The organism is Pirellulales bacterium (assembly GCA_033762255.1).
In the GTDB taxonomy this organism is placed as follows: Bacteria; Planctomycetota; Planctomycetia; order Pirellulales; family JALHPA01; genus JANRLT01.
Map to the genome: position 1 here is coordinate 57,672 of JANRLT010000060.1, position 57,671 is coordinate 115,342.

The 57,671-nt window shown below is 54.4% G+C and carries 50 protein-coding genes and 1 tRNA gene; 32 read left to right on the forward strand and 19 right to left on the reverse strand.

Annotation, left to right across the window (positions count from 1 at the left end):
* Window positions 1–175 precede the first annotated feature (175 nt).
* The 8 genes from SFX18_16350 to SFX18_16385 form a co-directional block, all read right to left on the reverse strand.
* The gene (locus tag SFX18_16350) at window positions 176–307 is read right to left on the reverse strand and encodes a hypothetical protein (GenBank protein ID MDX1964722.1); all 132 of its coding nucleotides are present in this window, start codon (window positions 305–307) and stop codon (window positions 176–178) included.
* A gap of 333 nt (window positions 308–640) precedes the next feature.
* On the reverse strand, window positions 641–1,117 hold the full coding sequence (locus SFX18_16355) for a hypothetical protein (GenBank protein MDX1964723.1): 477 nt from the start codon (window positions 1,115–1,117) through the stop codon (window positions 641–643).
* 216 nt (window positions 1,118–1,333) lie between these two features.
* Window positions 1,334–2,092 carry an ATP-binding cassette domain-containing protein gene (locus SFX18_16360; GenBank protein MDX1964724.1) on the reverse strand — a complete coding sequence of 253 codons (759 nt, stop codon included), beginning with the start codon at window positions 2,090–2,092 and terminating at the stop codon, window positions 1,334–1,336.
* Window positions 2,093–2,591: 499 nt separating this feature from the next.
* Window positions 2,592–4,628, reverse strand: a complete 2,037-nt coding sequence (locus SFX18_16365) for a hypothetical protein (protein MDX1964725.1) — start codon at window positions 4,626–4,628, stop codon at window positions 2,592–2,594.
* A gap of 430 nt (window positions 4,629–5,058) precedes the next feature.
* The gene (locus SFX18_16370; protein MDX1964726.1) at window positions 5,059–5,352 is read right to left on the reverse strand and encodes a KilA-N domain-containing protein; all 294 of its coding nucleotides are present in this window, start codon (window positions 5,350–5,352) and stop codon (window positions 5,059–5,061) included.
* Between the two features lie 280 nt (window positions 5,353–5,632).
* A complete protein-coding gene (locus SFX18_16375; protein MDX1964727.1) occupies window positions 5,633–6,241 on the reverse strand; it encodes a hypothetical protein in 609 nt (202 codons plus the stop codon).
* Window positions 6,242–6,368: 127 nt separating this feature from the next.
* A complete protein-coding gene (gene aroF / locus SFX18_16380; protein MDX1964728.1) occupies window positions 6,369–7,382 on the reverse strand; it encodes a 3-deoxy-7-phosphoheptulonate synthase in 1,014 nt (337 codons plus the stop codon).
* Between the two features lie 265 nt (window positions 7,383–7,647).
* The gene (locus SFX18_16385; protein ID MDX1964729.1) at window positions 7,648–9,009 is read right to left on the reverse strand and encodes a glycosyltransferase; all 1,362 of its coding nucleotides are present in this window, start codon (window positions 9,007–9,009) and stop codon (window positions 7,648–7,650) included.
* A 453-nt stretch (window positions 9,010–9,462) separates the two neighbouring features.
* Here SFX18_16385 and SFX18_16390 point away from each other — a divergent pair.
* From SFX18_16390 to SFX18_16435, 10 genes are all read left to right on the forward strand, one after another.
* A tRNA-Ser gene (locus tag SFX18_16390) sits at window positions 9,463–9,544 on the forward strand.
* Between the two features lie 219 nt (window positions 9,545–9,763).
* Window positions 9,764–10,339, forward strand: coding sequence for a hypothetical protein (locus SFX18_16395; GenBank protein MDX1964730.1), 576 nt, complete (start codon window positions 9,764–9,766; stop codon window positions 10,337–10,339).
* A gap of 181 nt (window positions 10,340–10,520) precedes the next feature.
* On the forward strand, window positions 10,521–10,901 hold the full coding sequence (locus SFX18_16400; protein ID MDX1964731.1) for a hypothetical protein: 381 nt from the start codon (window positions 10,521–10,523) through the stop codon (window positions 10,899–10,901).
* 296 nt (window positions 10,902–11,197) lie between these two features.
* Entirely contained in the window at window positions 11,198–13,081 is a 1,884-nt protein-coding gene (locus tag SFX18_16405; protein MDX1964732.1) for a redoxin domain-containing protein, read from the forward strand.
* A gap of 423 nt (window positions 13,082–13,504) precedes the next feature.
* Window positions 13,505–13,861, forward strand: coding sequence for an STAS/SEC14 domain-containing protein (locus SFX18_16410; protein ID MDX1964733.1), 357 nt, complete (start codon window positions 13,505–13,507; stop codon window positions 13,859–13,861).
* Between the two features lie 74 nt (window positions 13,862–13,935).
* Window positions 13,936–14,331 (forward strand): hypothetical protein, encoded by a 396-nt coding sequence (locus tag SFX18_16415; GenBank protein ID MDX1964734.1) that lies wholly within the window; start codon window positions 13,936–13,938, stop codon window positions 14,329–14,331.
* A gap of 125 nt (window positions 14,332–14,456) precedes the next feature.
* Window positions 14,457–14,723: a hypothetical protein gene (locus SFX18_16420; protein MDX1964735.1), complete on the forward strand. Its 267-nt coding sequence runs from the start codon at window positions 14,457–14,459 to the stop codon at window positions 14,721–14,723.
* 121 nt (window positions 14,724–14,844) lie between these two features.
* Window positions 14,845–15,330, forward strand: a complete 486-nt coding sequence (locus SFX18_16425) for a hypothetical protein (protein MDX1964736.1) — start codon at window positions 14,845–14,847, stop codon at window positions 15,328–15,330.
* 48 nt (window positions 15,331–15,378) lie between these two features.
* The gene (locus tag SFX18_16430; GenBank protein ID MDX1964737.1) at window positions 15,379–16,413 is read left to right on the forward strand and encodes a hypothetical protein; all 1,035 of its coding nucleotides are present in this window, start codon (window positions 15,379–15,381) and stop codon (window positions 16,411–16,413) included.
* Window positions 16,414–16,827: 414 nt separating this feature from the next.
* Window positions 16,828–18,249, forward strand: a complete 1,422-nt coding sequence (locus SFX18_16435) for a proton-conducting transporter membrane subunit (GenBank protein MDX1964738.1) — start codon at window positions 16,828–16,830, stop codon at window positions 18,247–18,249.
* A 168-nt stretch (window positions 18,250–18,417) separates the two neighbouring features.
* Here SFX18_16435 and SFX18_16440 read toward each other — a convergent pair whose 3' ends face one another.
* Window positions 18,418–20,988, reverse strand: a complete 2,571-nt coding sequence (locus tag SFX18_16440; GenBank protein ID MDX1964739.1) for a hypothetical protein — start codon at window positions 20,986–20,988, stop codon at window positions 18,418–18,420.
* A 235-nt stretch (window positions 20,989–21,223) separates the two neighbouring features.
* On the opposite strand from SFX18_16440, the gene SFX18_16445 reads away from it, so the two are divergent.
* Window positions 21,224–22,819, forward strand: coding sequence for a sigma 54-interacting transcriptional regulator (locus SFX18_16445; GenBank protein MDX1964740.1), 1,596 nt, complete (start codon window positions 21,224–21,226; stop codon window positions 22,817–22,819).
* Between the two features lie 266 nt (window positions 22,820–23,085).
* On the opposite strand, the gene SFX18_16450 is transcribed toward SFX18_16445, so the two are convergent.
* A complete protein-coding gene (locus SFX18_16450) occupies window positions 23,086–23,460 on the reverse strand; it encodes a TraR/DksA family transcriptional regulator (GenBank protein ID MDX1964741.1) in 375 nt (124 codons plus the stop codon).
* A gap of 263 nt (window positions 23,461–23,723) precedes the next feature.
* Here SFX18_16450 and thrC point away from each other — a divergent pair, with 263 nt between their 5' ends.
* The 5 genes from thrC (at window position 23,724) to SFX18_16475 (ending at window position 29,900) form a co-directional block, all read left to right on the forward strand.
* Complete coding sequence (thrC, locus tag SFX18_16455) at window positions 23,724–25,133, forward strand: threonine synthase (GenBank protein ID MDX1964742.1); 1,410 nt, start codon at window positions 23,724–23,726, stop codon at window positions 25,131–25,133.
* A gap of 422 nt (window positions 25,134–25,555) precedes the next feature.
* Window positions 25,556–25,756: a hypothetical protein gene (locus SFX18_16460; protein MDX1964743.1), complete on the forward strand. Its 201-nt coding sequence runs from the start codon at window positions 25,556–25,558 to the stop codon at window positions 25,754–25,756.
* A gap of 643 nt (window positions 25,757–26,399) precedes the next feature.
* Entirely contained in the window at window positions 26,400–27,194 is a 795-nt protein-coding gene (dapB, locus tag SFX18_16465) for a 4-hydroxy-tetrahydrodipicolinate reductase (protein MDX1964744.1), read from the forward strand.
* 644 nt (window positions 27,195–27,838) lie between these two features.
* Window positions 27,839–29,233 carry a hypothetical protein gene (locus tag SFX18_16470; protein MDX1964745.1) on the forward strand — a complete coding sequence of 465 codons (1,395 nt, stop codon included), beginning with the start codon at window positions 27,839–27,841 and terminating at the stop codon, window positions 29,231–29,233.
* A gap of 307 nt (window positions 29,234–29,540) precedes the next feature.
* A complete protein-coding gene (locus tag SFX18_16475) occupies window positions 29,541–29,900 on the forward strand; it encodes a hypothetical protein (GenBank protein MDX1964746.1) in 360 nt (119 codons plus the stop codon).
* Between the two features lie 50 nt (window positions 29,901–29,950).
* Here the strand turns inward: SFX18_16475 and SFX18_16480 are convergent, their stop codons facing one another.
* Together SFX18_16480 and thiC are read right to left on the reverse strand one after the other, a co-directional pair.
* On the reverse strand, window positions 29,951–31,279 hold the full coding sequence (locus SFX18_16480) for an MFS transporter (GenBank protein ID MDX1964747.1): 1,329 nt from the start codon (window positions 31,277–31,279) through the stop codon (window positions 29,951–29,953).
* A 283-nt stretch (window positions 31,280–31,562) separates the two neighbouring features.
* Window positions 31,563–32,981 carry a phosphomethylpyrimidine synthase ThiC gene (gene thiC / locus SFX18_16485; protein MDX1964748.1) on the reverse strand — a complete coding sequence of 473 codons (1,419 nt, stop codon included), beginning with the start codon at window positions 32,979–32,981 and terminating at the stop codon, window positions 31,563–31,565.
* Window positions 32,982–33,524: 543 nt separating this feature from the next.
* Between thiC and SFX18_16490 the strand changes: the two genes are divergently transcribed.
* Window positions 33,525–34,628, forward strand: a complete 1,104-nt coding sequence (locus SFX18_16490) for a serine/threonine-protein kinase (protein ID MDX1964749.1) — start codon at window positions 33,525–33,527, stop codon at window positions 34,626–34,628.
* 125 nt (window positions 34,629–34,753) lie between these two features.
* Here the strand turns inward: SFX18_16490 and SFX18_16495 are convergent, their stop codons facing one another.
* Window positions 34,754–36,049 (reverse strand): hypothetical protein, encoded by a 1,296-nt coding sequence (locus SFX18_16495; GenBank protein ID MDX1964750.1) that lies wholly within the window; start codon window positions 36,047–36,049, stop codon window positions 34,754–34,756.
* Window positions 36,050–36,299: 250 nt separating this feature from the next.
* The gene (locus SFX18_16500; protein MDX1964751.1) at window positions 36,300–36,767 is read right to left on the reverse strand and encodes an Hsp20/alpha crystallin family protein; all 468 of its coding nucleotides are present in this window, start codon (window positions 36,765–36,767) and stop codon (window positions 36,300–36,302) included.
* Between the two features lie 97 nt (window positions 36,768–36,864).
* On the opposite strand from SFX18_16500, the gene SFX18_16505 reads away from it, so the two are divergent.
* From SFX18_16505 to fabF, 5 genes are all read left to right on the forward strand, one after another.
* Window positions 36,865–37,095, forward strand: coding sequence for a hypothetical protein (locus SFX18_16505; protein ID MDX1964752.1), 231 nt, complete (start codon window positions 36,865–36,867; stop codon window positions 37,093–37,095).
* Window positions 37,096–37,220: 125 nt separating this feature from the next.
* A complete protein-coding gene (locus SFX18_16510; protein MDX1964753.1) occupies window positions 37,221–37,724 on the forward strand; it encodes a 3-hydroxyacyl-ACP dehydratase FabZ family protein in 504 nt (167 codons plus the stop codon).
* 143 nt (window positions 37,725–37,867) lie between these two features.
* Window positions 37,868–38,251, forward strand: a complete 384-nt coding sequence (locus SFX18_16515) for an acyl carrier protein (protein MDX1964754.1) — start codon at window positions 37,868–37,870, stop codon at window positions 38,249–38,251.
* Between the two features lie 77 nt (window positions 38,252–38,328).
* On the forward strand, window positions 38,329–38,838 hold the full coding sequence (locus tag SFX18_16520) for a 3-hydroxyacyl-ACP dehydratase FabZ family protein (GenBank protein MDX1964755.1): 510 nt from the start codon (window positions 38,329–38,331) through the stop codon (window positions 38,836–38,838).
* Window positions 38,839–38,956: 118 nt separating this feature from the next.
* Complete coding sequence (gene fabF / locus SFX18_16525) at window positions 38,957–40,237, forward strand: beta-ketoacyl-ACP synthase II (GenBank protein MDX1964756.1); 1,281 nt, start codon at window positions 38,957–38,959, stop codon at window positions 40,235–40,237.
* Between the two features lie 294 nt (window positions 40,238–40,531).
* Here the strand turns inward: fabF and SFX18_16530 are convergent, their stop codons facing one another.
* Together SFX18_16530 and SFX18_16535 are read right to left on the reverse strand one after the other, a co-directional pair.
* Window positions 40,532–40,756, reverse strand: a complete 225-nt coding sequence (locus tag SFX18_16530; GenBank protein MDX1964757.1) for an addiction module protein — start codon at window positions 40,754–40,756, stop codon at window positions 40,532–40,534.
* A gap of 215 nt (window positions 40,757–40,971) precedes the next feature.
* Entirely contained in the window at window positions 40,972–41,334 is a 363-nt protein-coding gene (locus SFX18_16535; protein MDX1964758.1) for a hypothetical protein, read from the reverse strand.
* A gap of 320 nt (window positions 41,335–41,654) precedes the next feature.
* Here SFX18_16535 and SFX18_16540 point away from each other — a divergent pair, with 320 nt between their 5' ends.
* Window positions 41,655–42,200 (forward strand): hypothetical protein, encoded by a 546-nt coding sequence (locus SFX18_16540; GenBank protein ID MDX1964759.1) that lies wholly within the window; start codon window positions 41,655–41,657, stop codon window positions 42,198–42,200.
* 39 nt (window positions 42,201–42,239) lie between these two features.
* On the opposite strand, the gene SFX18_16545 is transcribed toward SFX18_16540, so the two are convergent.
* The 3 genes from SFX18_16545 to SFX18_16555 form a co-directional block, all read right to left on the reverse strand.
* On the reverse strand, window positions 42,240–45,164 hold the full coding sequence (locus tag SFX18_16545) for an MMPL family transporter (protein MDX1964760.1): 2,925 nt from the start codon (window positions 45,162–45,164) through the stop codon (window positions 42,240–42,242).
* 198 nt (window positions 45,165–45,362) lie between these two features.
* Window positions 45,363–45,782 (reverse strand): VOC family protein, encoded by a 420-nt coding sequence (locus SFX18_16550; GenBank protein MDX1964761.1) that lies wholly within the window; start codon window positions 45,780–45,782, stop codon window positions 45,363–45,365.
* Between the two features lie 140 nt (window positions 45,783–45,922).
* Window positions 45,923–46,621 carry an SRPBCC family protein gene (locus SFX18_16555; protein ID MDX1964762.1) on the reverse strand — a complete coding sequence of 233 codons (699 nt, stop codon included), beginning with the start codon at window positions 46,619–46,621 and terminating at the stop codon, window positions 45,923–45,925.
* A 385-nt stretch (window positions 46,622–47,006) separates the two neighbouring features.
* Here SFX18_16555 and SFX18_16560 point away from each other — a divergent pair, with 385 nt between their 5' ends.
* From SFX18_16560 to SFX18_16600, 9 genes are all read left to right on the forward strand, one after another.
* On the forward strand, window positions 47,007–47,831 hold the full coding sequence (locus tag SFX18_16560) for a carbon-nitrogen hydrolase family protein (GenBank protein ID MDX1964763.1): 825 nt from the start codon (window positions 47,007–47,009) through the stop codon (window positions 47,829–47,831).
* Between the two features lie 599 nt (window positions 47,832–48,430).
* Entirely contained in the window at window positions 48,431–49,468 is a 1,038-nt protein-coding gene (folK, locus tag SFX18_16565) for a 2-amino-4-hydroxy-6-hydroxymethyldihydropteridine diphosphokinase (GenBank protein ID MDX1964764.1), read from the forward strand.
* Window positions 49,469–49,556: 88 nt separating this feature from the next.
* Window positions 49,557–50,429: a pantoate--beta-alanine ligase gene (gene panC, locus SFX18_16570; protein MDX1964765.1), complete on the forward strand. Its 873-nt coding sequence runs from the start codon at window positions 49,557–49,559 to the stop codon at window positions 50,427–50,429.
* Between the two features lie 9 nt (window positions 50,430–50,438).
* A complete protein-coding gene (locus tag SFX18_16575; protein ID MDX1964766.1) occupies window positions 50,439–51,086 on the forward strand; it encodes a DUF309 domain-containing protein in 648 nt (215 codons plus the stop codon).
* A gap of 77 nt (window positions 51,087–51,163) precedes the next feature.
* A complete protein-coding gene (locus SFX18_16580; protein MDX1964767.1) occupies window positions 51,164–52,876 on the forward strand; it encodes a PQQ-binding-like beta-propeller repeat protein in 1,713 nt (570 codons plus the stop codon).
* 94 nt (window positions 52,877–52,970) lie between these two features.
* Window positions 52,971–53,768 (forward strand): SDR family oxidoreductase, encoded by a 798-nt coding sequence (locus SFX18_16585; GenBank protein MDX1964768.1) that lies wholly within the window; start codon window positions 52,971–52,973, stop codon window positions 53,766–53,768.
* A 56-nt stretch (window positions 53,769–53,824) separates the two neighbouring features.
* Window positions 53,825–55,288, forward strand: a complete 1,464-nt coding sequence (locus tag SFX18_16590; protein ID MDX1964769.1) for a DUF6513 domain-containing protein — start codon at window positions 53,825–53,827, stop codon at window positions 55,286–55,288.
* The gene (locus tag SFX18_16595; protein MDX1964770.1) at window positions 55,285–56,736 is read left to right on the forward strand and encodes an anthranilate synthase component I family protein; all 1,452 of its coding nucleotides are present in this window, start codon (window positions 55,285–55,287) and stop codon (window positions 56,734–56,736) included. The genes SFX18_16590 and SFX18_16595 overlap by 4 nt, the downstream gene beginning before the upstream one ends.
* A 123-nt stretch (window positions 56,737–56,859) precedes the next feature.
* Entirely contained in the window at window positions 56,860–57,522 is a 663-nt protein-coding gene (locus SFX18_16600) for an aminodeoxychorismate/anthranilate synthase component II (protein ID MDX1964771.1), read from the forward strand.
* The last annotated feature ends 149 nt before the right edge of the window (window positions 57,523–57,671 follow it).

Sequence of the window (57,671 nt, forward strand, 5' to 3'; positions counted from 1 at the left end):
TTCAGAAGATACACTACTTTTTTAGGGATTGTCAAGCAGTGTATCAATCGCCATTCTGATACCCGTTTAGCCAATTATCGGCAATCTCTAATGAGCCAGATTGTGCCGCATATCACATTACAATTCTCTTAATTTCCAACTCCGCCTCCGCTGTAAATTTAAGTTTATTCATAACCTACCGCTGGATGATTCCAATTTCTTCCCTTATCCGTCGAAAGACATCATCGGCATCATGCAGCTGCCCCGCTGGGCAATCCTCCACGACGCGCTGCACGGCGGCCGCAGTCGTGTCAAACTCCAACTGCACGGCCGCGCTATCGCAGAGGCCATTATCCGTGAAAGTGCTGGCGTTCCGCCAGTGCTCAAGTAATTGGTATCAACTTGCCGGGCCGCCAATTGTGGACAAATAATCGCTGGCCAACTGATAGAAGTTGTTCAAGTCGCTATGTGTGATCAGCGTATTTGCTCTCCTTGTTAAACAACCCGAATTTTACCGACATTAATTCATTTTATCCAACTTAATTTATAAAAATGCCCCTCCTGATTGGAAACAATGCCATAAAAAAATTGTCCATTCGACGCTGCGCATGCCTAAAATAAAAAAACTTGAATGGCAAATGTTCGTGATAAGTTGAGGATTCTATCTTAATCCTACAAACTGAATTACCTGCTCAATAATCTTATCCGGCGGCTGTGACAAACCGCGTATGTCCACCCGCACTTGGCGCGGTCCTTGATCATCGGCCACATTGAGGATCAATTCAGCCTGCTTAACGGCGTTGTTTTCATATTTTATGTTGTACCCATAACCCAGGATCTGTTCCCAGTTAAAGATATTCCTGCCTCGATAGTCAATCAGTCCCCCGGCGTGCAGTTCCAGCTTTGGCCCGGGGTCCCGCAGCACGCGAATTCCCCGGTAGATAAAGTACACTCCTCCGCCCATAAATGCCAATGCGACCAGCGAAACAAACACCATGGCCAGTTCATCCCTCTGGCGCGCCGCCAGCCAGAAATAAACCAGTAACCCCGGCGGAACCAAGATCAACAAAATTCCCAGTCCCAAATCGCCGTGGGCGGCGGGCCGGTTAAGCGTGTAAACGTGGGAGTGAGTTTGCATAAATTCTAGCCCGCCGCGTCAGCCAGGGACTTTCTGTTTTTTTGCATTTTTAGCCCGCCTCGTAAGCGAGGGACATCCCATCAGCCCGCCGCGTCAGCCAGGGACTCACTTTAGCAGCTTATGCGTAAATCCCCTGGGTTTGTTACTTGCGACAATATTTCACTGTATTTTTTGCGGGCCAAAGGTCATTTATCATTACGCAGGCATATCTAGCGATTACGGCCCTTCCCCAAACGTCCGCGTGTACCACTCGTCCGTGGCATAAGTCACCGGTTCCCCGGCAGCCAGGATTTTTCCCCCGCGCATCAGGATCAACTGCCGCAGTTCGGGGATAAGCTCTTCAAAATGGTGCGTCACCAGGATTAGCGTCACCCCCTGTTTGGTAAGTTGCCGAACCAAAGCCATAAAATGCCGCGCGGCCACATAATCCAGCCCCGTCGTTGGCTCGTCCAGGATCAAGGCCACCGGCCGGTGCACCAGCGCGCGGGCGAGCAAGACCCGGCGTAGTTCACCGGTGGAGAGCCATTCCAAGGGCTTAGTCGCCAATCGCCCCGCATCCAACCGCGCCAGGGCATCCAGCGCGGCTTGTTCCATTTCGGACGTGACGGCGTTCCAGCTAAAAAGCTCGCGCGCGGCAAAAAATCCGGTTATCACCGCCTGCGCGCCGGTTAACTGCGCGCTGCCATAGTCGTGTAAAAAGCGAAATTGCAAATCGGCCGAGACCAGGCCCAACTGCCGCCGCAGTTCAAAAACATCCCAGCGTTCACGGCCCAGCACGGTCACGGGGGGCGTGTCGCGGTCCTGCCACACGGGATAATCCTGAAACGTGAGCAGTCGTATCAGCGTGGACTTGCCGCAGCCGTTGGGACCCAGGATCGCCGTGTGCAGGCCTGGCTCAATCGCCAGCGACACGCTATCGAGGAGCGTGCAACGATTTTTGACAACAGTCGCGCGGTCGATGTGAACGAGGTTCATGGGGGGGATCCGAATACCATTCTTTTAGCAAGTGCCGAGAATATGCGGTTTTCAAATACCATTCCGCGCATTGAATCAATTGCTGGCGTGCGAGCAACGTGATTTTTAACTTATAGCTCATGAGCGCTTACTAATAAACCCCAATACGGCGAGCATCTCTTGGTCAGCCGTTGCTAGAACTTGTACGCGACCCGCAGCCACATCCGCTCGCCCTCTTTTAATATCGGTAATCGTGGCTAATCGCTCTTGTTGCTGTAACCAGGCTTGCCAAAGCGATTCCACATCACGTATTTCCCCGGTCCCGGCCAACTCGCGCGTGGCATGTTCATGAAATGCGTCAAGTTCAAATTTAGTGCGGATTACCATTGCCACGCCAGTGTTTGTTTGTGAATTAAATCTTAGGTCTAACATCTTGGAGAGGGCCAAGTATCGTCAAGTCAATTGCCTTTTGCAGGCTTGCAAATCGTTGAAAAACTGTGATTTTACTATTATTACCGCATTACCCGGATACACCGCCAGTCCTTTTTGGCGGAGAAGCATGCAACCCCCACAAATACGGAAAACTGAGCAACATACCCAACAGAAACCAATTAAATCCCAAAAACGCGGGTAGCAGATGCTGCCAGTCCGTATATCCCACGGCAAAATGGACAACGATCGCCGGTAAGTAGCCCGCGAAGCCCGCCACAAACATCGTAATCCAGAGCCAACGTTCGCGAAAGTTCCAACCCCATAGGACCGGCAGCAAAAATACCAGGCTAGAAGCCATGAGCATACTGCCAAACGTTGCCCGGTCATGCGCGACCAGCGGTAGTAAACGTGGGTTAGCTTCTGTGAGAGCTTCCGTTGTGGTCCGCATAAAATTCAAATCGGCATGCACAAACACGCTGGTGCAGCCGATGGTGGTAATCGTCACGCCCGCCACAAACAATGCCACTCCATGCAGGATTAGCAGCAACTGCCCCCACAAACTCCAATACCAGGTCCAGTCCGCGCGCAACGGAGAGGTATGCCGCGGCCAATATTCGCCCAAATGCGACCGCACCCCCAACAATAATAATTGCAACAGCACCACCGTGACAAAGGCATGAAACGGATCCAGATAACCAAACCCCAGAAAAGTAAAGAAAGTAAAGAAACCCAAAAATGCCGAGGCAAATACCGCGACCATCGCCCAATGATATCCCCGGCGAATGCCATACCAGGATAAACTGACATACAACAGGCCAATCGCAATCATGGTCCCGGCTAATGTCACCCGATCATGGGCCATGAACGCTAGCAGTCGGGGATTGATTTGGTTGATTTCGACTCGCGAAAGCCCGACAAAATCTTCATCATAAGGCAGCACCACGCGGGTTGCGGCTATTAATAATGCTAATAGACTTCCCAAGAGCATGCCCCAGCCCATGCAAGCGGTCCAAAACCAGGTGCTGTCCACCATGCGCAGCGAAGGATTATGATGCGCGTCGGAAGATTCCCGCGCAAACTTGCGTTCCAGGAGAGCCTGATTGCAGCGTTTGATAATGCCGGGTCCAGAGAAGATTAAACCGGTGTCTAGCAAGAGCAGGTTGGCTCCGGCAGCGGTTAGCTTTAGGGCATCTTCCGGTTCATGGGCTCCACCGCAGATAATTACCGCCGTGGCGGGTAATCGTGACCGCAAATACTTAACCCCCGCGGTGGTGTTAGCTAATAGAGGTAAACCTGTCATGACCTCACCCGTGGCGGACGTCTGGGAATTGTCCACCACAAAGCCCGCGATTCCCACGTCAAGTGCGGCCCGCAAGTACGGCATGGTATCGTCATTGATAAGTGTCGCGGGAAGCGCAAGCAAAACTGGCGGATGTCTGGTCTGGCTGCCAGCAGTGACTGCCTCGCTTGCTAGTAGAGCATCTGGCGGTTGGGCTACTGTTGCCGGCGTATTGAGAAAATCCCGCAGACAGCCAGTCCACGTGGTGATAGGGCAGGCTTGCTTGATCGCCAAATCGAGAATTTCCAACGCGAAAAATGCGATTTGGGAACGGTACGCTTGGTGGATACCGCTAGCTGCGCGGACAACCGCTGTGAGGGATGCCGCGGAAGTGGACTGAAAGCGTAGTAATATGGGGACCGGCAGTCGGGCTATTTCGGCGATTTTTAACTCCGCTAGCGGACCGAAAATTGGTCCCGCGTGTGGCGGATAGCGCAAGGTTTGCTCGGATTGTTCCAAATACACGGGAGGCGCATCAAGCCTGGCGGGTTCGTCTTGAACGGCGACTTCGATCAAGCCCACGCCAAATTGAGCGAGCGCGGGCCAGGCACTGCCGGTGGGATCGAGTCGATAACCGATCCCTAGCGGTGAAGCACAGCTAACGCCCGCGACATCCACTTGCAAGCGGGAATCGGCCCGCATGTGGCCTAAAATATCAATAATTTGCGGACCAAGCGGTAAGCGTGACAGTGTGCCCATCACACCGAGCGCAAGATCCCGGGCCAGTTTCGCGCGACAGCGAAAAAGCAACGGTTGTGATACGGTGCGGTAAAACCAGTCAGGCATAAGGGGGCCAAGAGTTTACATGAAACTATTGCATTTTACTGTCCGCTAGACCATTTATTAACTCGTTTTTCCGGCTTTAATGGAGATTCATGTGTTCGTAATAAGGGCCATCACGACTTGCCTTTTAATCTATTTATCGTGGCTTGATCCACCAGAATCCACATTTGTTGGATGGCGACTGCGTTGAGCTTTTTTAGGCGTGCTTTCTGGGGCAGTTTATGCTTGACATACTCCACGTTTAAACTTTCTAGATTTGACAAGCAAACCAGTTGCGCGCCGTTGGCCTGATCGCAAATGCTCCCTCTCCTTGAACCGTTAAAATTCCCTAATCAAACACAGCACAAACGCCACCGAAATCCCCGTGGTAAACTACAGGGCAATGTCCAGTGGGCGAATGTGCCGCCGTATCGACCAGGCTTCGAGACAATGCCTATGGCCCCTGTGCGGTCGAGCCATTGTTTGGTGTCAAAGTGAAGCTATTCAGTCCAGACTGACTTTTAATCCCATCGAATTCGATGGAATTAAACTGGGGATTATTGAGCTTTTCCCATAGGCCTAGGAATTCCAAGGTATTGCGATTTCTCAGCCAATTACGTATGAGATCGTCAGTTTCCGCCGCATCCTTAAACCGCGCAATATCGGTCAGACGGATGTAATCATGGTCGAGGACTTGTTTCACGCCCACGGGATGATTCAGAACGGTCAATTGATTAAACTTAGTCATAACGTATGTAAGGTTGATGAAGTAGGCAATTCGCCTGGCGATACTGTACTTTAATCCACCTGCTGGCCTAAAATCAAGCGCGGGTGCAGGTTATCAAACCGTTCGACATGTAAAATCGCGAACTGTTAAATACACTACCAAGGTTAGCCGCGACGCGCAGCGGAGCGCGGGAGTTGTCGTCGAGTTTCCCTCCGCGCTCGTATTCGACTCGAGGCTAACCAGGCCCGGTTATCGTCGCGTTGCGCTCCGCGCTCACCTTCGACTCGCGGTTAATCGGGTTTTATGCGCGATAATCGGTAACGAATGACCAGTTTTGAACTGGCTTCCCTTCCTTGACAGGGTTCTGTCGAACATAGCGGATGGCTGGCGGAACATCGGCCTCCTCCAGATATACTTTCCATGCGCCACGAGCAAAGCACTTGGGCACAGAACCACTTAATCGTCGTAAGTGTTTTTGGGGATGCAAATCTTCCTCTTCCAATTGGCGAGTCGCGCTCCCTTTTAATTGTATAACAATCTGCTCAATTTTGATAAGCGGATTACGCTGATGTCCATTTCTCCCGATAACGAGATGGGCATGATCGGGCAAAATGGCACACTCCCAAATTAACAGGCCGGACTGCCGCGCATAATTGCCAAATCCCCTGCCAACCGCGCGGGCTTGTAGGCCATTGAGCAGCACTGGTGGGTATTTGAGGGCTTTTTTAGCGGCTACTCTTAAGTGCTGATCGTGCTCAATTGCCGCAGTAGAGCGAACTTCGGTAGTTTTTGTGGCTTTTCCGTAACGAAACAATTCCCAAGCACCCACAAAATTTGACCAGGAGCCTCGCGGGTCATTGGGAAGCCAAAAGCCATACATACCGAAAATTACATGAAAGCCAACGATCATCGTATTAAAGAGGAATTATAAAGGGGATATTATTCCAATGCGGCGTGAAGGGATTAATACGTTGAATACGCGCTCCGCTGCGCGTCGCGGCTAAACGTCCTGTATCACGCTCCGCTGCGCGTCGCGGTTAAACCGTCTTACCCAGCGCCCCCGCGATCTTGCGGCAGGTGGCCATGACTTGCTCAAACTGCGCGATGTTTAGCGTCTGGTAGCCGTCACTTTTGGCGTTTTCCGGGTCGGGGTGGACCTCCAAAATGATGCCATCCGCGCCCGCCGCCACGCTGGCCGCCGTCATGGCGGGAACCAAGTACGTGTGCCCCGTCCCGTGGCTAGGATCGACCACCACCGGCAAGTGTGTCTTAGCCTGTAAATACGGCACCGTCGCCAGTGGCAGCGTGAACCGCGTGTGCGCCTCAAACGTGCGGATGCCGCGTTCGCACAGCATGACTTGGGTGTTTCCACCATTCAGAATGTATTCCGCCGCCAAGAGCAACTCCTCGATGGTTGCGCTGGGGCCGCGTTTGAGCAAAACCGGTGTGCGGGTGTCCCCCACCGCCTCAAGTAGGCGATAATTTTGCATGTTTCGCGCGCCGATTTGCAGCACGTCGGCATATTCGCAGACCAGCGGCACATCCTCGCTGGCAACCACCTCAGTGACAATTGCCAGGCCGGTCGCCTCCCGCGCGGCGGCCAACATTTGCAAACCCTCCTTTTTAAGCCCTTGAAAGCTATAGGGGCTGGTGCGGGGTTTAAATGCTCCGCCGCGCAATCCTTTGGCCCCGGCCGCTTTGACCGCTTTGGCCGTGGCCACGATTTGCTCGGTGCCTTCCACCGAGCAAGGCCCCGCGATCACGCCCACGGTCCCCCCCCCAATAACCAGGTCGCGCACCTTGACCACGGTTGGATCCTTCTTGACCTCGCGCGAGGCGATTTTATACGGGGCGAGGATGGGCATGACTTCGGCGACTCCGGTGCAAATTTCCAGCGATTCCTTATGGGTCTTGCGGTCATCGCCGACCACGGCCACGACGGTCCGTTCCGCCCCGATAATGACATGCGACTTGAGGCCCAGGTGCTCGACTTTGCTCACGATATGCTGGACTTCGGCGGGGCTGGCTTCTTTTTTCATGACGACAATCACGGCAATCTCCACGGAAAAGTGCGCGAGGGGGACAAATCAATAAAAAAACCCCGTGAGCGGCGGTTTGAGTGCCGGATCACGAGGTTGGGTTGGTAAGCTGAAAATGTTACAGCACCGCTCCCGCCCGGTGATCCGGGGGACTAAAGTAAAAGTACCAATAGCGGTAGCTAAAATAACGGTGTCGCATATTGGTATTATGACTGGGAATGCGGTTTTCGCAAGAGTTTTTGCTGGAATATCGCTAAAAACGTAAGCAGTGGCAAGCTTACGCCGCGCGGCGGTTCTTTTTGTTCTTGCGGCGTTCATGCCGCTGGCGATGACGATCGGCCGCTTGTTGCCAATCGGGTTTATGGACGCTAGACGCCGACGATTCTTGCTTTGGGTTGTCCCATTCTTCTTCCAGGGCTTCTTCCGCGGCGGCCAGTTCCTCTCGTTCGGGCCGTTCCCGCAACGCGGGAGTTAGTAAATCCGCCACGGTGGCGCTTTCGTCAAAGCCCTGCGTGTCGGCCAGGGTTTCTTCCACCAGGGATTCCTCGTCGTAACTTGGGGTGGGAAGCAGGACTTGAACAGGCACTGTGCCGCGCGGCACGGATTCTTCAGTATTGTTTGCGGAAGGGGCGGCTTGCGATTCACTGTCGGGCGGAGTGTTTTCCCACGACACATTGGAGGATCCTTGCAGGTTCTCTGACGCGGGGTTGATTTCCGCATCGCGCGGAGAATTGCGCGCCGTATAAAACGACGTATTCCAGGTATTTTCCCACCAAATCTGGGCCAGGTCCCATATTGCCCGGCCATAGTCCCGCCAGCGCAGCTTTGATCCGCCGATTTCACTCCAGGCATCCAGAGGATATTCATAAATGGACCAGTCCAGGCCTGGTTGGCCGCTTTTGGCAAATTGGCTAGCCAGGCGGCTGAGCAACTCCACATCAAAAATCCAACGGGATAGAAATGGCCGGTGCAGCGCCGTGCGCAGTTCGGGCGAGGCGCGGAACAGCTTGGCGCCGCACTGGGTGTCGGTAAAGCGCACACCGATCGTGGCCGAGGCCAGCCGGGCAAAAATCCGGCTCAGCCAGTGACGGTGAACTTCGCGCTTGATGCGATGCCCGGCCAACCGCAAGCGAACGCCAATGACTCCTTGCAGGTCGTCGCGCGTGGCCAGTAAATCGCGAAACGGCACGAGCGATTCGGGGACCGTGGCAAAGTCGGCATCTAAAAAGCCCACGAATTCGGGGGCGTTGGTTCCTTCGAGGAGCGCCAGCATGCCTTGGCGGACGGCTTCGGCCTTGCCGCTATTTTGATTTAAATGCAACACGCGCAACTGACGGGGAAACTCCCGAACCAACTCATCCAGCATTGTTCCAGTGGCGTCGGTGCTGCCATCATTGACAAACAAGAGTTCCAGTCCCGTGCGACGACTTAGGAACTGCCGAATGCGGCCCAGATCCAGCCGCAATGCCTCGTCATAACATGGAACAACCAGTACGGTTTTATGTTGTGGAGAAGCGGCAAAACCCGCGCGGCGTTCCCCGCGGGAAGTATTTTTAATGCTGGCCGACGAGGTGGATCGGCGAAGGGCCGTTCGCGGGAAACTCCCCTCAAAACGTCCGGTCGATTTGGCGAGTGGCATCGTGCGCTTCCCCCCATCATAGTGTAAAGTTGCTCGCTCTTGGCCGCGGCTGGCCTGGGCGAACTGATTCGATCGCGTTTCCCCTAAAGACCAACTTTTTTTGATTGGCCAGCGGATCGGTACTGGTGAGAAACTCCTGTTTCCCAATCAAAAACCCGCACAACCAGACCCAGCGATCGAATTTTGGGTAAATTCTGGCAGAGAGTTATAAATCTTCCCTGATTTGCCAGCAAGATGAGTTTTTAACCATAACCAACACCTTGGCCTGGCAAATTGGTTAAAATTTGGGGTAATTTTGGCACTGTGGGGACTGACTTTCCAAAGTTGGGCACGCTCGTTAAAATAAAATCTTGGTTTTGCTAGTAGATGCTGTCTTTCACTGGCTCATTGCCAGGCCCGGGATAACGAACTTTATCCCCGTAAGCAGTGTCAGAGGCTAGTAAACCTGGGTAAGGAGGGTATGCGAATGGTGAGCGGCGACACTGGAAATGTCGTGCCCCGTAAGGGGTTGCGGGTTCGACTCCCGTGCCCTCCGCTGGAAATGAGTCTGCTGATGTAAAAAACCCCGGTTATTGCCGGGGTTTTTTTATGAGGGAGGAACTTATGGCGAATTATTCAAAATTCAAAAAGTCTTATCAAGTTAAACCCCACTGTAAAGCTAGTCTTTTTACATTTTTTTTAGAAATAGTCGCGGAACTTTTAGCTGCCTGCGCGCGTATCTAGATGGGCATATCATTTTTCCTAAGGGATTATCATGCAAAAGACTCGCAATTGGCGGATGTTGGCCAGGCAGAGGTTGGGATTTGCCACAGTAGGTTGCGCCGTTTTTTTAATCCTCCTTTCATCCACGGTTTATGCCTTGTACAGCGTTAGTCCCACTGGCGATTGGCCCAAAAGCTGGCCCGCGGAGCTAGAGCCGCTGCGGGCCCAGGCCATGACTTATGTCGGCCCGGATGTCGAGAGCCACCATTACGCGATCCCTTTTGACAGCAGGGAAGCTTTTGAGGCCGCGTGGCAGCATTTGCTAAAAGTCAAAACCCCCAAAGCGCCAATTTTTTTGGTGCGGGGGCCGAACTTTTTTTTACCAGAGGGAAAAGTGAGTGGCGTCATTGTGCATTCACCGAATGCCGATGACACGGAACGACCCGGTTTTCCCCGGGAACCGATCAAAGGGGTAGAAAATCTTCGTATGCGGTGGATGAATACAACCTATATCGAACTGGTCGTGGACGGGAAAGTTGTGGATTTAAACCAGCTGCAACTGCCGGAGGAAGTCACGATTATTGACGAGCGGTTTAAGGAACAAGGGAAGGATAAGGGGAAGGAATAGACGCGGGCACGTTGCATTGTGGTTAGAAAATGACCGCTTCGTGAAACTGTATCCTACGACAACAAGGAAGTCGCCCAAACTTTACTCGCAAAAACTTTAACAAGTTCAAGAGGTATGTGGTAATATCATGTTTCGCTTGCAAAACTCGATATTCCTACTGGTTGTCCTCCTTTGCGGTTGTATGGAACCGCTGGCCACTTCAGACGGTAAATCCACAAACTTGGCTCGTGACCTTAAAGTAATGTGGGAAACAAAATCAATTGATGTGGGTAACGACCCAACACATGGCCCAAACCCACGGGCGTCTACAGATAATGCCATTGATGCGGCATCACGTGTTTTCAAGACCATCGAGCTTCGTGGAAAAACTCGTGAAGAAGTATTAGCCGCACTGGGAGATCCGATCGAGAATAGTAAAAGCAGCTACAATTTCCCGTTTTTTCCCACAGGAAGTGATACGATGGTGTTTCGTTTTGATAATGGGGCTAATGGTATTCAATTTAATGTCAAATTTGATATGCACAAAAAGGTTTCAGAGATCGAGGAACTGTGGATTGAGTAGTGATTCACTCAACCTGCCATACTCTCTTGGCAGTGATACCGGGGAATTCTTTATCTAGGGAACTCTTCGATCTTCTATTTGTAACTCTGTTGCACTAAAAGTTCGCAAAAGCTAAGTTGAGCCTAATCTGCAAATTTCCTGAAACCAGCGGCATTTGCCCGGGGTACTAACCGTTGCTCCGCATTGCTTTTATTTCGTGTGAGCACGGTTTCCCTCGTCATTTTACTTTTCGTTAGCTTTGCTCCCGCTCATTCGCATTCCGCTAATATTTTGCTACCCAAAATTTTGCTACGCCCATGTTTCGACCACATTGGATTGCCAGTCTGGCCCTGTTTGCCCAACTCTGCCTCGCGGGGGCGTGTTACAGTGATGAGCCGCCAGCGCCCGTTGGTGCTCGGGTAGAGGATTTTTCCCTGCCGCAGCCGCTCACCGGCGAGACCTGGACCCTGTCAGAGCATATGCGAAAGGCCAGCGAAGAGGCTCAAAATGCCAGCAAAGAGGCCCAGCAGGCTCGCGCGGTGGTGTTGGTCTTTAGCTCCACCAGTTGTCCCGTCTGCACGGCGTATGTCCCCCGACTAACAGAATTAATGAAAAAACATGTTAATGACCATGTGACCTGGGTGGCGATTGCCAGCCATCCCTCCGACAGCGCCCAGGACGTTGCCGCTTATGCACGGGAACGGGAATTACCGCTGCCGTTTCTCTTTGACGAGGGTTCCCGACTGGCCGCGCGCTTGCACATTGAGCGAGTCCCCACGGTGCTGGTGCTTGACGCCGGGCGGGATGTGCGCTATGCGGGGCGAATCGACGACCAATATGCCCCGGGCGTCCCCAAGGCGCAGGCGGGGACCGCCGAACTGGCGGAGGCTCTCTCCGCGGTGTTAACAGGCACAGAGGTCAAAACTCCGTATGCCGCGCCGGCGGGGTGTAAGCTGTCGCATCAAGCGACCGCGGCGACAAAGCAGGCGACGGTAGAGACGGGCACGGCAAATGGCCAAACTTCCGCTGCTTTGCCAGCCACTAACGCTAAAGCGGCGTCCACCCTGCGGGCCAGCATCACTTATCACCGCGATATTGCCCCCATCATGCAGTCTAAATGCCAGGAATGCCACCGCCCGGGAGAAGCCGGGCCATTTTCCCTGCTGACTTACAAACAAGCCAAAAATTGGTCGGGGATGATGGCCGAAGTGGTCGCGGATGACATCATGCCCCCCTGGCATGCGGATGCCCCGTTGGGCCACTTTAAGAATGATCGCCGGCTCTCTCCGGAGCAAAAGCAATTATTGCTTGCCTGGGTGGACCAGGGCTGTGTGGAAGGGGATCCGCGCGATGCGCCTCCCCCCGTGCAGTTTGTGTCAGGTTGGCGGCTGGGTCGCGAACCGGATGAAATCCTAAAAATGGAAAAAGAAGTCAAAGTCCCCGCGCATGGGCAAGTCCCTTATGAATACGTGCAGGTCGGACCGGAATTTCCCCAGGATCGTTGGGTGACGGGGATTGAGGTTCGTCCGCAACAAAGGCAGGTGGTGCATCACATCATTGCCTTTATTGTCCCCCCTGACGCCAATATCCTCAGCATTTTTGGCCCACAGTTTGGCCGCCATATGCTGGGGGCCTATGTTCCGGGGGACCAACCCATTGTGGCGGGACCCGGCCAAGCCCGAAAAATCCTCAAAGGGAGCAAGATCATTTTTGAGGTGCATTACACGCCCAATGGCAAGGCTGTGACGGACTGTTCTAGCGTGGGCCTGTGTTACACCGACGAGGCGCCGCGGGCGGAACTGTTTGGCCTGTCGGTGATGAACCCGACATTTCGCATCCCCCCGGGCGCGGACAATCACGAAGTCAAATCGCAATTTACATTTCCGCGTGAATCGACGTTGTTGTCGCTGACGCCGCATATGCATGTGCGGGGTAAATCCTTTCGCTATGAATTAGTTTTGGCCGATGGCAAGCGGGAAACACTGCTGAATGTGCCGCGTTATGACTTTAACTGGCAGGCCAGCTACGACCTGGCCCGCCCCGTGATCGTGCCAGCGGGGGCCACCTTGGAATGTACGGCCCATTATGATAACTCGGCCAAGAATCCGTTTAACCCCGACCCTAGCAAGACTGTCCGCTTTGGCAATATGACGACGGATGAAATGATGATTGGTTTTGCCGCGTATTATGAGAATCCCTAGAATGTTGTCGTAGTAATGGTTGCGATTTAGGCCATTTCGCCGCTGGGCAAAATTGCACTTATTTTTTGCCGCTCCACCGTATGCTTGGGCTGTACGGCCCAGCCGATTGCTACGCGTTGATAGACTCAATGTATTCATCACTCTCCGTGTTTTGAAACAGTCAACCGTAATTGGTTATGTTTTAGTGAAATTAGTTTACTTTGCCTTTTGGGGGGAAAAGATTCTGGGAATGGCTAATGTGAGCCGCGCGGTAAATTCTTGCTTGATGTCCTTGGATTTGCTAAGTTGGCGATGTTCGAAATCCCAGGGAGTGGCGCTGGCGCTCCTCCCGGATTTTGCCGACTGGTCATTTCAGATTGACGGGAGATCTCCCGCAACGGCGCATCCCTACCACGGGCTTACTTTACATTTAGGAATTCACTCATGATCTCGCTCCAATCCAGTTCCGACGCCAAGTATCTCAGTGTTAAATTGTCCGGCAAACTGCATGATGAAGATTACAAGCTGTTCACGCCATTTATTGACGATGCGGCCAAGAGCGGCAAAGTTCGTCTTTTGGTCGAGTTTCATGACTTTCAGGGATGGGATCTGCATGCCCTGTGGGACGACATAAAGTTTTCGACCACACACTGCACCAAACTCGAAAAGATCGCGCTTGTGGGGGATAAAACCTGGGAGAAATACATGGCCAGCGTGTGCAAGCCATTTACCATGGCCAAGATTCAGTACTTTGACGCCAGTCAACTTGCTCAAGCGCAAGCGTGGTTGGACGCGGAATAGGCCAACGCTAGGAAGGGTGTTGCCAGGATTTTCCATCATTTATGGTTCGCCTTTGTCATCCTACCGAATTTATCATGGCAACGACATTTCAGGGCATCAATCCAATCTTAGTCTGCGCGGACATTGTCGCCGAACATGACTGCTTGGTGCGGCAGTTTGGCTTGGCTCCCGGGGAATTGCACCGCGATCCCGCCGGCGCGGTCGTGCATGGCGAAGTTCGCGCCGGCCAGCAGGTCATTTGGCTGCACCAGCAAACCGCCGAGCATCAATTGGCGGCACCCGTGTCCGGCCTGCCGAACATCGGTGGATTGGTGGTCTTTGTCGCGGATGTGGATGCGCACTACGCGGCGGCGGTTGCTGCGGGCGCCACGGTGGATGGCCCGCCGGTTGATCAACCGTATGGCCAGCGGGAATACGGGGCTCGGGATGTGGCAGGGCACCGCTGGTGGTTCGCGCAGCGGCTAGGCTAGTATTTGCGGGATAAGAATATATCTCTGTTTTTTTATAAAAAAGCTTGTCGCGATAGCACCGGTACCGTTATGCTGTTGGCAAGTTTGAAAAGACATGTCCCGTGCATTTCTTCAGGAGCCAAAGCATGACACTTTACGCCGCTCGCAATCGCGCACTTAGTCAATGGCTGCAAAAAAACCCGCAGATCGCCGGAGTGGTCTTTATACTAATTGGCGGATTTTCGATTTGGACGGGCGTTCGGGCCTTGCAAACCGGCGAAGCAACCCTCAAATGGGGAATCGAACTCGAAGGTACCTCCGCCAGATTCGTTGGCGGATTTTGGGTTCTGCTGGGGGGCGGCCTCGCAATCTTGGGCTTGGTGTTACTCTTGGGCATTTGGAATTTTAGTTAAATAATGACCGCTTTGTGGCATGTTGGACTTGAAAAAGCGTCTGGTACAATCAGTGTCATGTTGCAAGTGTGTTAGCACTTGAAATTACTTCTGTCGTCCGTCTTCTATGGGGTAAAAGGCCATGTATAAGTCAAGTAGTACGTTACGGTCCAGTCTGTGTTATTTGGTGTTTTTATTGGCCGTTTTGGGCGGTAATGTCCCTATAAGCGCCGAAAAAGTCGATTTATCCGCCGACGATCTGCGGAAAATCGCCACGCACGTGGTCACGGGCGAGGTGCTAGCCATTTACGAGCGTGCGGTAACCACCCAGGACTGGAAATACACGCATTATGTGGCGGAAGTCCGAGTCAACCAGGTGGAAAAAGGAGAGGGCGTCAAAAACGATGAGTTAATCTATGTGCGGTATTGGCAACGACGCTGGAATAGCTCCGGCCCGCAGCCTCCATCGACCATCGGCCACCGAGGTTTGCCGCAGGAAAAGGACAAGCTGCGGTTTTACCTGGCCCAGAATGCCTACGATGGGTTTACCAATGACAACCAGGATGGGGGCTATAATGTCATTGGTGCCAATGGATTTGAGGAACTACCCGCGCCAGAAAAAAAGTAGGCCAACAGGCGAACCAATGCCCGGACATTTCCTACCCCAGGCCGATTGATGAAAAGTATTGTCATCTCCACGCTGGTGGTGGCGTTGGGAATGCTGCCTGACGCGCTGGGCCTGTTCGTCGCCCGGGCGGGTGATAGTCACCCCCCGCGTATCACCCAACCGATCTCCTTTGACACGCCCGCGGCGGATGAAGTCTGTTCCACGCTGCAAATCTTTCCCTCGGATAATCCCTGGCGGCACAAAATAGCCGATTGGCCCACTCATCCGCGGTCGGCGGCGATCGTGGCCGCGATTGGCCGGGAAAAGCCCCTGCGCTACAACACCGATATGGCTTTTGTGCTAGTCCCCGCCAACCAGCCGCGCGTGCCGGTCAAGCTGCTCGACTATCCGGAAGAGTCTGATCCCGGTCCTTATCCCGTGCCGGACAACGTGCCGATCGAAGGTTGGCCTGTATCTTATAGCCGTTCCGACGATCTCCGACACCTGACACTAGACGATGTGCAGCGGAACAAGACGGGCGAGGATGCCGACCGCCACGCGATCGTGGTTGATCCGGCGGCGGGCAAACTATTTGAGTTTTATAAATTGCAAAAAACCGATCAGGGATGGCAAGCCTCGTGCGCGGCGATCTTTGATCTTAAATCAAATCGCTTGCGCCCGGACGGTTGGACATCAACCGACGCCGCCGGGCTCCCCATTTTTCCCGCGATTGTCCGCTATGATGAACTCAAGCGGGGTGAAATCAACCATGCCCTGCGCGTCACGGTGCCGCGCACGCGGCGGGCGTATGTCTATCCCGCCACGCACTTTGCCAGTACGCTGATCGACGAAAAGCTCCCCCGCATGGGCGAGCGTCTGCGGTTACGCGCCGATTTTGAAGTGGCAAAGTTCTCGCCCGAAGTCCGCGTCATCTTGACCGCGCTAAAGACCTACGGCATGCTGGTGGCCGATAATGGAATCGAATGGGCGATTTCCTGTGCGCCGGATCCACGCATTCCCGAATTGCACGAAGAGTTGCGCAAAATCAAGGGAAGCGACTTTGAGGTGGTCGTGCCCCCGCCCGATTACCAGCCGCCGAAATAGCAGCGCGCGGGGGTGTGTCGCGCGCGGGAGACGACAGACGCGCGGTCATTCACTATGCATTAGTCAACAGAAAAACATAATTTCCCATCACACGATGTTATTGATTTGTTCTTTGGAGTCATTGGATTGCTGTCAAGAAAACAGGGCATTATCCGGGATCGCGACCATCATTATGACTATTTCTCTTGACAGGAAGCTCGTCGCTAACAGCATATTTTCGTCCACGCTGTGGTTGCATGCAAGTTTATCTTATGGCTATAATAATTTAAGTTAATTTGTCAGTGACAATGATCGATGTGGCGGGCCTAACATCTGCATCCATACACGCGGCTGACATAGCTTACTAGCCAGATTCTTCTTAAAACAATTGGCACACTCTGCCCTCGTAAAGGGTCGCCGCAAAGGGAAACATCGATGATCGAGCCCGCCTCTATGGCGCTGTTGTTGCTTTCTTGGCCTATTGCGCTCAATCTCTTGTCCATTATCAAGACCAAGTCAAAACGGACATTCTATACCATCTCGATTGGCTCGACGACCGGCATGGCGTTGGCCACGTTTTTTTATGGTCCCGTGACGGAACCGATTCGGATCAGCAACTGGGTTGTGTTTTCGCTGGATAAACCCTCTTGGCTGTTTATTATTCTCATCTATATGTGCTGGGCGATGACCTTGGTCTATTGCATGGGATACATCTCGGCCCAATTTTCCCAAAAGGCGGAAACGTTCCATCGCTTTATGAGCGCCACGCTGGGATTATCAATTGGCGCGGGAATGGCGGACAACTTTTTTACCTTGTTGGTTTTTTATTTTGCCGCCATACCCACGATTGTGCCCTTGATTTCGCTCCGGGATAACGAGGCTAGCCGGCAAGCGGCTCGTTTTTATGTCCTATCGACGCTATGGCCCATGTTATTGCTCGCGCTTCCCGCGATTGTTTTTAATTTTCCCTTGGATGTGCCTTTTGAGCAGATTCATATAACAAAATTCGGTTGGAGTCACGAGAGATCGGCCCTTGTGCTGGCGATGATCATCATCGGATTATCCAAAAATTGCATCGCGCCGTTTCACTTGTGGCTGCCGCGATCTTCGATCGCCCCCGCCCCGGTTACTGCGTTAATCCACTCCGTGGCCGCGGTGCAGGTGGCCAGCATCGCCCTGCTAAAAATTGCCAAACATGTCTATGGATTTGAACTGCTCAGCGATATGTGTAATCATTTTTGGGAAACGGGTTGGTTGCTCTATTTGTGCGGGGGAACGGCTATTTACACCGCGCTACGGGCCTGGAGAACCCCCAATTTGAAGGAACGGTTCTCCTTCTCCACGGTCGGGCAACTGTCGTACATCATTACGGCGATATTGATCGGCACGGAACATAGCGTCCAAGGAGCGATGCTCCATATCGTTACCCACTCTATCGCCAAATTAAATTTATTCTTTTGCGCGGGAGCGTATCTTACTTCGTTTGGATCAGTCCAAGCCCCGCGCGTGGCCGACGCCATACCCGGCCAGCGCTGGCTGGGTGTTACCGCGGTGATTTCCGGACTTTCCATCGCCGGGTTTCCCTTGCTAGCGGGTTATTACAGCAAAGACATCATGCTGCTCGAGGAAATCCATCGCCAGCATTATTCCGCAGCCGCATTCTTGCTGATTGGCAGCCTCTTGAACTTTGTCTATATCTTTCCATTAATCCGCGCGACACTTCGCAGGGCAACATCCACGACCCCCGCCCCCGGGCCTTTGCCGCTGCCCATGAAAATAGCGATTCTGTTATGCACGGGAATGGTGATCGCCCTGTCCGTCTTTGTCTACAGCGTGATGCGGTACACAGAAATCTGATTTGAAACCACCACGCCGCAAAAATGACGGACAGCCGCGTGGCCGCCAGAGTGATATTTGAATAAATTATACCCAGGTCCATTCATCACCCGTCCCGCCGCGGTTCTGGGGAGATCTCCGCGACGGAACAGATGACAAATGACCGTGCCACGCGAGCACGGATAACGATTATCGCCACTTAAACACGCGATAGATCCCCTCCCCCGCCCTGATTCGCTCCGGCAAGGTTGCCAGTCGATCCCGGTAGATGCTCAGCAGAACCGCCGTGGCAAAAAACGCCCCGCCGCCAATCATCATGTACACAGCGACATTTTGTAGATGTTCCGGCAGGCGGATCAACCCAATCAAACTCAGCAAATACACCAGCAGCGTCCCCGCACCGGCCAAAGTTGTTGCCTTGATTCGGCACAACACCCCACTGCCTAGCAATGCCAGTCCCAATGCCAGTACGCCCGCTTCGTGGACCACAACCCATCCTGGATTAGGCTGGCCGCCGCCAAACCGTTGATCGAGCAGTCCCCAGACCAAAGGAATGGTCGCCAGAAGACTGCCAAACACAAAGCCAAAGCTGGTGGCGCTGTCGGGTTTGTCCCGCTCTTGCCACCACCCCGCATAACTGGCCGAGACCAGCGCCACTCCGGTTAGTGTGGCAAACAATTCCACCCGCTGCAGGGTGGTTAACTCCAAAAGCGAATTCAGCACAACCATCGCCATGACCAGCGACAAACCCGATAGCAGTCCTAACACGCTTTTCCAGCCAGACTTCCGGGTCAAAAATGCCGCCACGGCAAGCGCCGCCACTTGCCCCGCGAGCAGGCCCAAGAGAGCTTTATCAACCCCCTGGCCCAGCAATTGATTCGCCGCCAAGAGCACTCCCCCCGCGCCCCCCAGGCAGGTCGCGATATTGCCGGTAATTTCGGTAAATGCTGGTTCGTTGTGATCCTCGTGGCCGGGTTCTAAGAACCATCGATGGACGGCAAGCATGACCAGCCCGCTCAGGGTTAAGGCCAGGATCGGCGCAAAAGTCGTCATACCGCACAACAACAGTAACTGCCAGGTAGCGGCGCAGATCGATAAACTTGCCATGAACGCGGCCAGATTGCGGGGTTGTCCAACAGCGGCTCGGGAATAAAGCACGGCCGAAATCGCAAAAAACAGGCTCCAGCCGACATTGGCCCAGGCACCGGGAAGCGAATTATGGTTGACAGTCCGGCCAACTACCTCCAGGCAAGCCAAACCGAATAACGTGACCAGCGCGCACAGGGCGGCGTTGCGCCAGCAGGCATGTTCCATGGCATACACGCTGCGCCGTCCCACCAGCAGCATAACGGCGGGAATGCCCAAGAGAGCCGTCAAATTAATGGCGTTGTAATTCGCACCCAGCAAGGGTAACGCCACGGAACCACACAGCAACGCGGCAAAGCCAGTCAGATATTGGTAGCTTTGGGCTTTGGTCCAGTCATCGCGCAGGACCGCCAGTCTGGCATTTAGCAAGCAGCCCGCGGCGGCAGCCGCCATCCCCCCCGCCAACAACCAGCTTGGCGTATACACCCAGGCAACCGGCAAAACCAAAATAGCGCGTGTGTATAAAAACATTCCCGCCAGCACCGGCAACGCACACAAAATGCCGCTGACTGTGAGCAATTTTTCCTGGGCGGGGTTCATATAGCCGCGTGGCAGTGAATCCTGTTCGGCGGAAAATTTGCGCCAGACCGTCACTCCATAGCCCAGGATGAGGCCGGTCACCGCCAGCATCAGGGCCCAGGCGTCCTCGCGCCAGGGAATATTGAGCAGATCCAGCAGGATAAATTCGCTCCACAGCAGTGTCAGGGCCGCCATGGCAAAGTATCCTCCTTTGCGATCCACTACCAACTGCGAATAGACATAGCAATAGCAAGCCGCCAAGACCAGGACCAGGGACCAGCCCTTGACGGCAACATCGCGCAGAATCGTTGGTTCCGCGAACCACTGCAATTCGCTCAGGTACGGATCATAAAATCTGGCGGCCAGACGCCCCGCCAAAAGAATCATCAAACCCAGGTACATCACCACATGGCCAGCTTGCAAAAATGCCCGGCCAAACCGATCGCGGCTAAAGGGGCCGTCGTTTGCTGGAAAAATACGTTCCAGATGGATGCACACCCCCCCCACAATCACGCATAACGCGGCCGGGGCCAGAACTTCCCAAAAGCGATCCACCCGCGCATCGGCAAGAAACAGCAAGCCCGTCATGGTCACTCCCGCGACCAGGGCATACACAAACAGGGAATCACGTAAAAACCGGGCCACCAGGGCATAGATGACACAGCAAACCAGCGCCGGTATCCAAAGTTGGCCCCCATTCGCCAGTGAGATCAATCCCTGCGCGTCATAAAACCACAAATTCAGCGGCAGCAGCAGACAAGCCAGCAAGGTGATGCCCCGCCCCGCCAAGGCATGACGGGTAAACCTTACCAGACTCACCCCCCCCGCCAGGATCGCCAGATTGCCCACGCCCAAGCAGACCGCGGCGACCCATGGATTATCAAAGAGTCCCTGCGACCACAGCCAAAGGACAAATCCCAGGGTTAACATCCCTCCGCCGCAGGCCATCAAGATTTGCAAGCTGTGCGGATTTAAGAGTGTTTCGATGATTTTCACACCCGCCCCCGCCGAGCGGTCTGGCGGCAGGGGAGGCGGTAGTGATTGTGGCGGTTGAGTGGGTGGCGATGGTTGTCCCAGCGGCGGTATCGGTTGCACGGCAGTTCCCCCCAGATAGAACTTTTAATTTGAAACGCTCGACAGTGAGCGATCCCACGTCTTCCACCTCTTTGCAAGATCGATGCCGAAATCACCTAGTTGCTGCAAGCTGTTACGCGGTAATGCTTTAAGGAAGCAAGCTATTTTGCTATCGTCATCCGGGGAATGCAATGTACATTTTATGTATACAAATAATGTATTTCGTGTCAGAAAATGAACGTGGGCTGTAAAATCCATGGCTAGTTTTACTTCAGCAGAGCGACATTCCCTGGCCACATTTGCCCGGATGGCCTACACCAATCCTTTTTTGGCCGAACGGATCAAGTTAGAACATGCCGTTTTGGGCGATCAATACGTTCCCGAGCAGATCATCGCCTGGAGCAAGCGCGCTGATCAAGGTGATCGTGATCGATTGAATGTGGAGCGGTTGACCACGCTGGCGACGATGTTGGTAAATAGCTTTTGCGAACGCTTGTCCCCGGAGTCAACCGTGGATGGCTCGCTTTTGGAAAATTACTGGGACACGGCCACATATGTGTTGTATTATCGGCACATGGCCCAGTTGGAACGTTCCGCGCTGGTGGATCCGGGGCGCTCGCTTGTAAAAATTTGGAGGACGTTTTGCGAAGACATGCACATCTTTGCCGTTCCTTTGCGCGAACGTCAATTTCCCCTGCCGAGCGCGGAACACCTGTTTGCGTGTCTCTTTCAGTTGCGGCGGGCATTTTTGCAAATATATGATCATATTTTGGGAGATTCCCAACCCGCGACGCGGTTACGCGCCATGGTCTGGCAGTCGATCTTTACCCATGATATGCGCCGTTATCGCAAGACGGTTTACCGGCATTTGGGTGAATTGCCCACGCTTATCACCGGACCGACCGGCACGGGCAAGGAACTGGTCGCGCGGGCGATTGGCTTATCGCAGTATGTTCCCTTTGATCCCCAAAGTGAAAAATTTGGCTGCCTGGGGGATGTGGCGTTTTATCCCCTCAATTTGTCCGCGCTTTCTCCCACGTTGATCGAGTCGGAATTGTTTGGGCACCGGCGGGGGGCATACACCGGAGCAGCGACCGATCGCGTCGGTTGGCTGGAGGCGTGCAAACCGGCGGGGGCCGTCTTTTTGGATGAAATCGGCGAGTTGGACGCGGCCCTGCAGGTAAAGCTGTTGCGGGTCGCGCAGCAACGGACGTTTTCGCGTCTAGGCGAGACCGACCAGCGTCACTTTACGGGCAAATTGATCGCGGCGACTAATCGCAATTTGCAAGCCGAATTGGCGGCGGGACGCTTTCGGGAGGATTTGTATTACCGCTTGTGTGCGGATCGGATCACCACGCCATCCCTTTGCGAGCAGTTGCGCGACCGGCCAACAGAGCTGCGAGAACTAGTAACGCATGTTTCACGGCGTATCGCGGGTGACGAAGCCGAGGAATTTGCCGATGAAGTTGTAGCGTGGATCGAAGAACATTTAGGGCCAAATTATCCCTGGCGGGGAAATATTCGCGAATTAGAGCAGTGCGTGCGGAATCTTTTGGTTCGGCGGGAATATTTGCCACTGGATGGCGAATGTATCACCAACCCGCCCGTCAGCGCCGCAAACGCCAGTGATCCGCCACTGACGATGCCCCCGCAACCCGCTTGGATTATGGCCGCCTGGAAAAATGAACTGACCGCCGACGAATTGCTGCGGCAGTATTGCACCTGGGTCTACGCGCAAACTAGCAGTTACGAACGTAGCGCCGAGCGTTTGGGCCTGGATCGCCGCACGATCAAATCCAAGGTTGACCCGGAACTATTGCGGGGCTATCAGGCGGGGAAGTCATCAAGCTAAGCCGTAATCTAGCGACATACAGCTAGTGGCTAGTGCTTTATCAAAGATAAAGATTCGAGTTAGGCCAATCAGCCGCTGGGCGCTAGCCCACGGTTTTTGCCTTACCAAGGCGCGATTTAGATAGCACTAAGGTACATCGCCTTGCACGGCCATGAAACCTCGCCAATCGTGGCTTATTAAACGAAGCAACGAAGCCGCCACGGGTAGATTCGGCAACGGAGTTGCCTCGTGCATTTTTATAAAACCAAGAACTAGTCTTCTCCCACCTACCCCCCCTGCTCCGCTTTTTCAGCGCATTTGACGCAATGGGTGCAGTAAGGAATTGCGTCCAAACGCATTTTGGGGATTTTGCAACCGCATTCCTCGCATTCGCCATAAGTGCCGTCCTGAATCCGTTCCAGGGCGTGTTCAATGGAATCCAAGGTCAGCTCGTCGTTTTCTAATAAACTAAGGCTGAATTCCTGGTCAAAATTCTCGCTCCCAATGTCGGCCATGTGGATCGGCATGCGAGCCAGATCGCTCCCCGCGTCGCCGTGCCCTTTTTTTAACGCTGTATCCGTCAAATGCCGCACATCTCCTAGCAGTCGTGCACGCAAAGCCAGTAACGTTTGCTTGTAAACCTTGGATTCGGTTTTTTTCATAAGGGGCGGCTCCGTCGGGGGGGAGTGACTCTCGGGGAAGGGATAGCCGGATCGGTACAGACTTATTATTCTAAATATGCAAATTTTGACTGTCAAACCACCCCCCTAGCCCTCCCGTTAACTTAAAATTCCGCCCAAATCCCCCACCTCCCTCCAAAAAGCGGCTCCCGGCACGGTAAACTAAAATTTCCTCTGTGGGCGGACGCGGCCTTTTCCCGACGGGAGATACGACCGCAAGGGTTGGTTTTTCCTGATTTTTATTCTTGGCAATAGAACCTATGAACGCCGACCGGGCCTTTCAACGCTGTATCTCGCCGGCCTGCGCCGCCACTTATAGCGTGGACGAGGTCCGCGTCGCCTGCCGTTGTGGCAATTTGCTGGACGTGGCGTACGACTGGGACCGCCTTCCCCTGCCAAAGTCGCTGGCCCACTTTGAAAAATTTTGGTCCCAGCGGCAAAATCCCCTGGCCCTTTCGGGCGTATGGCGCTTTCGCGAATTGTTTCCTTTTGCCCCGGATGAAAAAATTGTCACCATTGGCGAGGGGCAGACCCACTTGGCGAAAAGTGCCGGTGTCGCCCGGTACGTTGGCTCGACTGGGGGAGAAGTCTACCTGCAATACGAGGGGATGAATCCCAGTGGTAGCTTTAAGGATAACGGCATGTCGGCGGCGTTTACGCACGCCCATATGATCGGAGCGCAACGGGCGGCGTGCGCTAGTACGGGAAACACGAGTGCCAGCCTGGCGTTGTACTGTGCCGTAACAAAGCTTATGAAAGCTGTGATCTTTATCGGGTCAGGCAAGATTAGCTATGGCAAGCTGTCCCAGGCGCTCGATTACGGGGCTCTTACCGTACAGATCGCCGGTGATTTTGACGACGCGATGTCGCGTGTCAAACAAGTGAGCCAAGAGTTGGGAATATATCTGGTAAATAGCGTGAATCCCTTTCGGCTCGAGGGGCAAAAGTCGATCATGTTTCGCGTGCTCGAGGGGCTGGGCTGGCAAGTGCCGGACTGGATCGTGGTCCCCGGGGGCAACCTGGGCAATAGCAGCGCGTTTGGCAAGGCCTTTGTGGAGCTGCACCAGTTGGGCTTGATCGACCGGCTGCCGCGGCTGGCGGTGATCAATGCCGCCGGGGCGAATACGTTGCATGTGCTATATAACCAGCGGGGTGTGCGGTGGGGAGGGGGCACGGCGGACTACAATCCCATTTGCAAATACTATGACGAGATGGACGCGGGAAACCTGCGGGCGGACACCATTGCTAGCGCGATTGAGATTAATCGTCCAGTCAACTTAAACAAGTGCCTACGCGCGCTGGAGGCGTGCAACGGCGTGGTGCGCGAAGTGACCGAGCAAGAGATTGTCGATGCCAAGGCACAGGTCGGCGCGGGGGGCTTTGGCTGTGAACCGGCCAGCGCGGCCAGCGTGGCGGGGCTAAAAAACCTGATCGCCGAGGGGGTCATCGGCCCTGACGAACGGGCGGTTTGCATCCTCACGGGGCATCAGCTCAAGGATCCGACAATCACCGTGGGTTACCACACGACCGACCAAGAGCAATTTAACAAAGTCCTGGGAACCCGCGGTGTCAAACGGGCGGCCTACGCCAATCGGGCGGTGGCGGTGAATAACGATCTGAATGAAATTATCCAGGCGATCGAGCTGTATAGTTAGGAGGGGGGGAAACTTTCAGGTGGTCCATGAGTCCGATCGTGCGTTATATGATTTTGTGTGAGGATTATTCACCAGATGCTTTCACGCCATTAAAGATTAACATTCATGGCCTGTTAGCCCAGTTGCGTTTTGCTTCCGATCAGGAATTCCCATTGTTGTATCCAGAATTGTGCGTCGTTTTGATTTTAACGTCTTGTCGAGGGACAGGCGAAGTCGAAATTCGCTGCATTGAGGAAAGTTCACAAAGGCTGCTATTCTCAACTCCCTTTCGCACGATTGTCTTTGGTAACGATCCATTGGAGTTGCGAAGTTTTTGTTTCCGCATTCAAAATTGCCCGATTCCTGGCAGGGGACACATGTTGATTCAATTCTCCTATAATAAGCATGTGGTGTCGGAATGTCCTCTAATAATTAGGTGAATTATGAATACTAGCGACTCCAGGAATGAAGGTATTCGCGACCTGGGGATTTTCACCGTCCAGGCAATTCCCGGACCGGGAATTATGTTTCCTACTAAGCAGGATAACAGCGGGAATGCCGTAACTGAGCCAAGCCAAATTGTTGGCGATAAATCAGCGCCTGTAAAACCTGAGAATGAAAGCCAAATGGATAAATCGAGCTAATGGGAAAAATATCTGTCATTGCCTATCAGGGCACCGCCAGGTGGATGGACCAGCGGCTTATAGCTTGGTAGCCGTCAGTCGTGGCGATCAACCGGGCAGAGTACGCCAATCGGGCGGGCTTTGCCAACCGGGCTGTGGCGGTGAGTAACCATTTGAATAAGATTATTCAGGCGATCGAGTTGTAGAGTTAAGCGGGGAGTTCAAGCTTATAAGAGATACAAATTGTGCCTTCCGCGTAGCGGTTCAGCAACCTAGCCGTGGGCGTAAGCCCACGGTGGGATTTCAGATACATTCAAAGCCGCGTAGCGGCGATGTCAATTTGAGTTCTCGTATGGCAGGTACATATTCTAATCTACTTTTTCATTTAGTTTTTAGCACCGAACAACGTTATCCGGTTATCAGGAAGAATAATTATTGCTTTTGAAGAAACACGAAATGGATTACGATGAGCGTTACTTGTGGGATTGACTTCGCCGCTGCGCGGCTCTGCAATGCGCATTGAGCAACCCGTGGGCTTACGCCTAAGGCTATGATCCAGCGCCGCTACGCGGCTAAGGGGCGTGCGGTCATTTCTGGATCGCCGTTTCCCCTGCCTCTCGCCTTGATCTAACTTACTACTTACCATAACCCCACCATCCCCCCTATGCCCCTCTCCCTTGCCATTCATGGCGCCGCAGGCCGGATGGGCCAGCGCCTGATCGCGCTCGCCGCCGCCGATCCCGCGCTCGCCATCACCGCCGCGCTCGAGTCCCCCGCCTCTTCCCGCCTGGGCCAGGATGCCGGTTCCGTAGCCGGGATAGAGCCGCTCGGCGTGCCGCTAACCGCCGCCTGGGCCACCCCCCCCGCGGTCGTGATCGATTTTTCCGTCCCTGCGGCGGGTATGGCCATCGCCCGCGTGTGTGCCACCGCGGGGGTGCCGCTGGTACTCGCCACGACCGGCTTGGAACCCGCCGAACAGGCCGAAATTCGCCAGATCGCCACGCGCATCCCGCTCCTCTGGTCCCCCAGCATGAGCTTGACAGTCAATCTGACGATGAAGCTGGTCGAACTGGCCGCACGGGCCTTGGCCGATCATCCCACGGGGGCCGATGTGGAAATCCTCGAACGGCACCATCGCATGAAGGAAGACGCCCCCAGCGGGACCGCGCTCAAATTTGGCCAGATCGTCGCCGCCGCCATGGGCCAGACCGCGCACGTCCATGGACGCGAGGGTCGCCCCGGCAAACGACCGCATGGCGAGATTGGTTATCACGCCATTCGCACGGGGGACAATCCCGGGGAACACACGATTATCTTTGGCCTGTTGGGCGAGACGCTGGAACTGACCGTCCGGGCCAGCAACCGCGACTGCTACGCGTCGGGCGCGCTGGCCGCGGCCAAGTTTCTGGCCGGGAAACCACCGGGGCTGTACGGGATGCAGGACGTGCTGGGACTGTGAGGCAATTAAGAATTAAAAATTAAGAATTAAGAATTACGAATGCAGACTCGCAGGGCGGAACGTGCTCCGCCGTAGGACTGGACTGGCAAGGTGTATTTGGAAGAGTGGAGTTTGGTTAGCAGACGCGTAGCACAAAGCCGCCGATGGCATCGGCGGTCTGCGGGAGGCGAGAGGGGAGACGCGGGTGGCGGAATTCAGCTCCAGCTCCGGAGGAGCGTAATCTTTATAGCAACCGACCACACACCACAGATTCCTTACTTAATTTTTAATTATTCATTTTTTATTGACATGTCCGCCAGGAATCGGCCAGCCCAATCCCGCGGATATTTCGATTACAATAGGTTCATGCGCGGTTTCGGTGTTTCTTTATTGCTGGGAACCATTTCCTTGACAGACAGTGGGATATGTTTAATGTCATTTATTGTGTGGCGTTGGCGTGCGGACCAGTGGTCCGTTGGAATGGAACGGACAGGAGCAATCGCCGAGCTGCGCGAATACTTCATGCAGGCGGAGCAATTGTGGGTCTGATAAAATCAATAGGGCAGAAAACTCCTGTGTGGCAAAATCTAAAAATCTGGCGTGATAATTCCGTTTTGCGGACAGGGCTCTCCTTTTTCAGGCGGTACAGTCTTTTCGTTTACTGTGTGTTAGCGTTCATCGCGAGCTTGTTTTCGGTCACGCCCTCACACGCCGTGCAAGCACGATTGCTGTACAAACTGACCGCGCCCGACGCGCAGCCAGGGGCGCGGTTTGGGGATTCGCTGAGCATCGTGGATGGCGATATCCTGGTAAGCGCGCCAGCGCACGTGGCGTTTCCTTTCGACGCGTTGGGAAAAGCGTATTTATTCGATGGCCAGAACGGCCAACCCAAATTCGATTTCATTAACCCAATGCCGATCGATCAGGATCGATACGCGGCAGCCATTACGGGAGGGGATGGAAAAATATTTATTTCCCAGGTTGGACAACAGGAAAGCGTGTATGTTTACAGCACGGCCACTGGCGCGCAATTGGGGCGAATCAACAATCCAGAAAATGAAAGCATTGGCTTTGCAAATAGTCTGGCCTACGGCGCGGGGGATTTGCTAGTCGGCGCGCCAAGTTACAGTGGTATACCATTTGTTGCCAATGCGATTGGACAAGCATATTTGTATAACACGGCAACAAATACTGCTAGTTATACTCTACCCAATCCCGAACCAAACGATGGAGATTTATTTAGTTTTGGCAAGTCAGTTTCCATTACAGACAAATTTGTATCTATTGGTGCGTTAAGCGATGATCTGCCTGGATCACCCATATTTACGAATCCAGGTAGAATTTGGCTTTTTGATCGCCATACAGCATCACTAGTGAAAAGCATTGAAAATCCAAATCCTGAATCAATTTATTTTGATTGGTTTGGATTTAGCCTAGATGCGAACGAATCAGTGGTATTGACGGGTGCCAGGAAAGATGGGACCAGTGGAGTCGATGGCTCGGGAACGGCTTATGTTTTTAATGCTCAAAATGGTGCATTACTCCACACACTTTTCAGCCCACAACCTGAGGACAACGGCGAATTTGGCCGTTCCGTCGCCCTTACGCCCAGCGGCGATATCTTAGTAGGGGCTTGGGGTACATCAGTCTCTGGCATTGTGAATGCGGGACACGCTTATCTCTTCGATGGACAAACAGGGCAACTACTCCTTGACATACCCAACCCGGAACCCACCGAGAGCGCGCAATTCGGCTGGTCGGTGGAAGCCTACGACAATCGGTTGGTCATTGGCGCAAGGTTCGCCGATAGTAACGGTATGCCAGCCACTGGTGCGGTTTATGTGTACGAAATCGTCCCCGAACCGAGTGTTTACTGGGGTTTAACTTTCATGAGTATTTTGTTTTTTTGGTTTTTTAAGAAAACAAACAATCGTATTTGTTTTTTTGGATTATGTAAGCTTCAAATAACACTTCGACCACTGACACATTTCAAGGGAGTGAAGCATGAGTATTTTTCGTCGTTTGCGACGGGGTGGCACAGTCCAAGATACACTTTTTAACCAGTCTTTATCCCCACCTTGTCGGTTCCATTTCCTTGTGCTCGATTGCATCCCTTATTAACAACCGAGGGTACCACTGGCATTTTGCCAGTGTGATGGTTAAGTGCTTGGCAATTTTTAAGTGTATGGATACGAAGCGGAAAATATTTCCTCAATTAGGTCCTTTTTTGTTTGAACAGCTACAATACTCCACCGCTACGCGGTTCATTCGTCTGGTGATTTCTTGTCCCGTGGGCTTGCGCCCACGGCTACGATCCTGAGCCGCTACGCGGCTGATGCCTTTTATTATTGACGTCCCCACTCCCTCATGGCCAAATGTGACGAAGGGTATCTCTGCGATGTTTGCGGCCAGGATGTGGCCGAGTTGACCGACAGCGATCTGTACTTGCGGTATGTGATCGGACTGCTCGATCCCGAGGTCCTGCACACCACGCGGGAGCGGCATATTCGCTGTAATCCAGCGCTCGCGCAATTCATCACGGCGGACGATTTTTTGCCGCCAGTCGTGGTAACGGGGCAGTTTGATAAGCGGCAGCTCGACGCGGCGTATGTCCGGGTGCAAGAGACCCTGGTCACTCGCGGTTATTTGCGTTTGCGGGAATTGGCGGGGTTGGAGTTGCCGATAATCGATTATCCGTTGCCGGAGGTTCGGTATAAGACACGGTAATTGAAGTTGCGTAATCTCAATAGTCGGATACAGAATTCTGGCGAATTCCGCTACTTCATTACGCTTTCTTCCGCCGCCAAGGCCGCTTTTCGCCCCGCCGCCACATCCACCCGGCTGGCAATGGCCCAACCGATCAATAGCAAAAATAGCAAGCTTAGAATTGCGGGGCGGTATTCGCCGGTAACGTAGAACACCGCGGCAAACAGCCCCGGTCCCAGGAACGCCGCCGCTTTGCTGGAAAGGCTCATAAAGCCGAAAAATTCGGCCGCGCGCTGCCGGGGTGTCAGCAGGCCCATGATGCCGCGGCTCACCGCCTGGGTCCCCCCCATGATAAACGCCAGCGCCACGCCCATGATCCAAAAGTGTGATTTTTCCCGCACAAACCAAGCCCCGGCGATGAGCAACGCCCAGAGCGCCAGGCAAAGCATGAGCGTGCGCCAGGGACTGACGCGATCCGCCAGCCAGCCAAAGAGGATCGCCCCGGGGACCGCCAAAAATTGTATCAACAGGACCAATTGGATCAGTTCCACCGCGGTAAAGCCCAGGTCCGCTTTGGCGAATAGGCTGGCCTGGGAAATGACCGCTTGGATAGCGTCGTTATAAAAGAGATACCCCGCCAAAAAAATCGCCAAGATGCGAAACTGCGATAGATTGCGCAGGGTGTGCATGACCTGGCCCACCGCCTGTCGCACGGCCGCGCGCCAGGGGAGCGGATCGGATTTTGTGGTTGCGGAATCCCGTAGCCAGATCATGGCGGGAATGGTAAACACGCTCCACCAGATCCCGAGCAGCACAATCCCCGCGCGCAACGGCCAGGGATCGGGATTTTTGACCGGATCATAGCCGCCATAGTAAATAATGAGCATGGCGATCAACAGCACCAACCCGCCGCCGACATAACCACAGACAAAGCCCCAGCCGGAAACGCGGTTCATGGCCTCAGCGGGGGCGATTTCCGGCAAAAAAGCGGAATAAAATCCATAAGCCAATTCAAAACAAAAGACCAGGACCACGTAACAGGCCCAAATGGCCAGGGGAGATTCGAGCGGGATCACGCCCAGCAGGATGGCGGCGGCGGACCCCAGGAGCGTGGTCTCCGCCAACCAGCGCGATTTGCTGGCGTGCGCGTCGGCCAAAGCCCCGGCAATGGGTGAGGCGACCGCCGCAAAAAGCGTGGCCAACCCCAAACCCAGGGGGTACATGACGCCGCTCAGGTTGCCCCAGGTCGCGGCGGGAAAGACATGCTGGCTCAGGTAGAGCGCGATCAGGGTGATATTGATCGTGGAAAACGCGCTATTGGCCCAATCGCAAAGCGCCCAAGCGATGAGGGGGCGGGGGGAGGAGAATCCGGTCGCAAGCTTGCTCGACGATGATTCCATTAGGGTGGATGCCTGCAAGCTTACTAATCGCAACACTGACCGCATTTAATCTAAGTGCGTTCCGCGCGCAGTTTCAAGAGCGTCAAGAATTCAGCCAATTCTACCAACCCTTCGGCCTCCTCACGTTCCGCAACTGATAAAGTTTCACCGGAATCTTGTCGAAACTAATAGGGTTTGTAAACGTGCATTTACCCCTAAGGGTAAGCGAAAGCGATCCAATTCTCCAGGAAGTTCAAATTGGATATTAAGTGTCATAGAGCACGCTGAGAAAATTCCATTCTAACTAAGGTCGAGTCACGACTGGCAACTCCGGCAGATGCGACGGCAATTCTGCTTGAAGTGGATTAGCACTAAAGTCGCTTACGCTTTTTTCCACCAACTCCCCCTCCGCCGCCATTTCCCGGATTTCCTCGGTAATTTTCATGCTGCAATATTTCGGCCCGCACATACTGCAAAAGTGGGCCGATTTAAATGTTTCTTGCGGAAGGGTCTCGTCATGCATCCGCCGGGCGGTTTCGGGGTCGAGCGACAGGCGAAATTGCTCGTTCCAGTCAAAACTAAACCGCGCGCGGGAGAGTGCGTCGTCCCGGTCGCGGGCGCCTTTGCGGTGGCGGGCTAAGTCCGCCGCGTGCGCGGCGATTTTGTACGCAATCACCCCTTGCCGCACGTCGTCCTTGTTCGGCAGGCCCAGGTGTTCCTTGGGCGTGACATAACAGAGCATGGCTGCGCCGCTCCAACCGGCCAGGGCGGCCCCGATGGCACTGGTGATATGGTCATAGCCGGGGGCGATATCGGTGACTAACGGCCCCAGCACATAGAACGGCGCTTCGTGGCACCAGTCCATTTGGCGTTTGATGTTAAAGTCGATATGGTCCATCGGCAGGTGGCCAGGGCCTTCGCACATGACCTGGGTGCCGTTTTTCCACCCGCGTAGGGTCAGCTCGCCCATGACTTTTAGCTCGGCAAATTGGGCCTCGTCGCTGGCATCGGCGATCGATCCCGGGCGTAGCCCGTCGCCGAGGCTCCAGGTGACGTCATAGGCCCGCATGATGTCGCATAAGTCGTCAAAATGGGTATAGAGAGGGTTTTGCTGGCGGTGGGCCATCATCCATTTGGCAATGAGCGATCCACCACGGCTGACAATGCCGGTGACGCGGCTGGTGGTCAGGTGCAAATGCTCCAGCAGTAACCCGCAATGGACCGTCATATAGTCCACGCCCTGTTTGGCCTGATGTTCCACCATGTCCAAAAAGTGCTGCGGCTTCATCTCCTCAATCTCGCCCCCCAATTCTTCCAGCATCTGATAGATGGGGACCGTGCCAATGGGGACGGGAGAGGCCTCAATAATAGCGGTCCGGATGGGGTCGATCCCCTTGCCGGTGCTCAGATCCATGACGGTGTCAGCGCCAAAGTGGATCGAAGTGTGTAGCTTGAGCAGTTCCTCGGCCAGATTGCTGGTGACGGCCGAGTTGCCGATATTCGCATTAATTTTGCACTTGGTGGCAACGCCGATCCCCATTGGCTCGAGCGATTTGGCCAAGTGGACTTTATTCGCGGGGATCACCAGACGGCCTCGGGCAACTTCGCTCCGGATCAATTCCGGCTCGAGGTGTTCGCGCCGGGCAACATATTCCATCTCCGGAGTGATGACTCCGGCTTGCGCTTGTAAAATTTGGGTCATTAGTCCATCGTCCTTGGAAATGCGTGCACAAACGACAGTGCGGGAGGTATGAAATAGCGTCTAAGTTGGGGGATTGATCCCGCGATTCGACGTCAAAACGCCCCAATAATGGAGTCGCAGGCTCCCCGGATTCCCCCCTGTTTAATCACTAATTATCATAACTTCTAGGCTCTCACTGTCAATTCACAGGCAATTCTCTCCATTGAGTAAGTAACCCCCCGCTAGAATTGCCAAATCCCTAGGTTTATTAAGCTTTTCCGTGCGCTATGGGGGGGCCCTCTAAGACAGGGGGATCCATGATGTTCCTCCGAGGGCATTTTTATTACAGTTATTGGATGGCCAAAAAGCGTCTGGGTGTGAAGCGGGGAGATTGTCAAATAGCCTCAATTACGGGGAATAATTGTCATGACTATTGGTATTTTGCGTTTTTGACTATAATAACGTTTAGTAAAATTTTGCTGTCGAGCTAGGAGTCTGCGAACCCAAGGATTGGACAGTTTGGGGAGATCCACGCCCTCAAGCGATTGTATTGACTCGACCGCCACCCACACCGCCCCACCATATATGACGACTACCCTATTTCGCGAAGGCGTGCCAACAATCACCCAGGGAGGGCACACCGTTCGTCGCTGTCCGGATGATTTACTGCGCCGCTATCAGAATTTGATAGACGATCAGCGGATGAATTGGACCGAGCATCATCGCCTCTTACGGCTGCTCGGGGCCGGCGGGCAAGGTCTGGTCTACCTGAGCCAGCGGCGAGGGACGGACGGATTTACGCTGCCGGTCGCGCTCAAGATCTTTTCGCCGGAACGGTACGAAGACAGTTCCGCCTACGATGACGCGATGAGGCGTTGTGCGGCGGTGGCCGCGCGGGTGGCCCAGATTCAGCAGGATAATTTGTTGGATGTGCATAATTGGGTGGATCGCAACCGGATTCGCCTGATGGAAATGGAGTGGATCGATGGCTACGATTTGAGCCATTTGCTTAGCCGGGCGGTTCTGGACCGGACACAGGAATGCGTACCTCCGGAACGCTGGACGTATTTGAACAACGTCATCGTCACCGCCGGGCCGATGCAATCGCGATTTAAGCCCGGTATCGCCATCGCGATTGTGCGCGAATGCCTGGCGGCGCTGGCGGCGCTCCATCGCGAAAAAGTCGTGCATGGCGATATCAAGCCCGCCAACATCATGCTCAAGCGGACTGGCAATGCGAAAATTGTCGATATTGGTTCGGCAATTATGCTGGATGATCCCCCGGCCAATCGAACCTGTACCCCGACTTACTCCGCTCCAGAAGTCCTAGAAGGGGGGGAGTATACCCCCCGGTCGGATTTGGCCAGTCTGGGCTATGTGCTTATCGAAATGCTGGCGGGCCGACCGCCATTCGCGGGGATGCATACCTATCGCGAGCTACTAGAGGGGAAGCGTTTTTTGGCCCAACGGCTGCCGCAGTTATTACCAGAGGAAGTCACGTGCAATGAATTGCTGATGAATTTTTGCCGCGGAATGATTGCCCCGGATCCGAATAAACGGTTTCAAAGCGCCGAAGCGGCCGATATGGTCAAGGACGGCGCGGCCAGCTTTCACCGGCAGCTAATCGTGGGAGGGCTGGCCAGCGAATATGAAAACGAAATTCGCGTGTGGTTGACGGAGTTGGATTAACTGCCACAAAAACTGGTTCGTTGCCTCAAGAATTACAAAGAATGAAAAAATGGTGAGAAGAGCGGAAGTGGACTTTGTCTTTGTTGCATTTCTTGAGGCAAAAAAAGATTTGCGGCTCTCCTGCATTACCGAATAATCTTAAGTTTCGGCAATTCCGCTTGCAATTTGGCCACCGCTTCGTCGCTGACCTTGCAAAACTTAATGCTCAGTTCCTTGAGCTTTTTTAGCTTGCCCAGGGAAGTTAAACCCGCGTCGGTAATTTTATTGGTATCGAGGTAAAGCGATTCCAAATTTGGAAGCTCGACGATGGTTTTTAGGGCTTCATCACCGGTGCCGGTTTCTTTGATGTCCAAAAACTTCAATTTCTTTAGCGGAGCCAGCTTCTTTAGCCCCTCATCCGTTACTTTGGTAAGCCATAAATCCAACCGTTCGAGATTGGTCATTTGAGTGATGTATTCCAGGCCCTTATCGGTCGTGCCGGTTTCGGCTAATTCCAGCGTCTTGAGATTTTTCATTCCCAACAAATGCCGCAAACCGCTGCCGTCGGTTAGCACGCCGCGGGCTTGAAACGTATGAACTTTTTCCAGCGGGGCAAAATGCGCAAAGCCTTTATCGGTAATTTGGTTTCGTTCAATGTGCAGGATTTCCAGGGTATCGGCGAACTGTGCCAGGTTTTCCAGCCCCTCGTCCGTGACACCAGTGTCATCCAGCCCGATCTCCTTCAAAACTTTCATGTCCTTTAGATGAATCAGTCCCTTACCGGTAATACTGGGCTGATTCTTGAACTTAAGACTTTTCATCTTTACCAGTTTGGCCAAATGCGGCAGGCCGTCATCGTTCACAATCAGGCACGCCCGTAGATCCAAAGCCGTCAAATTAGTTAAATCAGCCAGGTGGGCCAGGCCATCATTGCTGGTGTTGGTATAAAGCAGTCCCAATTTGGTCAGGTTTTTTAATCCAGCCAAATGTTGCAAGCCGTCATTGCTGATGTCCGACCTGCGTAAGCCCAGGCCGGTGAGTTTGGGAAACTTGGCAAAGTTTGGCATCGCCTCGTCACTGATAGCGCAATTCTCAAACTCGATATCGGCCAACGTGGGGTGCTTGAGCAAGATGGGCAGCGCCGCATCCGTAATGTCAGGGCCGGTCAATTTGATCCGTTTCAATTTTGTCAGTCCGTCGATGGCCGAGGCCAATTCGGTTAGATTGACAGGCTCGTCCAGAACGACAATGGAGACGTGCCCCGCGTCATCCAGGGTGATTTTTCCGCGCAGCTTGGTGATCTGGTCGATTGCCGCTTGTTCTTGCTGGTGTTTCCCCGCGGCGGCGGGAGCGGATTGTGCCGCGAGCGGCGCGCCGCCCCACCACATCAAGCAAATCGCAATCAACCCCTGTAACACTCCCCCCGAGACTGGCCGCATCATAAGTCGCTCCCGCATGCACGATGATCGCCCACGGACACTCGCCGCGAGCAGAATTATTACATTCAGATTATAAGACGCGGCCCCCCCTTGCAAATGGCCACATTCCCCTTGGTCCGCGAAAAGGCCGGAATCAACAAAAAACTCCGCCACCGGCAGGCGGCCAAGTTGACCGTTGCGGGGGGCGGAGTTCACGCTAGACATGCTGAGTCAATGCAAAACCAAAACGCGTTGCGTTTTAAGTTGACATTGCTTAGTTGACCTTGACTGAAACCTTTTTGGGTTGAGCGGCCGGGACCTTTGGCAGTTTGATTACCAGGACACCGTGGGAAAACTCCGCTGAAATGGCGTCTGTATCCAGATTTTCCGGCAAAGTGACGGTACGCGAAAACTTGCCATATCGGGTTTCCTTGTGATGAAAACCGTTCTCTTCTTTTTGCCAGGTTTCTTTCTTTTCGCCGACCAGGGTCAAATGATCGCCATGCACGCTAATGTCGATTTCCTCGGGCTTTACGCCGGGGAGTTCCGCGCGAATGGAGACTTCTTTGTCGGTTTCGGCCAGATCGAGAGCCGGTTGCCAGCCCCCTGTCAGATTTTCCTGTAGGTTACCCAGGGGATCACGAATAAAGGTATCAAACAGACGATTCATCTCGGACCGCAGGCCAGGCAGGGCAAAGTATTCATCTCGTCCCTGACTACCACGAACTTTGAGCGCAAGCATGATTTGAACCTCCTCTAAAACAGGTTATGTCCCTGACATCAGCCAGGGGGTGATTTGATTCTGTGGTGTTTCAAGTGGAGAGGTACTGCAGTTTCTCATGAAAATGGGAAAGCATAAATCATGCCAAACAAAATATGTGCTGTTTCGGTTGGTTGTAAGTCTATTGATTGTAATGTTTTATGGAAAATGTGCTGCGAATTTCCAGACGGCGTTGACTGCCAAGATGGCAGTGGTGGCGAAATTTTTTTCTGAGGCATTCGTAACGGCGAGCCAGCTTGTAAATTTAGCTGTTTTCGGTGGTTGTGGAGGATTGTCTAAGAATTTATAATTTCTAGTCACTTTATTTATGAAAAAAACCGCTCCCGTCTGTTATTGAACTGGGTTTTTTCATGAAAACCGGCGATACAAAATAGTCGGGCAACTGGAAAAATTGCTGTATTTTCTGGGATTTCCATGCGTTTTACGCTCATTGATCAAATCGTCAGCCTGGAACCCGGCCAGCGCATCACGGCGATAAAGAATCTTAGCTTGGCTGAGGAATATTTGGCGGACCACTTTCCGCAGTTTCCGGTAATGCCCGGCGTCTTTATGCTAGAGTCCCTCACGCAAAGCGCGGCTTGGTTGATTCGTGCCAGCGAGAATTTTGCCCATGCGATTGTAACCTTGTCCGAAGCCCGCAACGTCAAATACGCGGATTTTGTCAGCCCGGGGCAAACCCTGGTGGTCACAGCCGAAATTCTTTCCCAAGATGATCGCCAGACCAAGGTGAAAGCCCAGGGGACAGTGAATGGGACGATCAACGTAAGCGCGCGGCTAGTCCTAGAACGATATAATCAAGCCGACGATCAGCCCTCCCTGGCGGGTAATGATCGGCAGGTAATTCGGATGATGCGGGAATTGTACGAGGTTTTGTATCGTCCGGGCCATGCCTGGCAGGAAAGCAACTCCCCCGTTTAGCGAGTTTTACCACGATTTACCGCTAATTCCGTCCTCCCAAAAGGACTAAGCCAGAGACATCTGGTTGAAATTCGCGGATATTGTTACATTAACAGCCATCGAATTGGAAAATTTTGCATGTTTTTTCTGGGAGCATGTTGACGATGCCGTCCGAAGCCGAAGTCTTTGAAAAAGTCAAAACCTGTCTGGTCGATGCCCTTAGCGTGGATGACGACGAAGTCACCCCCACGGCATCCATCATGGGGGATTTGGGCGCGGAATCGATCGACTGGCTGGACATCGTGTTTAAGCTGGAAAAAGCGTTCGGGATCAAGATTTCGCAAAGCGAATTGTCACCCGAGGACATCTTGACCAGCGCGGAATACGTCCAAGACGGCAAAGTGAACGCCGCGGGATTGGCAAAGTTAAAAGAGCGGATGCCTTTCTTGGACCTGGACAAATTTGTGGCTAATCCCGCCGTGAATCAGTTTTCACAATTGTTGACCGTTCAGGACATGGTGCGGTTTGTGATGTCCAAGGTAGGCTAAGAACAATCTGGTGGTTTTTAGGCTCGGGCCCAACTTCCAGCGTGGTCTAGCGGTTACTTTATTTGGTGATAGGGCCCATGCGCTGGTTTTGGTTTGATCGTTATTTAGAATTTCAAAGCGGCTCCCATGCGGTGGCCGTCAAAAATATCTCATTGGCCGAAGAGCATTTGCACGACCATTTTCCCGGCGCTCCGGTTATGCCCAACTCTTTAATTATTGAGGGGCTGGCCCAGACCGGGGGGTTGCTGGTGGCGGAGGCCAAACGGTTTGAACGGCATGTGGTATTGGCCAAATTGTCCAAGGCCATTTTTTATCATGCGGCAAAACCGGGAGATACGCTGACCTACCGGGCGAATATATTGGAAATTCGCGAAGATGGGGCGATGGTCTCGGCCACGAGCCATATCGGGGATCGTCTGCAGGCGGAAGCCGAGATTTTCTTTGCCTATTTATCCGGAAAATTGGCGGAACGCGTCCTCTTTCAGCCGGGAATGTTGCTGGCGTGGCTGCAACTGCTCCGAGTTTTTGAAGTGGGGCGCGCCGAGGACGGCAGTCCGTTGCAAATTCCGGCAAATTTATGCCCATAGGCCAAAAAGGGACGCTTCGCTCTTGCCAAAGCTCAATCCATGCTAGGCCAGGAACGAAGTTCCCAATAAAATAGTACAAAGTCACTGATCACTTGCGGCACAACCGGGAGCCTTATCTATGCGTCGACGCGTTGTTGTTACCGGAATGGGCATGGTCAATCCCATGGGGACCGAGGTTTCCACCGTTTGGGAGCGCCTTTTACGGGGTGAATCCGGCGTTGCCCGCACCACCATCTTTGATGCCACCAACTTTCCCACTCAAATCGCCGCCGAAGTCAAAAACTGGTGTGTGAGCGACGTGGGAGAGGACCCCGCTGACTGGAAATACGCCGGTCGGCACACCCGCTTTGCCGTGGGGGCGGCCAGCAAGGCTGTTCGCGATGCGGGCTTAAACGAAGCCAATCATCAGCCTGAACGCTTTGGCGTCTATTTGGGAAGCGGCGAGGGACAGCAAGATTTTCAGTTATTCACCAAGATGATGGCCGATGCGCTCGTGGGGGAAAAGCTCGATCTGGTAAAGTTTTCGCAGGCGGGGTTGGCCACATTACATCCCCTGGCGGAACTAGAGCAAGAACCCAACATGCCCGCGGGACATTTAGCCAGTCTGTTTAACGCCCAGGGACCAAATTCCAACTGTCTGACCGCCTGCGCCGCCAGTAGCCAGGCCGTGGGCGAAGCGGTGGAAATGATCCGCCGGGGGGATGCCGACGTGATGATCTCCGGCGGGACCCATAGTATGATCCACCCGTTTGGCGTGACGGGGTTTAACCTACTTACCACGCTAAGCCAGCGCAATGACGAGCCCGAAAAGGCCTCGCGCCCGTTCGACCGCGACCGGGACGGTTTTGTCCTGGGCGAAGGGGCGGCGATGGTAATTTTAGAGGAGTACGAGCATGCCCGTCGCCGCGGGGCCAATATTTACGCCGAAGTGGTCGGTTATGGCACGACGGCGGATGCCTACCGGATCACCGACACGCACCCCGAGGGGCGTGGGGCAATCGCTTGCATGAAAATGGCGCTGGCGGACGCCCAGCTTAATCCCTCGCAAATTGATTACATAAACGCGCACGGCACCAGCACCAGCGTGAATGACAAGGTTGAAACGCTGGCGATCAAACAGGTATTTGGAGAGGATGCGCGAAAGATCCCAATCTCGAGCACCAAGAGCATGATGGGGCATTTGATCGCGGCGGCGGGCGCGACCGAGCTTATCATTAGCATATTGGCCATGCGGGAGGGAAAACTGCCCCCCACGATTAACTACACGACTCCCGACCCGGACTGCGACCTGGATTATATCCCTAACGAAACCCGCGAGCGCGCCGTGCGGTACGCCCTGAGCAACAGCTTTGGCTTTGGCGGCCAAAATATTTGCCTGATCGTGGGGGGCGTGGCGTGAGGGGGGACTAAATTCTCGACTTCCAAACGCACCCATCGCGTGAACCATGAATGATGGCGAATACTTCGACGCGATCATTAAGGGTCACATAGTAGACAACATGGGGGAATTTTTTATGCGAGCAGCTCGGACATCTTGCCAGACGCAGCCATACATTTCCGGAAATTATTCTATGCTTTTCAGCAATTATGTTGTTTGTAAATTTTATGCCCAGATTGGCTTGTTTGGTTTGGTAGTAACCCACGATTTCACGCAAGTCCTCCTCGGCTCGCGTGCTTAATCTGACAGGTAAACTCATCCCTTCCCCCGCAACTGATCAAGTACCTCGCGCCAGGGACGTCCTGATTGGGGATTGGCATCAAGTTCGGCGCGACGTTTGGCTATTTCCGCAAGATGCCAATCGGGAATTTCGCCGGGGAGAATCGCTTCTGGCAAACTTTCCCACAGCCGCTCGATCAACTCTAGGCGCTCGGCCACAGACAAACGCTCGATATCAGCTGCTTCCAGCTTAATAGCCATCTTTCACTGCGGAATATGAATTAAGAGCGAATTTCAAAGTTTACACGCCGCTAGCCATATTATTGCTTAAATCCTGATTGAAATCCATGATTACATAAAAAACAAAACACGAACGGTCCGTCCGTGATGGCCGTGGACCGTTCGCATTTGTTTATTATCTGGCTAAATGCCAAAATTCTTTTCAGGCGGAAGCATTTTGACATGTAAATCCCGGCTTACGGACCGATCCCGCCGGGATTCTTTGCCAAAAAGTCGCGCGGACCGCGAGTTGTGTAATAGGGGTACGCCACCGTGCCGTTACCCGCATAAGGGCCGGTCGGTTCGCCACCCATGGTCGTGCTGGCGTGGGCGGCTCCACAATGATTACAGATGCCCTTTAGCAGGCCATGACCACACCGGGGGCAGCTTTGTCCACAGCTATCGCAACCTCCACCGGCGGCATAACCGCAGCTATCTCCTTTGCAACCGTGTCCCACTCCGCAGCCCCAGGCATGGCTGCCCAGGCGGTCAACTGCACAGCATCCGCCGGATGCGGCCAGCAACACCGCCGCGGCCAGTAATAGACAAGCTTGTTTCATGGCGATTCCTTTCGCGCGGGAAAATGAACAGAGGGTTTTGCCTGGTCTGGGTCGAGGCAAAACTCTCCCTAAATGAGCGTTTTTGGGGGCTACCTACTGCTAGCGTTGACCATGGCACCGGTGGTTCACCGACCCGGTACAACCTCTACTAGCCTTATCGTCCGCAAGAGACGTAAAATCCAACAGATCGGCATAAACGGCGCATCCGGCAAGCTGGGCAAACTGGGTGGTCGCTTGGAGAGTGCCTAAGTTTCTTTCCGCGGAGGAGTAATTCTGTTTTTTGCTTGCTTCTAAACCATGAAGCAGCCAGGATTTACATTATGGAGCCACGTTTAAATTCCGAGCAAGCATTTCGTGCCCCGCCAGGGTCGGCGGAAGAGTCTGGCGGTTTGCCTTTGCCATCGACCAACGGAATTAATCCGGACGCCCTGGCCCAGGCTTGGGAAAAGCAACCCTCGGCGCGTAACAATAATGCATCCACCCAGCCGCCACATTTAGTCCCTGTCGATCACCCCGTAAATCCATCGGCTACGAATGGGGACGTTCTACCCCAGCCTGGCAAGCGTGCGTGGCAGTTTAGCATGGGGACGATCCATGTGTTGTTATTTGTCGCGGCGATGACTTTTGCCGCGTGGGCGGGCTTGATGCAAAATCCAGCAGCCAACGAGGGGTTTCCCTTTTGGATTTTACTGCCGGTGATTTTGCCCTTGGGACTGTTTATGTTATTGGGGGTGGCCCAAAAAGGCGCGGCCTTGTACCGCCACTGGCGGACCGAGCAAACATGGTATGCGGAACAGCAGGCACAAAATCCTTGGTCCCAGGGAAAAATTTCATCCACCGAGAATCAGCCAACCAGTCCAGAGTGAAGCCACTCTTTGACAGGTTGCTTATGCTTCTCGAGATATTTAGGCTGCGCGCTGCTGGTTAACAGAGTCGGGTGCGATATTTTCCAGCGGTAATTCTCCGGAAACTTGCTTAAATTCTTCTTGCGTGGCCTGCGCAATAGAGGGGGAACTGGTTGTCTCGTGTGGCGGGATAACCGGTTTGGCTTCTTGGTTTTGCAGCCAAGAGACGCGCAATTCCGCGGGGGCGACTGGGGGTTGTTGGACAATGCGCCCGAGCGCGAGAAGTTCCAACGGTAGAGAATTGGCCTCAGGCATCGGGTCTAGGTGAGAGGAATTTGTAATTAGGGGATTGTGAATTTCACGTTCCATCGTTGGAGCGGCATTTTTGTGGCGTGTCGTTGAGAGCCACCGCAGCAAAATAGGTAGTAAAACCATGGAAGTCAGCGTGCAAAAGGTAATGCCCAGGGTCAGCACCCGCCCCAGACTGTGTAAACCCTGGTGACTGGCCAGCATCAGGCTGCCAAACCCGATGATCGTGGTCAGGGCATCGACCATGATGGCCAGCGCTGTGGCGGGGGTCATGTGATAGCGGCCCGGTTGTTCCAGATAATTATGGACAATATGCACCCCGTAATCGATGCCGATGCCCATGATGAGCGGCAGGGCGATCATATTTGCGGGATTGAGGGGTTGATTGATCCAGGCCAGCATTCCAAAAGTTTGCAGCATCCCCAAAATTAACGGCAGCGCGGCCAGACAGCAGTGCCAGACATTTTGAAAATCGAGCCACAGGACAACGGCGATAACCACCAGGGCATAAATCGCGGCCTGTTCAAAACTTCGTTTCATATCGCGCGAGGCTTCATACGCTTGCAACGGATTACCTGTCGCACGGGGGTCGATTTTGCGTACATCGGCCACAAACTTTTGTAAAGCCGCCATATTCCAAATATTTCCCCGGCCGTAAATTTTTAGTAGGTATTGTCCATTTTGTCCGACAAACCGGTCCACTAGACTGTCCGGTAAATCGCTGAGCCGCGGGGGAGCGGGATTGGCCACGGATTTTAATAAGTGCAACCGGCTCAGCAATTCGCCTGCGGAGTTTTGTTGAAAGGCAGACAGCCGCGCATAGCATTCCGCCGGGGGAAGCCGCCGCAACAGGTCCCGTAACTGGGCGCATTGTTGGGCTAGTCCGGCGGAGTCCGGCTGGCGTTCCCACTGGGCTTGTAACGTGGCCAGTTGCGCTCCCAGGCGTTCCAATAAGTCCACCGCGATCAGCGGCGGACGCTCCGGCAGATTTGCCAAGGACTGCGAAACGGATTCGATCTGTTGGGTGTAACCGGGGTCTCTTTGGGGTAATAATGAGACGATTTCTTGCGTTCGTTCCACCGACGCCAGTTTGACGAATTCCGCTTTGCGTCGCAGCAATTCTTCGCGGGTGGGGGCGATGGATATCGCGTACCATACGCTTTGTTCGCTTTGTTGCAGTAATTTTTGCTCCCAGGCGACGCTTTCCAGTCCCTGCGGTTGAAGATTAAGCAGATTGTAATCGTACCACAATCGGGGCAGGCCCCACGCCAGCGCGGCTGTTGCCAATAGACCCGCGAACATGGTCATTCGGGGCAAATTCCACAAGGGAAAAAAGAGCCGGTGGACCGGCAGCGCCACGGGAAGGGATGCTCCCCAGCGGCTCCGATCAACCAGATATAAGCAAACGGGCAAGATATAAAGCTGGGCGATCGCGCATAAAATCAACCCCCCTCCCGCGATGATTCCCAACTCCGCCACTCCGGTAAAGCTGGTACACGCCGCCGAGAAAAACGCGATGGCCGTGGTAACCGCTCCCGTGAATATTCCGGGCCCCACCGCGGTCGAGGTGTTTAGTATCGCCTGGGTCGGGTCCTCCCCCTGGGCGCGATATTGCAAATAGCGCGCGACATAATAGGTGCCGTAGTCTATTCCCACGCCAATTAACGTGGCGGTAAACGTGACACTCAGGATATTTAAATGTCCCACGGCCAACGTGGCAAATCCAAACGACCACGCCATGCCCAATAGTAATACCAGATTGGCTAAGAGGGCATGCCGCACCCCGCCAAAACCGGCGATAATGATAACTAACACGCCAGCCAAGGAGATCACACTGCCCCAAAGCATGGAATCCTGGCTGGCCCGCATTTCGTCATTTTCCATGACCGGCAGGCCCGTTAACCCCAAACCCACTCCGGGAAATTTCAGCCGGATCCGCGCCAACAATCCGCGTAATTCGTCGGTCGCTTCGCTGTACGGGGCGAGCTTGTTATTTCCCGGATCTAGCCGCAACAGCACAAAACCCAGCCGTCCATTGGGGCTGAGCAGATATTCGGCATGGGTCTGGCTAAGCGTGGTGACGGCGGCGGGCAGATCCGGCCAAGGGGAAGGATATTCCGCGGACGATCCCTCAAACACCCGTATCAGGCAATTTAAGTAATGCCGCAAATTAGCCTGTGCGGCGATGGCGGGGGGCGCGTCTCCGCCAGCCAGGGTTTGGCACCGCCACACCAGTCCCCCCAAAGTCTTACTGACTTGCAAGCGGGTCCATTCCCCCTGGACAATAGCGGTGGATTCCGGCAAGGACTGTTGTAGCTGGGTAAGTTCCTCGGGTTCGAGATAATACAGCCCCTTGGAGCGAATTTTGGATAGATCGACCTCATGCAAGACCGAGCGAAACAAGCGATGGTCGCGGTTGAGTTCCTCCGACACCTCGCGCAGCACGGGAATTAATTCTTCGCGGCTATGCCCCTCGACGACAATGACGGCATCGTCTTGTTCGCCAAATTCATGGACAAACTCGGTCCATAATCGTTGGTAATCACTATGGGGGTCAATCAAGTCCGTGCGGCCGGATTTGTATCCCAAAGCCAGAACGGTATAAATGGTGGCCAATAATCCCAAACCGACCGCCACGCCCAGCGTGGTCCAGGAATACCGCAAAAGTACCGGCATGGGGCGCGTGAGGGCCCAAACGATCCAATTAAGTCGGGGGTGGGACTGGTCCGCTGCCGTCATTGCGCCTCCATGCGCAGTCGGTAAATAACCAAACGAAAGCTGTCATTGCTAGCACGCCCGCGCGGCGGTCTAGCCAAGCGGCTGTATTGTAAACGCTAGCGGCATGGCTTTCCAAGAGAGCTTTTATGGCGTGGTCTAGGCGGCGGGCGGATCGGTAAGAATCATCCAGGAAACGCCAAATTTATCGGCGACCATTCCAAATCCCGGCGAAAAAAAGGTTGATCCAAAGGGCATTTGCACTTGGCCCCCCGGTTCGAGGGCCTGAAATGCCCGCTGGGCATCCGCCACGGTAGGGAAATTGAGTGATAGCGAAATTCCCTGAAATCGCGGCTGGCCCGAATTCATCCCATCCGACGCCATCACCGTGCTATCGCCGATTTTTACTACGCAATGCATGATTTTATCCTCGGCGTCAGGGGGGATTGAGCCGGGAGGAGCGTCCGGGTTTTCCCTGAATCGCATCAGCATGGTCACGGTGGCGCCCAGCGCTTGTTCATAAAAGCGCAGCGCTTCCTCGCAATGTCCATCAAAAAACAGATACGGTTCGATTTTCATGGGTTGAAATCATGTTTTGTTGGTGTTAGATGGAAAACGAAGGGGCGCACGATAACTAACTTCCCCGCGAAAATCCGCCAAATATTGTGCTAGCGGGAATTCGGTGCGTCATCATTCTGTTTCTTACTGTTATAGCGATACTACGGTTCCACCGACTTCTGCTTTTCTTGAATCGGGGGAGGGGGTGATACGGTGGAAACAGGTGGGGTGCTGGGAATCGTCGCCGCAGCATCCCCCGTGGCGGGCGGATTTGCGGGCGGGGGCGCGTCATCTCCCTTGCCGCTGGGAGTATCCATCCCAATTCCTGCCTCGGCCTCGCAAATCGTTTTTAACTGGGCCAAACCTTTTTCAAAATCCTTCCCCACCATTTCGTCCATGTTGATAAACAGGCTGACCGCTTTTCCCAGGAAGTCATTTTTGCCACTCATTTTCCAGGTGACGATGGTGCCGGTCCCGTCGGGGACAAAATCAAACTCCACGTCATTTGTACCCGCAAACGGGCGCACAAATTCCAACCGCATGTCGATTTCCTGTCCAGGCAGGCTATTGGTGATGGTCATTTTTCCTTCGCCGACATCGCTGTTGCCATTCCAGCTATATTCCGCCCCTTTGCCGGCCGCGGGGCCGGCATAGGTGGTTTTCATTTGGGGATCTTTTTTGGCCCAGGGGGACCAATCTTCCCATTCGCGCAGGTTGTTCACCTGGGCAAAGACGACTTGCGACGGCGCGGCGATTTTGGCCGTGCGAACCACTTGAAAGTTCGTCGGCTGTAATCCCACGGTTAAAAAAAACACGCCGATGATCAACATCACGCCCAATAACGCGCGCTTCCACCACATAAAACGCTCCCTAAAGATAAATGTCGGCACATGAAACTTTTCGCTTGTGCGCGGAATTGGCCGCTCGCGCACTGTCAACGCCTCGATTCGGATGAGCTATAGTGCACTAGCCCACGGTCACAGCGGCAAAAAATTGCGGGCAAATGCTTCGCAGGCGTTGGCCCCAATTTGAATCGATCACATTGATACTGCGTTAGTTTAACTTTTTGGTGGTTTAGAAGCTAGCGAAAAATAGTGGACGTTATCCCCTTGTCCTAATGGCATATTTTGCTTGCCGCAGCCGCGGCGTGTCCCCTACAATGGGGCCTTGCAAGAATGACGACACTCTTTTCGCACGGCCAGCTATCCCTAGCCGTCTGTGTTGCCGTTTTAACCTGTGGATTTCATGGAACAACGACGTAATTTCTCTGCCGCGGTGATTCAATTGCAATCCACGCCAGAAACCCCCGCCAATATCGCCCGCGCGGAAAAATGGGTCGCCCTGGCCGCGGCGGAAAACGCGCGGTTGGTGGTCCTGCCCGAGCTATTTGCCTGTTATGGTGACCTTGAACTAACCGTCAACCAGGCGGAACCGCTCGACGGACCGTTGGTAACGCAGATGCGACACTGGGCGGAAAAAGCTGGGATTTGGCTGGTTGCGGGTAGTATTGCCGAACGCGCTGGGGAATCCGTTTTTAACACAACCGTCACCCTGGACCCCAAGGGAAACGTGGTCGGCACGTACCGTAAACGGCACATGTTCAATATTGACCTGGCGCAGCGGGTTAGTAGTTGCGAATCGAAATTTTTTGCGGCCGGAGACGCTTTGTCCCAACTTCCGACGCCCCTGGGTCAGTTGGGTGTTTCGATTTGCTACGATTTGCGTTTTCCCGAACAATTCCGTGAATTAGCCAGCTTGGGGCTGGAAATTTTGGCGATTCCCGCCGCATTTACCCAGACGACGGGGCGCGATCATTGGGAGTTGCTCGTGCGCGCCCGCGCGCTTGAAAATCAATGCTATGTCTTAGCCGCGAATCAGGTGGGAGAACATTCGCCGCTGATGAGCAGTTATGGGCATTCCTGTATTGTTGATCCCTGGGGGACTGTCTTGGCTATGTTGCGGGAACCGGTCGAAGGGTTCGTGCTAGCGGAAATTGATTGGGAATTTTTATCCACGGTGCGCCGACAATTACCGGCGTTACAACATCGCCGCGGCATATCAACCACATAAAAATTCGCGCGTTGCATATCGCTAAATTGGAAAATCTCAAGTCCCTGATTGTGGGAAAATTACAAAAAAGAATTCCTGGTTCCCATTGCTTGACAAAAAACAAATGCTTTTGAAAATGAGCAAAGCCATCCGAGTTTTTGCTAACTCGAGCACATCTCAAAAAGCAGAGTATGCACTGGAGTAAATTTTGCAAAAACTTTAATAATGTTATGGTGTTGCATGGTTAGTAAGGATTTACCCCAGGACGCACTGGTGAAAGGCATGTACCGGGTTAGAGAAAACAGCGCGCCACAACGTGCTGATTGTTACACACACGATTGATACAAAAAAATTGGGGGGCGACGACCCAGGGATTGAACTGTCGACGGCCACCAAAGTGACACGCTTGACCGGGGATACGGATGTCCCTCCCACTTTTTTTGTTGCGCGGCCTGATTGTAACAAGCGAATGACTTGTCAAATGCTGGGCATTCGGCAAAAATGACGCAAGTTAACGAACAAGCTTCCCAATAGCGGGTTGCCCGCTATTTTCCTGTTGATTCTTGCGGTCGCCCCACAGGTTTTTTTTTAAGTTGCGTTTTTTTTAATCACAAAAATTTATGCCCCGGGCGCTCATCGGTTTAGGTGCCAGTTTGGGGGACCGCGCGGCCACCTTAGCCAGCGCGCTGGATGGGTTGCGGGCCTACTCGACCAATACACCACTTTGCTCTAGCCGCTTTTTCGAGACAGCCCCCTTGGGGGGGGATGGCTGGCAACCCTCGTATCTCAATGCCGCGGCGGTGATTGATACCAGCCTGCCAGCCATGGATTTGCTGCGGCAGCTACAGCTGATTGAGCACCAACATGGTCGGGTGCGAACCGCCGGAAAAGTCTGGGAACCGCGTACGCTGGACCTGGATTTGCTGCTATTCGATCAAGAAATTCTGTTGACACCCACCTTTACCGTACCACACCGGTGGTTGGCCTTTCGCGATTTTGCGCTGGAGCCGGCGGTGGAAATAGCGGCTGACTGGCGGCATCCCATTTTTGGATTGACTCTATGGGAACTGCGCAATCGTCTGCGGGATGCCGCGGGGTGGTTGCTGATTACCGGCGATGATGATGAGCAGCTATTTTATCTGGCAATTTCCCTGGCCTTTCACGATGTCGACCAATCCGGCAAGGAGGTAATTGTGAATTTGCCCTTCGAATGCGAGGAGCTTATCCATACAGATCTTGTGGAAATCAATGCGGCTAGAAGTGTAGTAAAGGATTACCAGCTAAAAATAAAAGCGGGGGTGCCCACGCGGCGAATCACCGCCTGTTTACCAAATTCATCTCAGTTGACGAAATATGATTGGTTTCAGTTGATTGTCACCCCCCTGGGTGCGCATTTAATTTTTCCCATCATGCGTGCAGAACTCCCCTTCCCCACGGCGCGGCTCTGTTTATACAAAGATGCAGAAGCGATGGATGCCGCCTATTTGCAAGCATCATGCCGAAGCCGGGATTTGCCAGCGGAGCTGGCAACCTGGGATGAGAAGTCCGGAGACGGGTGCGTTATTCCGACATTGTGGATTGCCGCTGAGGACCAGGACCAGATCATTCGAGAAGCCGCCACCCTGTGGGAGGCGATCTGCGGCTCTGCAGTGACTTAAAGCAGTTTTTTTTTCTGCGACACATTTCGATATTGGTTATACTACTAAAGCAGGCAAATTATGGATTCTTCGTATTCTTTGGCATGACATGAGTTCTCCCCGCTTGATTACCTCGGTCGCGGAACTGCGCGAAATTAGCCGCGCGGCCAAGTTCGCTGGCCAAACGGTCGGGCTAATTCCCACCATGGGGGCCTTACACGCCGGACATGTCAGCTTGGTGGCAGCGGCGGCCCAAAGTTGTCAATGCGTGATTGTCAGCATCTTTGTAAATCCGACGCAGTTCGCTCCGCATGAAGATTTGCAAAAGTACCCCCGCGATTTAGCGGCAGATTTGCAACTGCTGGCGCCGCATCACGTGGCAGCTGTCTTTGCCCCGACCGTGGAACAAATGTATCCCGCTAATTTTCAAACCGCTGTCACGGTGCAGGAACTAAGCCAACCCTGGGAAGGGGTGGTTCGACCCACGCATTTTAGTGGCGTGGCGACGGTGGTATTAAAATTATTTTTGGCGGCGGAGCCGGATTATGCCTACTTTGGACAAAAAGATTACCAGCAACTGGCGGTAATCCGGCAAATGACCGCCGATCTGGCGTTACCGGTGCAGATTGTGGGCTGCCCCATTATTCGGGATGCCGATGGCTTGGCGCTGAGCTCACGAAACCAGTATCTGACCGCGGAGCAACGCGAACAGGGGTTGGCCCTCTCCCGTGCCTTGGGCGTGGCGGCGGAAATGGTCCAACGTGGCGAGCGGGATGGCGCGGAATTATCATCAGCCCTGCATGATATTTTGGCCAGTGCGGATTTGACCGTGGATTACGCGGTGATTGTCGATGCCACGACGCTAGCGCCCCTAGCGCGTTTGGATCGTCCCGCGGTGGCTCTGGTCGCCGCCCGGGTGGGATCCACCCGCCTGATTGATAATCGCTTGCTTGATCCTATGCCCGCGCCGCGGGTCGTTTAGCCATCCGCCATGCCCGTTATTCCCCGTTATCGGCCAGATGTCCAGCTTCCCCCATATGGCTATGTGACGGGATTGTGGCCCCACCCGCTTAATCATCCAGAGGGGCACAGCCATCAAAGCCCCCATCCGCTCTTGTCGGATCCTGCGCGTCAAGCGGATATTTTTACGGTTGATCCACGCCCGTGGTCTGTGGAAATACCGGAGAGGCAAGAGTTTTTATACGCGCTCGATCTCTTTAACCACGGTTACTATTGGGAAGCCCACGAAGCTTGGGAAGGCTTGTGGCAGGCCGCTCGAAAAATTCCCTCCCCCGCCAGCCTAGCTCCGGCGGAGGGTCTTGCGCCCGCGGCGATTCTGGCATTGTTTTTTCAGGCATTAATCAAGCTGGCCGCCGCCGGTGTCAAAGCGCGCGAAGGACGCGGCGTGGGCGTAGCGCGGCATCTGCGCCGCGCGGCGGAGTTATTAGACCTGGTTACCCTCCGCGTTGCGCCGCGGGAAGAATTGTGGGGGCTGAATCTGACGGAATTGCGACACTTCAGCGTTAAATGGCGGTCAATTCCTTTGCCACCGCTGGTCGGACGGGAGCAACCGGTGCTGGTTGTCTGGCCGGAGCAACTGCGCCTGCGGGACTTGCCACTGGAGGGAACTCCTGAATAATAGAAGAATGCCGCAACTTTATTAATTGTTGGCCTGTCCAATCTCGCGCGGCCCCCCACATTGCTGGAAAAAATACGATGAATGCCGGATATGTCTCGCCAGAACAATCGGCCAAAACACCACCAGTAAAAGAAAAGCTCGGCCCGATTGCCCGCAACTTGGGGAATATCGTGCTGTTCTGGATGTTGTTTTTGGTGGGGGCAATACTAATCACACAATATTATGTTGAAGATCAGACCGCTATAGCCAATCTGGTGTTGCAGGCCGGGACCGCCCTGATTGTCCTGACGATTTGTCTTTATTCGCTGGCACAATCCAGTCTGGGCCTGTGGCGATTTTTTCCCACCTTGCTAACAGCCGCTGGACTGGGGGTCTTTTTTTACTTTTATCAGTATGCCGGGAATACCGGGAATATGCGGTTGATCTTTGTCCGCCGAGGGCAATTGCCCCCCCCCGCCAAGGTGGCGGATCTTAACCCCGCCCAGCAAGCCCCCGTCGCCGAGCCTCCCCGCAGCGGCAATGACTTTCCCCAGTTTTTAGGCCCCCGGCGCGATCAAGTCTTGACCGGCACGCGCATCAATCCCGTTTGGACCGCCAATCCGCCGAAGCTGATGTGGAAGCATCCCGTCGGCCAAGGGCTAACGGGATTTGCCGTGGTGGACTGGCGGGCGATCACGATGGAACAGCGTGAGTTGCAGGAATGCGTGATTTGCTACCACGTGCGGACGGGGGAAATCTTGTGGGTGCACCAGCATCCCAACGAGCATTATCAGTTCAATGTCGGTTGGAATGGTCCCCGCTCGACGCCGACCATTCATAACGGCCGCGTTTATGCCCAGGGGGCGGCGGGCAAGCTGGTCTGCCTGGATTTACAAACCGGTGATTTGCAGTGGGAAAAGGAGATTCTCAACGCCGATCCCAAGAATATTCCCGAATGGGGCAAAGCGAACTCGCCGCTGATCGTGGATAATCAATTGATCGTGGTGGGGGGATTGCGCACCGACGACCCGGAAAAGTTTTTACGCTCGCTGATTTCTCTTGACCCCGTCACGGGAAACGAACTCTGGGCCGTGGATGGTCATTTTGGCAGTTATGCCTCTCCCGCCGTGGCGACGCTGGGGGGGGTGCGGCAAATTATCATTGTCAATCAAAATTGGATTGATGGGCATGACCTGCAAACGGGAGCACTGCTATGGAGTTATCCCTGGCCTGGTAGAACCAACGCCGACGCCAACACCGCCCAGGCGTTCGCGGTCAATGAACAGCAAGTGTTTGTTTCCAAGGAATACGGCGTGGGGGCCGCGCTGTTTAATGTTCACAAAACGGAGGATGACAAATGGCGCGCCACGCTAGAGACCGTTAATGACCTGGCCGGTTGGGCCAAGCCCGTGCTAAAGACCAAGGTCAACAATGTCAGCCGCGTCGGCGAGCATGTCTATGGATTTAACAACGAAGTATTGGAATGTGTGGAGTTAGCCACGGGCAAGTCCCTCTGGAGAAAGCGGGGGGATTTTGGCAGCGGACAATTGCTGGTGGTAGAGGATAAACTTTTGATCCAGACCGAAGATGGCCAAGTCGTCCTGGCCGCCGCCAACCCGCAAAAGTACCAAGAGTTTGGCCGGTTTCAGGCGATTACCGGCGAACCGTGTTGGAATCCGCCAGCCTTTGCCGCGCCGTATGTGTTAATTCGCAATTGGCAAGAAGCGGCCTGTTATGAACTGCCGTGCGAATCAGTTGATCCCGCGGATGATAAGCAGGTCGATCCCCCGGCAGCTGTCGAACAGAAGTAACGGCTCGCTATTTGGCATATCTTTAGCGGGTGGATAAATACGCCACGCACCTTTGAGGATATGTCTTTTTAATTATGCTATTGCTGTAATTCTTATGATGGAACCCACCGCGGGATCGCTAGCAAATAAAATCGCCGTCGTCACCGGCTCCTCCAGTGGGATCGGCAGGGCAACGGCGCTGGCCCTGGCCGGCGCTGGGGCGCACGTGCTGGTCCATGCCGCGCGAAATCTCTCCGGTGCCCAGGAGACCGCCGCGACGATTCAACGCCTGGGTCGGCAGGCCACGGTGCTCTTGGCGGATTTGCAAACGCACGCCCAGCAGGACCGCTTTGTCGAGGAAGCGTGGGCCTGGCGGGGACGGGTCGATCTTTTGGTCAATAACGCGGGGGCGGATGTCCTGACCGGCGCGGCGGCAAAGCTGGGGTTTGAGGAAAAGCTAGAACTATTGTGGCGGGTCGATGTGACGGCCACGCTGCGCCTCAGTCGGCAAATCGGACGGCAAATGCGCGACGCGGGAGGGGGCGTGATCATTAACACCAGTTGGGATCAGGCGGAATATGGCATGGCGGGGGATAGTGGTGAATTGTTTGCCGCGACCAAAGGAGCGGTGGCGGCATTGACGCGCAGCTTGGCACGTTCCCTGGCGCCGTTGGTGCGGGTCAACGCGGTCGCCCCGGGTTGGATCAAGACTGCCTGGGGAGAAACCGCCAGCGCGCCTTGGCAGACCCGCGCCGCGGCGGAGGCGCTCTTAAACCGCTGGGGAACGCCCGAGGATGTCGCCCGGGCGACGCTGTACTTATGCTCTCCCGCGGCGGAGTTTATCACCGGCCAAGTTTTGCCGGTGAACGGCGGTTACCGCGGCGCGGCTGATTTTGTGGAAACGCGCGATTGAGTTAAACTTTAGTCATACCCTGTCTCTCTCACTTGTTGGTCCGCGCGCGGATTTTCATGCACATCCACTTTGTCACCGGTTGCCTGGCCGAACCCGCGCTGCGCGGGGTGTTGGGCGCATTAGCTCCGCATGCGGGGTTTGCGTATTCGGTGCAGGTGTTACCCATCACCGTGGCCGCGCTCATGACGCCAGCGTGGATTGCTCCCCGGCTGGTGGTGCCCCCCGAGGCTGATCAAGTGTTGCTCCCCGGCTATTGCGGCGGTGATCTGGCTCCGCTGAACGCGGTCTGCGCCGTCCCGGTCGTGATTGGCCCGCGCGACCTGCGCAAGCTGCCGCAGTTTTTTGGCCAAGACCCACATCAGGATTATGGCGGTTATAACATCCAAATCTTGGCCGAAATCAACCATGCCCCGCGCTTGGCAAGGGCAGAGATCTTGGCCATGGCGCGGCAACTGGCGGCGGATGGGGCGGACCTGATTGACCTGGGCTGCGACCCAAATCACATTTGGACCGACGCGGGGGATACGGTGCGGCGGCTACGGGACGCGGGTTTGCGGGTCTCGATCGACAGCCTGGAACCGGCAAACATTGCTCCAGCGGTCGCGGCGGGGGCGGAACTGGTGTTGTCCGTCAATAGCTCCAATCGCCAGCACGCCGCGGATTGGGGGTGCGAGGTCGTGGCGATTCCCGACCAACCGACGGACATGGATAGCCTCGACCGGACGGTGGAATATCTGGCAGCGCGGAATGTGCGGCTGCGGCTGGATCCCATTTTGGAACCGATCGGCTTTGGCTTTGCCGCCAGTTTGCAACGCTACGCCGTCGCGCGACAACGGTATCCCGACGCGGAAATGCTCATGGGTATTGGCAATCTTACCGAATTGACGGATGCCGATTCCGCCGCGATCAATTTGCTGCTTTTGGCCTATTGCCAAGAACTGGGGATCCGCGGCGTCCTGACCACGCAAGTGATCAACTGGGCGCGTGGCAGCGTGCGCGAATGCGACCTGGCCCGCCGGGCGGCGTATTATGCCGTGGAAAAGCGGACCCTGCCAAAACATTTGGAACCGCGACTGGTCCCTTTGCGTGGCGATCCTCCCCGGCCCTTCGGCGAAGAAAACCTCATCCAGTTGGCCGCCAGTCTGCGGGATAATAACTACCGCATCTTTGCCGAAGCGGGGCAGATCCACCTGCTCTGGGCGGGGCACCACCTGAGCGGGGGCGATCCATTTGAGTTATTTGCGCGGCTTTTAGACACGCGGCCGACAAATATTGACGCGGGACACGCGTTTTACCTGGGTTATGAATTTTGCAAAGCGGTCACGGCCTTGACATTGCATAAACATTACGAGCAAGACACCGCGCTCAACTGGGGTTATTTGACAAAAGAGGAACAACACCACCGTCTTAGCCGTCGTAGCGCGCGCGAACGCCTCGAACAGCGGCAAAGCGAGGCGGAACAAGCGGCTCCTCCCCTGTCTGATACGGCGGCGGATGCGGAATCCCGGGGCATGTTATGACGCTTCCCCGCGTGATTGAGCTAAATCCCCCACCCGATGTCGCGGCTTGTCTGGAACGGTTTCGGACATTGCCCTATTGCCTGTTACTTGACAGCGCGCGGCGGCATGCGCGGTTGGGCCGGTACTCGTTTTTGATGGCGGATCCCTTGCGAGTGTTGCATCTGGAGTCCGTGAATAATTTGAACGGTCGCGAGGCAAACGCGGATTTATTTGCCCAGGCCCAGCGATTGGGAGAGCAATATCCGGCGAAGGATGAGGAGCCGGGCGTCGTCCCTTTTACCGGCGGATTGGCCGGATTTTGCAGTTATGATCTCAATCGCGCGCTGGAACGACTCCCCGCGCCCCGGTTCGACGAGTTTCAGCTTCCCCTGGCCGTACTGGGCGTGTATGACGTGGTTCTGGCATGGGATCATGTTGCCGGTAGGGCATGGTTGATTTCGCGGGGTTGGCCCCCGGAGGGTGGTCCCGGCAGTGCGCAGCGGGCAACGGATAGATTACGCCAGTTTCAAAAGATTTTGTCAGCCGCGCGAGCCATGCCCGATGTGCAATCGCCAGCCGCGGCCAATATTTCCGACCTAACGATTGCCGACTTGTGTATTGCCGGTCCGCTGCCCGGTTATCCGATGGTGTGGAGTAATTTTAGTCGCGAGCAATATACAGGGGCTATCGAGCAAGCCCGCGAGTACATTTGCGCGGGAGATATTTTTCAGGTCAATCTCGCTCAGCGATTGCTAACACCCGTGCGCGAACCAGCGTGGCAAATGTATGCCCGATTGCGGATGGCGAATCCCGCGACCTTTGGGGGATATTTTGATTTTGGCGCGGGGCAGATCTTGAGCGCGTCGCCCGAGCGTTTTTTACGGGTGCGGCGGGGTAAGGTCGAAGCGCGACCCATCAAAGGGACCCGCCCCCGGTCGCCGTGGCCCGAGGCGGATCTCTTTGCCGGCGATGAATTATTGGCTAGTGAAAAGGATCGGGCGGAAAACGTGATGATCGTGGATCTTTTGCGAAACGACTTATCCCGCGTCTGCACGGCGGAGAGTGTGCGGGTGGCGGAATTATGCCGCTTGGAATTGTACGAGTACGTCCAGCATTTGGTGTCGGTAATCAACGGCGAACTGGCGCCTGGCCAAAGCGCGTGGGATTTGCTGCGCGCGGCCTGGCCGGGGGGCTCGATCACGGGCGCGCCCAAGGTTCGCGCGATGGAGATTATCACAGAACTGGAATGTGTCGCGCGGGGGCCTTATTGCGGAGCGCTGTTGTACGCGGGGGCCAATGGCGACATCGACGCCAACTTGCTCATCCGCACGTTGATTGTCAGTCGGGGGTGGGCGCAATTTCCCGTGGGGGGTGGAATCACCACGGCCAGCGATCCAGCGACGGAATATACCGAAACCTGGCATAAGGCAGCGGGATTGTTACGCGCGCTGGAGTTTAATGCGCAATAGCGCTGGCTGATGGCGGGACTAATGATTACACATTTTCACTTGAAATTTCAGGTTCATATGGAGTTATCACGGATAAATTAGGTATCCAGACAAACGTTGCTCGTTATTTTAGTATAAATTTCCATGCTCCTGTTGATTGATAACTACGACAGCTTCACCCATAATCTCGCGCGTTATTGCCGCCGACTGGGGGTGGACGCGCACATCGCGCGGAATGATAGCCTGTCGCTAGCGCAAATTCGCGCGCTGGCACCCCGGGCGATTTTGCTTTCTCCCGGGCCGTGCGGACCCGCCCAAGCGGGAATCTGCCTCGAGCTGGTCCGCGAGCTGCATCCGACGACCCCGATTCTGGGGGTTTGCCTGGGGCATCAGGTTATTGCGGCGGCCTTGGGGGGAAACATTGTGCGGGCGGAGCAACCGCGGCATGGGCGGCAATCGCGCATCAGCCATTCAGCCAATGGTATTTTTGCCGGTTTGCCAGCGGAATTTTTGGTGGGCAGATATCATTCGCTCATAGTCGAGCGGCAGTCCTTACCTCCGTCACTACAGATTACCGCCACCAGCGACGAGGGCGTGATCATGGGCCTGGCGGGAGTGGGGTTTCCGACGTTCGGCGTGCAATTTCATCCGGAGTCGATATTAACCGAGCAGGGTTACCCGTTACTGGCTAATTTTTTGCGGATGGTGGGGATGGGGGGATCGAATGTCGACGTTAGTAACTTTCATGAAGGACCCGCGTTTGAATCGCAGAATTGGAAATTTCCCGCAGGACCGGTGACGTTTTAGGGGAAAATCTTAGTTCGAGCTTCAGCACGAAACCCAAGAGACTATTGAATCGTTGGTCGAAGTGGATAAATCGGGCCTTTGGCCCTTCCATTCATTTCTTTCCATTGACCTAGGGCGACGCTGCGCTTGCCCTAGGCTGGGATAGGTCG

Bases quoted from the DNA above. Each gene is read 5' to 3' on its own strand.
- SFX18_16355 (MDX1964723.1), bottom strand. From the start codon at position 1,117: ATGCAAACTCACTCCCACGTTTACACGCTTAACCGGCCCGCCGCCCAC.
- SFX18_16360 (MDX1964724.1), bottom strand. From the start codon at position 2,092: ATGAACCTCGTTCACATCGACCGCGCGACTGTTGTCAAAAATCGTTGC.
- SFX18_16365 (MDX1964725.1), bottom strand. From the start codon at position 4,628: ATGCCTGACTGGTTTTACCGCACCGTATCACAACCGTTGCTTTTTCGC.
- SFX18_16370 (MDX1964726.1), bottom strand. From the start codon at position 5,352: ATGACTAAGTTTAATCAATTGACCGTTCTGAATCATCCCGTGGGCGTG.
- SFX18_16375 (MDX1964727.1), bottom strand. From the start codon at position 6,241: ATGATCGTTGGCTTTCATGTAATTTTCGGTATGTATGGCTTTTGGCTT.
- SFX18_16385 (MDX1964729.1), bottom strand. From the start codon at position 9,009: ATGCCACTCGCCAAATCGACCGGACGTTTTGAGGGGAGTTTCCCGCGA.
- SFX18_16395 (MDX1964730.1), top strand. From the start codon at position 9,764: ATGCAAAAGACTCGCAATTGGCGGATGTTGGCCAGGCAGAGGTTGGGA.
- SFX18_16400 (MDX1964731.1), top strand. From the start codon at position 10,521: ATGGAACCGCTGGCCACTTCAGACGGTAAATCCACAAACTTGGCTCGT.
- SFX18_16405 (MDX1964732.1), top strand. From the start codon at position 11,198: ATGTTTCGACCACATTGGATTGCCAGTCTGGCCCTGTTTGCCCAACTC.
- SFX18_16410 (MDX1964733.1), top strand. From the start codon at position 13,505: ATGATCTCGCTCCAATCCAGTTCCGACGCCAAGTATCTCAGTGTTAAA.
- SFX18_16415 (MDX1964734.1), top strand. From the start codon at position 13,936: ATGGCAACGACATTTCAGGGCATCAATCCAATCTTAGTCTGCGCGGAC.
- SFX18_16420 (MDX1964735.1), top strand. From the start codon at position 14,457: ATGACACTTTACGCCGCTCGCAATCGCGCACTTAGTCAATGGCTGCAA.
- SFX18_16425 (MDX1964736.1), top strand. From the start codon at position 14,845: ATGTATAAGTCAAGTAGTACGTTACGGTCCAGTCTGTGTTATTTGGTG.
- SFX18_16430 (MDX1964737.1), top strand. From the start codon at position 15,379: ATGAAAAGTATTGTCATCTCCACGCTGGTGGTGGCGTTGGGAATGCTG.
- SFX18_16435 (MDX1964738.1), top strand. From the start codon at position 16,828: ATGATCGAGCCCGCCTCTATGGCGCTGTTGTTGCTTTCTTGGCCTATT.
- SFX18_16445 (MDX1964740.1), top strand. From the start codon at position 21,224: ATGGCTAGTTTTACTTCAGCAGAGCGACATTCCCTGGCCACATTTGCC.
- SFX18_16450 (MDX1964741.1), bottom strand. From the start codon at position 23,460: ATGAAAAAAACCGAATCCAAGGTTTACAAGCAAACGTTACTGGCTTTG.
- SFX18_16460 (MDX1964743.1), top strand. From the start codon at position 25,556: ATGAATACTAGCGACTCCAGGAATGAAGGTATTCGCGACCTGGGGATT.
- dapB (MDX1964744.1), top strand. From the start codon at position 26,400: ATGCCCCTCTCCCTTGCCATTCATGGCGCCGCAGGCCGGATGGGCCAG.
- SFX18_16475 (MDX1964746.1), top strand. From the start codon at position 29,541: ATGGCCAAATGTGACGAAGGGTATCTCTGCGATGTTTGCGGCCAGGAT.
- SFX18_16480 (MDX1964747.1), bottom strand. From the start codon at position 31,279: ATGGAATCATCGTCGAGCAAGCTTGCGACCGGATTCTCCTCCCCCCGC.
- SFX18_16490 (MDX1964749.1), top strand. From the start codon at position 33,525: ATGACGACTACCCTATTTCGCGAAGGCGTGCCAACAATCACCCAGGGA.
- SFX18_16495 (MDX1964750.1), bottom strand. From the start codon at position 36,049: ATGATGCGGCCAGTCTCGGGGGGAGTGTTACAGGGGTTGATTGCGATT.
- SFX18_16500 (MDX1964751.1), bottom strand. From the start codon at position 36,767: ATGCTTGCGCTCAAAGTTCGTGGTAGTCAGGGACGAGATGAATACTTT.
- SFX18_16505 (MDX1964752.1), top strand. From the start codon at position 36,865: ATGAAAATGGGAAAGCATAAATCATGCCAAACAAAATATGTGCTGTTT.
- SFX18_16510 (MDX1964753.1), top strand. From the start codon at position 37,221: ATGCGTTTTACGCTCATTGATCAAATCGTCAGCCTGGAACCCGGCCAG.
- SFX18_16515 (MDX1964754.1), top strand. From the start codon at position 37,868: ATGCCGTCCGAAGCCGAAGTCTTTGAAAAAGTCAAAACCTGTCTGGTC.
- SFX18_16520 (MDX1964755.1), top strand. From the start codon at position 38,329: ATGCGCTGGTTTTGGTTTGATCGTTATTTAGAATTTCAAAGCGGCTCC.
- fabF (MDX1964756.1), top strand. From the start codon at position 38,957: ATGCGTCGACGCGTTGTTGTTACCGGAATGGGCATGGTCAATCCCATG.
- SFX18_16530 (MDX1964757.1), bottom strand. From the start codon at position 40,756: ATGGCTATTAAGCTGGAAGCAGCTGATATCGAGCGTTTGTCTGTGGCC.
- SFX18_16535 (MDX1964758.1), bottom strand. From the start codon at position 41,334: ATGAAACAAGCTTGTCTATTACTGGCCGCGGCGGTGTTGCTGGCCGCA.
- SFX18_16540 (MDX1964759.1), top strand. From the start codon at position 41,655: ATGGAGCCACGTTTAAATTCCGAGCAAGCATTTCGTGCCCCGCCAGGG.
- SFX18_16545 (MDX1964760.1), bottom strand. From the start codon at position 45,164: ATGCCGGTACTTTTGCGGTATTCCTGGACCACGCTGGGCGTGGCGGTC.
- SFX18_16550 (MDX1964761.1), bottom strand. From the start codon at position 45,782: ATGAAAATCGAACCGTATCTGTTTTTTGATGGACATTGCGAGGAAGCG.
- SFX18_16555 (MDX1964762.1), bottom strand. From the start codon at position 46,621: ATGTGGTGGAAGCGCGCGTTATTGGGCGTGATGTTGATCATCGGCGTG.
- SFX18_16560 (MDX1964763.1), top strand. From the start codon at position 47,007: ATGGAACAACGACGTAATTTCTCTGCCGCGGTGATTCAATTGCAATCC.
- folK (MDX1964764.1), top strand. From the start codon at position 48,431: ATGCCCCGGGCGCTCATCGGTTTAGGTGCCAGTTTGGGGGACCGCGCG.
- panC (MDX1964765.1), top strand. From the start codon at position 49,557: ATGAGTTCTCCCCGCTTGATTACCTCGGTCGCGGAACTGCGCGAAATT.
- SFX18_16575 (MDX1964766.1), top strand. From the start codon at position 50,439: ATGCCCGTTATTCCCCGTTATCGGCCAGATGTCCAGCTTCCCCCATAT.
- SFX18_16580 (MDX1964767.1), top strand. From the start codon at position 51,164: ATGAATGCCGGATATGTCTCGCCAGAACAATCGGCCAAAACACCACCA.
- SFX18_16585 (MDX1964768.1), top strand. From the start codon at position 52,971: ATGATGGAACCCACCGCGGGATCGCTAGCAAATAAAATCGCCGTCGTC.
- SFX18_16590 (MDX1964769.1), top strand. From the start codon at position 53,825: ATGCACATCCACTTTGTCACCGGTTGCCTGGCCGAACCCGCGCTGCGC.
- SFX18_16595 (MDX1964770.1), top strand. From the start codon at position 55,285: ATGACGCTTCCCCGCGTGATTGAGCTAAATCCCCCACCCGATGTCGCG.
- SFX18_16600 (MDX1964771.1), top strand. From the start codon at position 56,860: ATGCTCCTGTTGATTGATAACTACGACAGCTTCACCCATAATCTCGCG.